The organism is Testudinibacter crocodili (assembly GCF_006228025.1).
Taxonomy (GTDB): domain Bacteria; phylum Pseudomonadota; class Gammaproteobacteria; order Enterobacterales; family Pasteurellaceae; genus Chelonobacter.
In genome coordinates this window covers 1-44,957 of the sequence record NZ_VDHF01000005.1, presented here as the reverse complement: position 1 = coordinate 44,957, position 44,957 = coordinate 1, and the positions used below count along the sequence as shown (strand labels likewise).

The following is a 44,957-nucleotide window of genomic DNA, read 5'->3' as shown; positions in this document are numbered from 1 at the left end:
ACTTTTGCCTTATTTATTGGCGAAAAGAGTGGCGAAAAATAGTCTATAGCTCAAATTATAAACAAAGATCAACAGACCCTAACACGTAAGGCAGATTTTTACAGGGCAGAACAAGCGCAGCGGTTTCTGCCTTCACGCTGCCTAAAAAATGCGGTAGTTCTGGAAAGTATGCTGGCTATTTTTACCTTATTCCTCTTGTGTTTTTCAACAGCATATTTTTCAGGTCACCATCATACTTTTCAGGTCAGCAACAAGCATTCTGCTACGAACTCGACAAAACTTCTGACGGTTGGCACAAACCCCCGATTTTTGTAATAAATCGCATACAGTGGCACCGGGTCGAGAGTCCAATCGGGCAATAGCTTGATCCAGCTTGGATTGATCAAACTACCGACTTCCGGCAGCAGCGCAATCCCGATATTGTCGTTCACCAACTCAGCCAACAGTCCGGCATCGTTAGCATTGACTCGTTTGTTGGCGTTGACTTTTTCACTTTTCCCGTGTTGATGGAATAGCCATTCACGTCCGTCACTTTTGTGTAACAAAGTATGTTGTGCCAATTGATCTGGGGTCTGCGGTATGCCGTTTTGGTGCAGATAGTCGACAGAGGCGTACAGTCCCAATGTCATCTCGCCCACCTTCTTCGCGACCAAATCCTCTTGTTCGGGCGAGCCGACGCGCAGTGCAATATCAATCCCATCTTGAATCATATTGATTCGGCGATTTTCCATATGAATATCCAACGATACCTCAGGATAGCGGCGGAGATATTGCCCCAAGTGCGGTGTGATACAATGGCGCAACACTTCGCTCGACAGCGATATACGCAGCAATCCGCGTGGTGTACTCAGGCTTTGTGCCACGCTGTTGACCGCATTGTCGGCGCATTCCAACATCATGATCGCATGGCGGTAAAAAGGTTCGCCCAGTTCATTTAAACGCACGCCGTTGCGCCCGCGATCCAGCAGTTTACTGCCAAGTGCGGTTTCCAATTCGGTCAAACGGCGGCTTAAACGGGATTTGGGCAGGTTCAGTTGCTCGGCTGCACGGCTCAAACTGCCGGCTTGCACCGTCGCGACAAAGAAGCGCATATCATTCAGGTCAATTCGTTCCATTTATGCAACCTTAAGTTTGATTTTTGTGTCTTGTTCACATCTCGCAACGATTATAAACTGCACCCATCAATTCAGCAATCTGGATAACCAAGGAGGACAATATGCGTATTCCTGAACTGAACCGAATTAATGAACTGGCACGTAAAGCCAAGCTGACCGCACTTTCGGTGGCGGAATTAAATGAGCGTGATCGCTTGAGACAACGCTATCTCATGGCAATTCGCGGGCAAGTGAATAATTCACTTGCCACCGTGACGGTAGTTGATCCGCTCGGCAATGATGTAACACCACTGAAACTGCGCCAAGCGCAACGCAGTGGCATGATGACAAATTAATGAATAATAAAGGAAAATACTATGCGTACTATCAACAAAATTTATTCAGCCCCGAGCAAACACTGGGTTGGCGATGGCTTTTATGTTTCTCCGCTGTTTTCACATATGGCGGACGATAAATTTACCAGCCCGTTTTTAATGTTGGATTATGCCATGCCACAACGGTTTGCACCGAATGAAGCTAATCCACGCGGTGTTGGTTCGCATCCGCATGCCGGCTTTGAAACCGTGACCATTGCACTGCAAGGGGAGGTGGAACACCGTGATAGCACTGGTAATGGCGGTGTGATCGGCACTGGCGATGTACAATGGATGACCGCCGGACGGGGTATTGTGCACCAAGAGTTCCATAGCGAGCGTTTTAGTCGTGAAGGCGGAATGTTTGAAATGGTGCAATTGTGGGTGAATCTGCCGGCGAAAGATAAAAACGCTGAGGCAGGTTATCAAAGCATTCCGGCTGCCAAGATTCCGGTGGTTGAGTTGGCGGATTCTGAGTCGACAAAGAGTGCCGGCAGTTTGCGGGTGATCGCCGGTAATTACGACGGCAACCAAGGCGCAGCACGCACGTTTACCGAGTTGAATATGTGGGAAATTGACCTCAATCCAAACGGGAAAACCGTGCTGACGATTCCGGCGGAACACAATCTGATGTTAGTGGCGTTGCGTGGCAATGCGTTGATTAACAATGATAAAGTCGCACGCCCGACCGAGTTGGTGACTTTCAAGCAAGAAGCTGGCGAAATCAGTTTGCAAGCCGGTGATGAAGCTGTGAAACTGCTGCTGCTCAGCGGTGTGCCGATTGATGAACCGATTGCGGCGCACGGTCCGTTTGTGATGAACACCCGTGCCGAATTGGTCGAAAAATTCAATGCGTTTAATCGTGGCGAATTTGGTGCGCTATAGCATGAACTGCTAGCATGAAGCAAAGTAGTATAAAGTCGTGCTGAAAAGTAAAAGTGCGGTTGGGGAGTGATCCCGAACCGCACTTTTGTGTTGTTAATGCTATAAGTGCGGTTTTAATGCAGTGATGCAGCGCTCCACCACTTCCTCAAACGAGCCGTTAATATCAATATGCAGCACGTCAGGTTCGTTTTGTTGCGGCACTTCCAACGTATCAAACTGACTTTTCAGCATATCCACTTTCATATAATGCCCTTTGCGCTGTTTCATTCGGGCTAACACCAGCTCGAAATCTCCTTCCAAAAACAAGAACTTGATATGCTGATTGCCGTCGCGGATAAGATCACGATACTGCTTTTTCAACGCGGAACAGACGATAATTCCGACTTCGCTTTTCTGCTCCAAACTGAATGCTGCATCACGAATGCGTTCTAACCAAGGGGCGCGGTCATCATCATTTAACGGCTGTCCTGATCCCATTTTGAGGATATTGGCACGTGGGTGTAAATCATCGCCGTCGATCAACTTGATCCCCAACCGATGAGCAAGTGCGGTGCCGACAGAGGTTTTTCCAGTGCTGGAAACACCCATTAGAATAAAACTTTTGCCTTTTGTCGATGTCATTGTGTTCTCCTGAAATGGGCTACAATTTAGGTAGTAACATAGCCTAAAATAGAAAAAATAGTTACCGATAACAATCGATATAGTGATCTTGATCACGAATTTATTGATAACAATAAATTCAAACATACTTTATTGCCTGGATTATTTGAGCTGGATCTCAATTTTACATTTTCATCACAAATATCCCTTTACCACTAAAATAATAAAAAGTATGTTATCGGTAACGTTGTTAAGGAGAGGGAGCCATCAGCTTTTTTGATGGCAGGATGTTAGCGGCAGTTTAACCGCACTTTTAAAAGGATGTTACTATGTTAATTTTAACCTTGCTGGTCGCCATTTTGTTATTACTGGTGATGATCATCAAATTCAAAGTTCACGCCTTTGTTGCTTTGTTGATAGTCAGCTTGCTGACTGCAGTTGCCACGGGGATTCCGGTGGATAAAATTCTACCGACATTGCTCGGTGGTTTTGGCAGCACACTGGCGTCTGTCGCATTGTTGGTTGGTTTAGGAGCGATGATCGGGCGTTTATTGGAGATCACGGGGGGTGCTAAAGTGCTGGCAGACACGTTGATCAATAAATTCGGCGAAAAAAGAGCGCCGCTTGCGTTGGGTATCGCCTCATTGTTGTTTGGTTTTCCAATCTTCTTTGATGCCGGTTTGGTGGTGATGTTGCCGATTATCTTCAGCGTGGCAAAACAGTTTGGCGGCTCGCTGTTCCGCTATGCGTTTCCGGCTGCAGGGGCATTTGCGGTGATGCACGCATTCCTGCCACCGCACCCGGGTCCGGTTGCGTCCGGTGACTTATTGGGGGCGAATATTGGTCTGTTAGTGATTGTTGGTTTGTTGTGTGCGATCCCGACATGGTATATCGCGGCTTATTTGTACGGGACATTTTTGGGCAAAAAAATGCATTTGGATCTGCCGAAAGCATTTTTAAATGCGAATGCCATCAGTGAAACCGTCACGCAAAATCCGCCAAGTTTCCGCAAAGTGTTGAGCATTTTGTTACTACCGTTGCTGCTGATCATGTTGGATACCGTATTGAACACCTTAAGTGTGTCAAAAGTGGTGGATGGCTCAGAAATGTGGGTGCAAACCTTGCGTTTCTTCGGCAAAACGCCGATCGCGCTGTTAATCACTTTATTGTGTGCGATTGTGATGTTAAAAGGGCAACGCAGCTATGAGCAAATTGAGAAAATTTGCGATAATGCTCTGGGCCCGATTTGCGCAATTATCTTGGTGACCGGCGCAGGCGGCATGTTCGGCGGCGTATTGCGCGCCAGCGGCATTGGCGATGTCTTGGCTGGCATGTTGTCGGATACTGGGATGCCAGTGATTGTGGCAGCATTTATCATCTCACTGGCGCTGCGTGTGGCACAAGGCTCGGCAACGGTTGCGTTGACCACGGCTTCTGCGCTGATTGCGCCGACTGTGGCGGCGACTACCGGTTTAAGCGCATTCGATCTCTGTTTTATCGTGATCGCCATTGCCTCCGGTGCGACAGCATTTTCCCATGTTAACGACTCCGGTTTCTGGTTGGTCAGCCGTTTCTTGGAGATGGATACCAAAACCACTTTGAAAACATGGACTGTGATGGAAACTTTAATCGGCTTTGTCGGCTTTACCATCGCTTGTATCGGCAGCATTTTGTTGTAATTTTGCCACATTTTCTGACCGCACTTCGCCAGCCAGAAACGGCAACAAAGTGCGGTTTTCTTCATCAATAGCCTGCAACAATTTCTGCATTTATTCGCTTTAATTCCGTGTGAAAAGTCGTGTTGAGTGATACAATCCTGCCTTAAATTATTCGCCAATCTAAGAGAAAATTATGGCTCGCCAAAAGAAAACCCGCAAAATCAGCGATATTATGCCGGTGCGCAGAACCGACAAAGCGCCACCGCTGGCAAATGTAAAAAGCAAGAAAGGTCGCAAACCAACCCGTTATGAACTGGACGTGCAGGCACGTGAAGAAAAACGTAAGAAAAAACACAAAGGGCTTGATGCCGGTTCTCGTCACAGCGCTGCCGATAAAAACAGCAATAAGCAAAGTGCGGTCAAAGCCGACCCACGGGTCGGCAGCCGTAAAAAAATTCCGTTGATGATCGAAATGGTCAACAAGCCGGAGAAAGGCAAAGTGATTACGCCGATCAAAGTGGAAAGTGCGGTCGTTAAACCGAAAATTGATCCAGCTTTAGAACTGGAACAGTTGGAAAACAACGAGTGCTTAAATGAGTTGCTTGACCATTTGGACGAAGGCAAAACCTTGTCGGCGGAAGATCAGCAATTTGTCGATGACTGCTTGCGCCGGATTGAACAGCTGATGCAAGAGCTGGGGCTGAATGAAGAAGACGAAGATGAAAATAGTGAAGATGCGCTATACCGCACTTTTAATACTATTGATATCAATAAGTTTCGTTAACGAGTGAGTTTTAACGGATGAACTGGACGATTGTTTTAAGCCTTGTTGCCGTCGTGATTATCGTGGGATTGGTAAGTTATGCAACATGGCTGCTGCTGGCATTGCGTCGCCAAAAACAGAAAATCGCCGCCGCACGACAAAAACGGCATGATTTTACCTTTGACAGCGTGCAAATTATCGCCAAAGCAATGTTAAACGATGATTGTAATTTATCCGAAGGAGTGCTGCGGCTAAATGCGCTATTGCCGGGGTTGCAACCGCAGGCTTTGGACAAATACAGCGCAATGCAGCAGCTTTATCAGACGGTGATGGAGATGCCGACTCACGAGGCGCGTCGTGCTTTGCCGAAAAATCAGCGGATGCGTTTGGATTTGACCCGTGAAAGCGCCGAAGCCGAACTTGAACAAAAAATCAAATTGGAATTGCGCCAATTGTTGAGTGATATTGAAATAAATAACAGGAAAAATAATGTCAGAAATTGAATGGGATCTCAATCTAATCCAGAAATACAACCAATCCGGGCCACGCTACACCTCTTATCCGACCGCACTTGAGTTTAGCGACGACTACACCGAGCAGGATTTTCTGCAAGCCAGCCAACGCTATCCGGATCGCCCGCTGTCGTTGTATGTGCATATTCCGTTCTGCCATAAGCTCTGTTATTTTTGCGCCTGTAACAAAATTATTACCCGCCATCAACACAAAGCAGATATCTATTTGGATTATCTGGAAAAAGAGGTACAGCAGCGTGCTAAATTGTTTACCCAGCGCAACGTCACTCAAATACATTGGGGTGGTGGCACCCCGACCTATTTAAGCGAACAGCAATCGGCACGTTTGATGCAAATGCTGCGCGACAATTTCCAGGTTGATCCGGCGGCGGAAATCAGCATTGAAATGGATCCGCGTGAAATCGAGCTGTCGATGCTCGATCACCTGCGTCACATCGGTTTCAACCGCATCAGCATGGGGATTCAGGATTTTAATAAAGACGTGCAGACGGCAATCAACCGGATTCAAGATGAAGCGTTTATCTTCTCACTGATGAAAAAAGCCCGTGAATTGGGTTTCACCTCGACCAATATTGATTTGATCTATGGTCTGCCGTTCCAAACGGTGGAGAGCTTTATGGCAACCTTGCAGCGGGTCAGTGAGCTGAACCCGGATCGCATGAGTGTGTTTAACTACGCGCATTTGCCGTCTCGTTTTGCCGGACAGCATAAAATCAAAGACGCAACGTTGCCACCACCGACCAGTAAGTTGACGATTTTGCAAAAAACCATCGAAACCTTGACCGCTGCAGGCTACCGTTTTATTGGCATGGATCACTTTGCCAAACCGGACGATGAACTGGCGATTGCACAGCAAAACGGTGTGCTGCACCGCAATTTCCAAGGTTACACAACCCAAGAAGAAGCCGATTTGCTCGGTTTGGGCGTATCTGCCATCAGCTTAATGGGCGATCACTACGCACAAAACCAAAAAGAGTTGAAGCAGTATTATGCCGATGTGGAAGATCACGGCAATGCGCTGCACAAAGGTTTCGTTATGAGCCAAGAAGATTGCTTGCGCCGTGATGTCATCAAAGCGCTAATTTGCAATTTCAAATTAGATTATGCGCCATTGGAACAGCAATACGGTATTGATTTCAAAGTCCATTTTGCCGAAGATTTGGCACTGTTAAAACCGTTGGCAGAAGACGGCTTACTCACTCTTGGCGATACCGCCCTAACCGTTTCTGCCAAAGGGCGGTTACTGATCCGCAATATCTGTTTGTGCTTCGACACTTACTCACGCCAGCTGGCTAAACGCCAGCAGTTTTCGAGAATTATTTAATCGTTATTATTGGTGGGCTAATAGGAAAATATTAGCCCATTTTTATTCTTGATAAGGATAAAACAGCCCTAAGATAACCGTAAGATTTTTAAGATCAAAGTGCGGTCAGGCAAATAAGTCATTTAATCCTTCGGAAATAGTTGGATGGGTAAAAATTTGATTTTTCAGGTAATCAGCCGGAATGTGGTGATCCATTGCTATTTTGAATAGGTTGATGATTTCATGGGCTTCGGCACAAAACAGTGTGACCCCTAAAATTTGATTATTGTCGTTATCAATAATCGCTTTCAGCAAACCGTCGGTTTGGTTCAATATCTTGGCTTTGGGAATCGCTTCGGCGCTCAGGGTAGCGACACGATAGCTGCGTCCACTCTCGGTAGCTTGGTTTTCGGTCATGCCAATGTGCGCCAGCGGTGGTTCGGTGAACACGGTAGTTGGAAAGTGCGGTCGATCTTGGATATTGCGTTTTCCTTCGCCTAATAACTGTTCGCGCACAATGCGGTAGTCATCTAGGGAAATATAGGTGAACTGCGGACTGCCGGCTACATCGCCCATTGCCCAAATGTGCGGCGCGGCTTGCAGCTGTGAGTTGGTTTTGATGAAGCCACGTTCTGTCAGTTCAATCCCGGCATTTTCCAACGCCAGCCCATCAGTGTTTGGACGGCGACCAACCGCAAGCAAAACGGCATCTGCACTGAAAGCACCTTGAGAAGTGATGATTTGAGTTTCGTTTGAATGTTGTTCAAAGCGTTTCACATCAGCACCCAAGATAATGTCAACACCTCGAGCTTGCAACACGCGCATCATTTCATCGGCAATATCACGATCTTCCCGTGGCAGGAACGTATTTCCGCTGTCAATAATCGTTACCTCAGTACCGAATTGGTGATACATAAAAGCAAATTCCAGCGAGATATAGCCACAGCCGATAATCACTAGGCGTTTCGGGTGAGTATTCAAAGATAAAATTCCGTTGCTGTTATAGATCTGTTCTCCGTCTGCGCCGGGAATATTCAGTTCAACGGGCAGGCTCCCGGTATTGATAAAAATGCGCTCGGCAGTGACACGGAATTCGCCGTCGCGTCCACTGAGGATCACTGTATTTTGATCTTCAAAACGTGCTTTGGCAGTGATGATTTGCACGTTGTCCAGCGCATCGAGTTTGCTAAAATTTGCTGCGCGTAATTTGGTGACCAGACTATTTTTCGCTTGCATGGACTGTTGAAAAACATGATTTTTATCAGCGATAGCTGCATTTTTTTCGCCTTCAACCAATAGCTTTTTAGATGGAATGCAGCCGATGTTGATGCAGGTTCCGCCATACATTTGCTCACTGGCCTCAACCAGAATCACCGGCTGTCCGTGTTTTGCCAGGTCAGCCGCTAGGGTTTTTCCGGCTTTGCCAAAGCCGATGATGAGATTTTGAGTGTTTAATTGTTGCATAATTCGATCCTTAAGTATTAAACGAGATTATTTCGCATAAAAATAGTAGTTTTAATAATAGATGAATTAGGATAATAACAAGTCTCTATTATGCTCATTATGTACCGAAAAAATCTTATTTCCTGTATGTTTTTCAAACACCATTATAAGCAGATTCTTTTCTAATAAAAATGGTTTCACTGTAATCACATTTTAATTTCTATTACAATATACTGAATTCATGTAAAACATCGCAAAAGGCAGGGAAATATGATTATCGTAACAGGCGGCGCAGGGTTTATCGGCAGCAACATTATCAAGGCATTAAACGCAATCGGACGCAAAGATATTCTGGTGGTGGACAACCTCACCGACGGCACCAAATTCGCTAATTTGGTCGATTTGGATATTGCTGATTACTGTGATAAAGAAGATTTTATCGGTTCCATCATCGCCGGTGACGAGTTCGGCGAGATTGAGGCGGTGTTTCACGAAGGGGCGTGTTCCGCCACCACCGAATGGAACGGCAAATATGTGATGAGCAACAACTACGAATATTCGAAAGAGTTGCTGCACTACTGCTTGGATCGCCGTATTCCGTTTTTCTATGCCTCTTCTGCCGCGACCTACGGCGACAAAACCGAATTTAAGGAAGCACGTGAATTTGAAGGCCCGTTGAATGTGTACGGCTATTCCAAATTCCTGTTCGACCAATATGTGCGCGAGATCCTGCCGGAAGCGGAATCACCGGTGTGCGGCTTCCGTTATTTCAATGTGTACGGCCCGCGCGAAAACCACAAAGGCAGCATGGCGAGCGTGGCGTTTCATCTGAATAATCAAATTCTGAAAGGCGAAAATCCGAAGTTGTTTGCCGGCAGTGAGCATTTCCGCCGTGATTTTGTGTATGTCGGCGATGTAGCGCAAGTGAATATCTGGTGTTGGCAGAACGGTGTTTCTGGCATTTACAACTGCGGCACCGGCAAGGCGGAATCGTTTGAAGCTGTCGCCAAAGCGGTGCTGGCATTCCACCAAACAGGACAAATCGAAACCATTCCCTTCCCGGATCATCTGAAAAGCCGCTATCAGGAATATACCCAAGCGGATTTAACTAATTTACGCGCCACAGGTTATGACAAACCGTTCAAAACGGTTGCCGAAGGGGTGGCGGAATATATGGCGTGGCTAAACAAAAAGTAACGAATAAAACAGAATTGGAAAACGCGTAATGAGAATTTTGGTCATTGGCCCGTCTTGGGTCGGCGATATGATGATGTCGCACAGCTTGTATCAAGTATTGAAACAGCGTGATCCCGACTGCGTGATTGATGTGATGGCGCCCAATTGGTGCCGTCCGCTGTTGGCGAGAATGCCGGAAGTAAATCAAGCGATTGCGATGCCGATTGGACACGGCAGTTTTGCCTTGGGCGAACGTTATCGTTTGGGAAAATCACTGCGCAATCGATATGATCAGGCGATTATCCTACCTAATTCGCTCAAATCGGCGTTTATTCCGCTGTTTGCCAAGATTGCGCAACGACGTGGCTGGAAAGGCGAAAGTCGCTATTTTCTGTTGAATGACTTGCGCAACAACAAACAGGATTATCCGTTAATGGTGCAGCGTTATACCGCACTTGCCTTTGACAAAAGTGCGGTTCCGATGGCAGACCAATTACCGATTCCTTATCCTTATTTGCAAGTGGATAGCGCACAGATTGCCAAAACCCAGGCTAAATTTGAGCAGCAAACCGCACTTGCCGAAAATCGTCCGATTATCGGTTTTTGTCCAGGGGCGGAATTTGGTCCGGCAAAACGCTGGCCGCATTACCACTACGCCAAATTGGCGGAATTGTTGATCGCACAGGGCTACCAAATCCATATTTTCGGCTCCGGCAAAGATGATGCCGTCGCCGAGCAAATCCGCAACAGCCTGCCGAGCGCACTGCAACGTTATTGCATCAACCTTGCCGGACAAACCCAGTTGGAAGAAGCGATCGACCTGATTTCCTGTTGCACTGCCGTGGTCAGCAACGACTCCGGCTTAATGCACATCGCCGCCGCCTTGCAACGCCCACTGGTCGCACTCTACGGCCCGACCAGCCCACAATACACCCCACCGCTCAGCGACAAGGTGGAAATTATTCGTTTAATCGACGGCGGTTTAATCAAAGTGCGCAAAGGCAGTGACAGCAGCGAAGGCTATCACCAAAGTTTGATTGATATTCAACCGGAATTGGTGGTGGGGAAACTCAAGATACTGCTGGGACAATAAATATAGAGCGATAAGTAGGACAACAAATGGAAATAAGTTATCACATCACGGCACAAGAGTTTGCGACCGCACTTGGTCGGATGCAAGCGGCAGCTTATAAACAATCTCCACTTTATTGGAAGTTGGCGCTTTTTCAATTACTGGTTTTTGTCGTGCTTTTTGCGAGTTTCGGCTTTTTTAGTATTGTTGGTTACGACGCCATCCGAGAATATGCCGATTATTATGATAATTCCTTGGTCGATTGGGCGTTCTACGGTTTAATTGCGGCGGTAGTGCTGTATTATTTTTCGCCTATTATATACAACATGACATATACCCGTTTTTACAATAACCACCTTTTTGTTTCGGAAAAAAGTGCTTATATCGGTGAAGCAAAGTTAGTGCTGCAACCGAACGGTATTTTCTGTCAGAATCAAGGCAGCGAAGCGCTGTATTACTATGAAGGAATTTACGGCGTGGAAACGATCAAAGATTTCTTGATCATTCGTATTGATCGCGGAGTGTATCTGCCGATACCGGAGCATGGGTTCAAAAGTAAGCAACAGCGTCAGCAATTTGAATCTGAATTAAATATGAAATTGCAGCGGCAAACTATTTCTGCCTAAAAGGGAAGTATCACAGAATACGTGCTAGAAAATAGAAAAAATGGTCGCAATCTTAAAACAAAATGCGACCATTATTTTTTATTCAATCCCGGTAGTCACTGAGAAATGTCGGGTTTCATTTGCTGCAAGTATAATCAAGGTGCCGCTGCGTTGTGCGGCTAAGTAGCCTTCAGGGCGGCAGGTTGCCGGCAGGACAAAGGCACCGACTTGTTGATCAGCATTATATAAAATCCAGCGGGTAGCATAATTAAATTGTTCAGATGAAAATTTAGTCAGGTAACAATGCCCATCCGGTGATTGCATACGATATTCTAAATTTGCTTGATATTGCTGCAGATCATCCATGAAAAAAACAATTTCAGGGTTATACAATTCATCATTCTCTAAACGAGTTAAACTATATTCTCCTTGTTTGATTTTTTCATTGAACGCGCTCCATTCCGGAGTTGGTTTGACATGGGCTGGAATGGATTCACGCAATTTAATCGCTGCATCAGGGATATTTTGGCTGAATGTTGCGCCATGTTCGTAACAGTAATTCATATGGCACATATATTGCAACGGCATTTCGACACTGGCAAGGTTGGTGACTTGCATTTGAATATCAAACAGGCTGCTGTCGGCATAAAGAATAACTTTAGGTTGTGCCAGATAATGATCGCCAAAACCTTTGACATATTCGTATTCGCCGCAAAGGGCAACATGATTATCTTCGAATTCAAGCCAGGCTTTATCCATTGCGGCGCAAGGCATTTCACCGTGCAGAGGGTGGTTATCTTCCGGTGCAGGGCAACCGTTGCGGATTAAGCCCGAGTGAAAACTGAAGCAACCGTAAGTATCAATAATTTCGGTACCGCACTTGGGTTCGCTAAACATATTTTTCATCTTCAAGCTATGTCCATTGAAATAAGCGTCCCAAATAATTTGTCCGTAGAATGGCAGCACGGTGATAAAGCCTTTTTGGTTACTGATTTTTATCGCTTCAATACCGGAGTTATACTTAAAGCCCTCAACGGTAATTTGGCTATTTTGTAAGAGTATTTTTTTCTCGCGACTGAATAGCTCGCTATATAAAGGAATGGTGGTTTTCATTTTTTCCTCACTTAATCTTATTTCATTTCATTTCATTGCGTTTGCCGTAGAAATAGTAACCGACATAGGCAAAGCAGAGTAGCGGTACAATAAACGCATGTTGAATTGAGCCGATGGAATCAGAGACTAATCCATGAATGGCGGGTACGACGGCAGCACCGATAATTGACATCACCACAACCGCCCCTGCGACTTCACGGTGTTCTTGTTCAACTGTGCCCAACACAGAAGCATAGATTGTCGCCCAACAAGGACCAAATAAAGCGCTGGCAAAAATAGCCGCATAGACCGCAGAGAAATCCGGCACAAATGCGGTGTAAGCTAAGGTGATAACGCCTAATACTGAATACCAAACTAGCACCCAATTCGGTTTGAATTTTGTCATCAAGAAATTGGCAATAAATTTGCCGACAAAGAAGCCAATAAAGCTATAGACCATAAAATCAGAGGCATCACGTTCATTCATATTGCTTAAATTCAGCGCCAAGCGGATGGTGAACGACCATACGGCAACCTGCATACCGACGTACAAGAATTGCGCCAAGATCCCTTTTTTGAACGCACTGTTTTTCAGCAGATATTTTAAGGTATCGATAAAGTGCACATCGTGTTTTTCGCCTTCATTAACCGCTTTACATTTCGGAAATTGCGTGATCAAGAATAAAAAAGCAACAGCGATTAAGACAAAAATCAGATATTTATAAGGCTGTAAGGTGTGCTGTAACATTGCCAGTTTAAAATCGTGCAGCTGCTCCGGCGTCATACCGGCAACTTGTTCGTGCAGGCTGGCTCCTTCTTGGAATATTAAATATTTGCCCAACAAAATACCGAAAATAGCGCCGATAGGGTAGAACGTTTGGCTGATATTTAAACGCAATGTGGCGTAGTCTTTATGTCCGATCATTGAACTGTAAGTATTGGCGGAAGTTTCTAAGAAACTTAACCCAATGGCGATCGAAAAAATAGCCGCTAAAAACATGGTGTAAGTCGCCATATGCGAAGCCGGATAAAACATCAGGCAGCCACCGATATATAAGGTTAAACCAATTAAAATAGCGATTTTATAACTGGTTTTCTTAATGACAAGCGAGGCAGGAATAGCGATCAGAAAATAGCCGCCATAAAAAGCACTTTGCACTAATGCACTGGCAAAATCGCTCAAGGTAAATACGCTTTTAAATTGGGTGATCAAAATATCATTGAGACTGGCAGCCGCACCCCATAGCGGGAACAGGCAGGAGAGCAAAATGAATTGAAACAGCGGGGTTCTGTTTAGATAGCCGTCTGGCATTTGGATAATATTTTTCATGATACAGCTCCTATTGTTGTGCCTGTTTAAAGAGATTGAATTGTGTTTGGTCAGGATAAGAGGATTGCGTTCCTTTGCCGGTCACGCTGTAAGCCGCATATAACGAAGCTTGCTGCATTGCCTCGAGTACGTTTCCGCTGTGGATATAGTGTTGCGCAAAACAGCCGATAAAGGCGTCGCCTGCACCGCTGGTATCGACGGCATTGACTTTACAAGGTGGTACTTTCACGATTTGATCACCGTACAGCCAAACCGATCCTTTGTCGCCTAAGGTTACAATGAGGTTTTTCAAACCCTTTTCCAATAAGAAGTGTGCAGCGGCTTGAATCTGCTCCATATTGGCAACCGGCATACCGGTCAAGATTTCCAGTTCGGTTTCGTTCGGCATAAAGAAATCACACTTACAGGCGTATTCAAGCGAAAGCGCTTTGCTCGCTGGCGCAGGATTTAAAATCACTTGAATTCCGTAGCGATTGGCAAAATCAATGGCGTAATACACGGTTTCCAGTGGAATTTCCAACTGGAGAATAATTAATTTGCATTGTTGCAATTCAGCGGCAGCGCGATCAATGTCTTCCGGTTTTAAGTGCGCATTGGCGCCTTTGATAATCAAGATTCGGTTTTGTGAACTGGAATCGACAAAAATAGGCGCAACACCGCTAGAGACACCGCTGACTTTTTCAACATATAGTGTATCAATACCGTTTTGTTGAAAATTGCGCAGGGTATTCTCCGCAAAAATATCATCCCCTACTTTGGATAACATCATTACGCTTGCCCCAGTACGGGCTGCGGCAATGGCTTGATTTGCCCCTTTGCCGCCACAACCCATCTGAAAGGTTGGCGCTTCTAAGGTTTCCCCTGCTTTTGGCATTTGATCGACATAGGTGATCAAATCAACCATATTTGAACCAATAACTGCAATATCCATTACTTTTTCCTTTTGTTAAAATTAAAACATTAATTGCTAAAAATAGTTTATAATAATAAAAATGTTAAAAAAGTTACATCGATCACAGATTTTAAATTAAATTGGCATATCATATGAAAAACCGCTTCGTTATGAAGTATAAATTCAATAGGAGAGAAAAATGGAAACTAAAGAGATTGTAAAAATGATTGATCATACCGCACTTGCTTGTGATAAGACTGAGGCTGAAATCAGTTTGTTGTGTCAGGAAGCGATTTCAAATGGATTTTATTCGGTATGTATCAATGCCTGTCATATTCCACTGGCGAAGGGATTGTTGCAAGGGCAAGATGTAAAAATTTGCACAGTAGTTGGATTCCCATTGGGGGCGACGCTGAGTTCAGTGAAAGCTTTTGAGGCAGCGGAAGCGATTAAGGCAGGGGCGCAGGAAGTGGATATGGTGATCAATGTGGGCTGGGTCAAATCCACACAGTGGGACAGGGTGAAAGCTGACATTGACGCAGTGCTGAATGCCTGCGGGCAGGTTCCATTGAAGGTGATTTTGGAGACTTGTTTATTAACTCGAGATGAAATAGTAAAATTGTGCGAAATTTGCCGTGCGCTTCAGGTGGCTTTTGTCAAAACGTCAACCGGTTTTAGTCAAGGCGGCGCAACGGTTGAAGATGTGGCATTAATGCACAGTGTTGTCGGGCGTGATATTGGGGTGAAAGCCTCCGGTGGCGTACGTGATCTTGCCACGGCGTTAGCGATGATTGACGCTGGCGCCAATCGGTTGGGAACCAGTTCCGGCATTGCTATTGCCAATGGATTGCAGGATAATCAAGCAGGTTATTAATGTGAAACAGGAGCCGCGGTGGATACAAAAGTAAACGCGAGAATTCAACAATTGGAATTCTTGTTAAAACAAATGGATAAGATTCATTTGCGTGATGCCGCAGGCATTTTAAATGTTTCTGAAATGACCATTCGGCGTGATCTCAGCACCGATACCGGCACTTTAGTGCTGCTGGGCGGTTATATTGTTAAAGATCCACAGCGTTTTAATGAAAACGGTTATTTTATTTTTGAGCAACAAAGTAAAAATATTGCTCAAAAAATGCAAATTGGAAAACTCGCTGCAGAGCAAGTGAAAGAAGGCGATGTTGTCTTTTTTGACTGCGGTTCTACCATTCCGTTTATTGCTTCCCAGATTCACGATTCGCTTAACTTCACCGCACTTTGTTGTTCTATCAATACCTTTATGATTTTGCAGGAAAAAAGCCAATGCAATTTGATTTTGTGTGGGGGACGGTATTCACGGGATAACTCTTTTCTGGATTCGATTACGTTGCAAAATGAGCTTGATGCAGTCTGTCCGAGCAAAGCGTTTATTTCAGCCGCCGGCGTGCATCATCAAAAAGGGGTTACCTGTTTCAGTTTTGCCGAAGCGCAAGTGAAAGCCAAAGCGATACAGAAATCACAGCAGAATATTTTGGTGTTTGACGACAGTAAAATTGATAAGATTCAGCAAGCTTATATTGGTGAGCTGAATCAGTTTGATTTATTGATTTGTAATCAGATGTTGCCAGAACGTTTTAACCAAACCGCACTTCCCTGTTTGCTTTCGGCATAATTTGAGTCATTAAGCAAGGGAGCACAGAGGGACAATCGAAATATGAAAATCTGCCTGATCAAAACCTCATCGATGGGCGATATTTTACATACTTTGCCCGCCTTAACGGACGCACAACGTGCGGTTGCGGATTTGCAGCTGGATTGGGTGGTCGAGGAGAATTTTGCAGAGATTCCCATTTGGCATGCAGCGGTAAATCAGGTGATTCCGATTGCGTTGCGCCGTTGGCGTAAAATGCCGTTCAGCGCACAAACACGCCGAGAGTGGCGGCAATACCGCACTTTGTTGCAACAACAGCAATATGATGCGGTGATTGACGCGCAGGGGTTGCTGAAAAGTGCGGTTTTTGCCACCCGTTTGGCACGTGGTACAAAACACGGTTATGACCGCCGTTCGATCCGCGAACCACTCGCCAGTTTTTTCTACGATCAGACCTATGCCATCAGTTACCAACAACATGCAGTTGAACGGATTCGTCAACTGTTTGCGTACAGTTTGGGCTACACTTTACCAAGTGAACAAGGTGATTACGGCATTGCCCGTCATTTTTTAAACCCCGCCAACCACACCACACCGTATTTGATTTTTATTCACTCAACGACCCGTGATGATAAACATTGGCCGGAAAGTGCTTGGCGTGAGCTGATGACCGCACTTGCGCCGTCGGGTTATCAAATTCAATTGCCGTGGGGCAATGACAAAGAGCGGTTACGAGCCGAGCGTTTGGCGCAAGGTTTTGCCTATGTACAGGTGCTGCCGAAAACCACACTGTTGCAAATTGCCACAAAAATCGCCCATGCCACCGCTGTGGTTTCGGTCGATACCGGCTTAGCACACTTAACCGCTGCTTTAGATAAACCCAACATCACCCTCTACGGCGCCAGCGATCCGAAGCTGATCGGCGGCTACGGCAAAAATCAAATTGCACTTTGTGCTGATAGTATGTCAGCGATCGGTGCTTCGCTGGTAATCAAGAAATTGTCAAGACTGCTTTAGGTTTTTGATCACAAATCTGATTTTTACTGTAACAAATCTGTTATTTCCTTCCGTGTTCCAATCTCTCGATTGCATGAAAAATAATCTTATTGGCATAAAAAACGTGATCATCTTCACGTTTTGTAAGTTTAAATCGACGTAACCCTTTTTTGGCACGATTTTCGCATCTTCTTAAGGTAAGAAAATTTTTTTCTTTTCTGCTTATTTATTTAACTTATCAAGGAGTAGTTGTATGCAAAAAGGAGCATTAGAAGGGCTGCGAATATTGGATTTAAGCCGCGTATTGGCGGGCCCGTTTTGTAGCATGATGTTGGCGGACATGGGCGCTGAAGTGATTAAAATCGAGCAGCCAGGGATCGGGGATGACTCCAGACAGTTTGCGCCGATGAAAAGCGGAGAAAGCTCTTACTATATGAATCTTAACCGAAATAAAAAAGGCATCACGTTGAATTTGAAGGGTAAAGGGCGTGATATTTTTCTTGAAATGGTAAAACAGGCCGATATTGTGCTGGAAAATTACCGTCCGGGTACGATGGAAAAATTAGGTTTAGGTTATGAAGCGTTGAAAACGGTTAATCCGCGTATTATTTACGGTGCGATTTCCGGTTTTGGGCATACAGGCCGTAATAAAATGCGTCCTGGTTATGACATTATTGCGCAGGCAACCGGGGGATTAATGAGTACGACGGGTTGGCCAGGCGGTGAGCCAACCCGTTCGGGGACTGCAATGGGCGATGTTTTGGCCGGTCTTTCACTTGCCATTGGGCTGTTGGCTGCGGTGAATCATCAAACTCGTACTGGACAAGGGCAGAAAGTCGATATTGCCTTGGTAGATTCCGTAGTTGCCAGCATGGAGATCATCAATCAAATTTATTTAGTTGAAGGACGTTTGCCTGAGAGGATCGGTAACCGGTATGAATCTTGCTATCCGTACGACTCTTTTGCCGCGAAAGACGGCTGGCTGGTTATCGGCGCTGCGAATGATAAATTGTGGCATTTGGTCTGTAAGGTCATTGGACGTGAAGATTTGATCCAAAACCCACGCTATAAAACCAATCCGGATCGCGTCAAAAATCATGCGGAAATTAAACCGCTTGTTGAGGCTTGGACAAAACAATATCCAGCAGAAGACGTGATTAATGCGATGTTGGCAGCGGGGGTTCCTGCTGCACCGATTAATACCATCGACCAAATTGTCAATGATCCACATATTGCGCAAGATCGGCAAATGTTTGTGGATGTTATGCATCCTTTGGCGGGTAAAACTACGTTGACCGGCTCGCATTTAAAATTTTCGCTCACTCAAACTGGGATCAGAACCGCAGCTCCGTTGTTAGGGGAACACAATACGGATATTTATCAAGCACTATTGGGTTATACGCCTGAAGTCTTGTCCGAGTTGAAAGATAGCGGGGTTATCTAATGCAAAGTGCGGTTGAACATTCAAATCAAACGGTATTTATTCGTGAAGTCTGTCCCCGCGATGGATTCCAAAATGTCGCAGTATGGATAGAGACGGAGGATAAAAAACGAATTATCACATCGTTGTTGCAAAGTGGGATTCGCAGTATTGAGGCAACCTCGTTTGTTTCGCCAAAAGCGATCCCTCAGATGCGAGATGCCACAGAAATCGCCACATTTACTTTGGAAAAAGCCAAATCAAAAGGAATTGATGTGGTGGCATTGGTGCCAAATTTGAAAGGTATGGAATTGGCATATGCCGCAGGAATTCGTGAAGTGAATTATGTGGTTTCAGTTAGTGAGGCGCACAACAAAGCGAATATCAATCGAACACCTCAGCAATCGTTGCAAGAACTGAAAAATATTGTGCAGCACTATCCGGATGTCAAGATTCATTTGGTGTTGGCGACGGTATTTGGCTGCCCATTTAGCGGCGAAACGCCATTTGAAAGTATTAAGGCTTTAATTTCAAGTGCGGTGCAAGGGTGTGGGATCAAGGCAGTAACGCTGTGCGATACGATTGGTGTTGCCAATCCGGCGCAAGTGAGATCAATTCTGGCTGGCTTAATTTCGGCGTATCCGCAAATCTGTTTTACCTTGCACCTGCATAATACTCATGGCATGGCACTTGCGAATATTATGGTCGCATTGGATTGTGGGATTCGCCATTTTGAAACGGCGGCGGGTGGTTTGGGGGGTTGTCCGTTTGCACCAGGCGCAGCGGGTAATTCCGCCACTGAAGATTTGGTGAATATGTTGCAGCGTATGGGGTTTAAAACGGATGTTGAGCTGCCTGCATTGTTAAGTGCGGTCAAGTTGATTGATGAGTTGATTCCAAATGCGGTTTCTAGCCAATTGAGTCGGGCGAGAACGTATCAAGAGTTTGATTTTTTCCAATGAAGGAGCGTTGAGATGGGCAAAACATTATCAGAGAAAATCTTAGCAAAAAATGCACATCGAGATGCGGTGAATGCCGGCGATGTGGTGTGGGTGGATATAGATCGTTCCATGATGGATGATATTTTAGGACCAAGGGTTCAGATTGCGGAAAAATTACCAGAATTGACCAAAGAGATTAAAAATCGTGAGAACGTGATTGTGATTTCGGATCATTATACGCCGCCGGCGAATATTCGTCAGGCTGAAATTGTTAAGTTTACCCGGGATTGGTCGTCAGAAAATAATATCGACAATTATTATGAATTTGAAGGCCCTTGTCATCAGGTGATGGCGGAGTATGGGCACGTTTTGCCGGGAACCGTGATTTTGGGAACGGACTCGCATACCTGCATGGGGGGCGCATTAGGCGCGTTTGCCAGCGGAGTGGGATCGACCGAAATGCTGGGGATTTTAGCCACCGGGCAAACATGGTTAAAAGTGCCTGAAACTATCCAAGTGCGGTGGGACGGACGGCTCAATCCTGGCGTGATGGCAAAAGATATTTCGTTGAAAACCATCGGCGTCATCGGACACGCCGGAGCAACGTATAAAGCGGTTGAATATGTGGGCGAGACTTTTGACCAAATGGAGATCGAACAGCGCATGGCGATTACCAATATGGCGGTCGAAATGGGCGCTAAAGTCGGGTTGATGCCAGTGGATGATAAAACCATAGCATACTTGGATTCCTTGGGAATTCAACGTGACAGCTATTCGGTTTATCACAGTGATGCCGATGCTCGATTCTGCCAAAAATTACATTTCAATAGTGCTGAGCTTTTGCCACAAGTGGCTTGTCCGCATGAAGTCGATAATGTGACGGCGGTGATTGATGTGAATACACCAATTCATCAGGCGTATTTAGGCTCTTGTACCGGCGGGCGACTGAGTGATTTGGTAGCAGCTGCTGAACTGTTAAAGGGCAAGAAAATAGCCAAAGGGATTCGTTTATTGGTTTCGCCAAGTTCGAAGAAAATTTGGAAAGCCGCCAGTGATGCTGGGGTTTTATCCGTCCTAGCCGAAGCCGGGGCAGTTATTTTGGCCCCGACTTGCGGAGTTTGCGTGGGGTTACATTCGGGCTTATTGGCGCCGAAAGAAGTGTGTATTTCAGCCAGTAACCGCAATTTTATTGGCCGTATGGGAAGCAAAGAAGCGTTTATTTATCTGAGTTCTCCATTAACAGTCGCCGCGTCGGCGATTACGGGTCGAGTGACCGATCCGCGCGAGTTTTTATAAGGGGGTATCTATGGAGTTTGAAGGTAAGGCATGGGTTTTTGGCGATAATATCAACACCGATATTATTTCACCACCGCAATATATGGAACTTTCTATTGAAGAAGCGGCTGCTTATTCAATGCAGGCAGTTCATGAAACATTTGCGAAGCAAGTCGCAGAAGGCGATATTTTTATTGCCGCCGATAATTTAGGATCCGGCTCGAGTCGTGAGACCTCGCCGTTGACGCTAAAATATCTGGGTATAAAAGTGGTTGTAGCCAAATCATTTGCGCGAATTTTTTATCGCAATTGTATTAACTTAGGGATTCCGGCAATTGAATGTCCTGATTGGGACGGGATTTCTGAAGGAGATCAGGTGAGTATTGATGTGGAACAAGGGCAATTATTAAATTTGACCCGTAATACGTGTTTTAAATGCAGTAAATTACCGGACAACATTATGCAGATGATCGAGGCTGGTGGTTTGGTTAACTACTTAAAAGCAATAAAAGGAGAATAATATGCACCCGGAATTAGATAGTTTTACCGTTTCTATTGTACGTGGCGGTACTAGCAAAGGTATTTTTATTTTAGAGAGTGAGCTGCCGAAGCAGCAGCCGACACGCGATAACATTATTTTATCGATTTTTGGTAGTCCGGATATGCGCCAAATCGATGGCTTGGGCGGTGCTGACTCGTTGACCAGCAAATTGGCGATTATTGGGCCATCAACCCGAGCAGATGCTGATGTGGATTATACGTTCGGACAAGTGAGCCTCACCAAAGCCTTTATTGATTATAAAGGCAATTGCGGCAATATCTCTTCTGCCGTGGGAGCGTTTGCGATTGAAAATGGATTGGTTAGCGCGATTGAGCCGATCACCAACGTGCGGGTGCATATGGTCAACACCGGACGAATTTTGCTGTTATCAGTTCCGGTTATCGGCAATAAAGCGCGTATTGAAGGGGATTATAAGATTTCCGGAGTTCCGGGCAGTGGTGCCAAAGTTGGAATTGATTGGGCAGATTGCGGTGGCGAGTCAACCGGTAAATTATTGCCTAGTGGTAATTTAATCGATCACATTGAAGTTGATTCCAACAGTTATCCGGTCTCGGTGGTTGATGCAGGCAATATTACTGTATTTATCGCTGCGACGTCACTGGGACTGAGTGGCATTGAGTTACCATCAGAAATTGAAGCGAATAAAGGGTTAATGACATTGATTGAGAGCATTCGTGGCAAAGTGGCACAACGATTGGGGTTGATTGACGATTGGCAACTTTCAGCACAAGAGATTCCGTATGCACCGTTTTTCTCGATAGTCAGTCCTTCGGCAAGCTATACCACACGAGATGGTAAATCGATTGCACAGGACGAAATTAATATTGTTTCCCGCTTGTTGTTTATGCAAGGCGTTCACAAGACACATCCGGTTACAGGAACCGTGGCATTGGGCGCCTGTTGTAGGATTCCAGGGACGATTGCTCATCAGGCATTATCTGGCGCTGCCACCGAAACTGATTTGATCTGGATTGGTCATCCGTCAGGACGAATTGAAATTGAAAGTGCGGTTTCATGTTCTGGTAGCGAGTATCACTTGGCTAAATCGATTGTGGCAAGAACAGCCAGAATTATTTTGAAAGGTGAAGTGTATGTTCGCAAAAGCATAGTGACCGCACAATAAACCAAAACAACACAACCGCCTGCAAAGTGCGGTTGCATATCGTGTCATATAACCGGAGTTTTTATATGTTAAGCTTTAACGTTATTATTTTACTTTTTATTGTGTTATCGATTGCCGGAGGATATTTTTTTAAAATAAATATTGGTATTTTTGCGATTGTCTTTTCATTTATTGCGGCTTATATCTATGGGCTGAATGCTAAGGATGTGTCCGGTTTATGGGGATTGAATCTTTTTTTTATTTTGCTATCGATCACCTTCTTTTATGGGATTGTGATTTCGAATGGTACGCTCTCGTTGGTCGCGGAAAAAATGGTGTTTGCCGTACGTAATCAGCCGTTTCTTATTCCGATTGTTCTGTTTGTGACGGTGGTGATTTTTGCCGGAATCGGACCTGGGCATTATGCTGCCTTTGCTTTTATGTCACCACTGGTGATGGTGATTGCCAGTAAAATTAATATGAGTCGCTTGTTGGCGGCGATCATTATCTATAGTGGCGCAGTTGCCGGAGGATTTAATCCGTTTACTTTAGGTGGGCGTGTAACGGAAGGTTTAATTGAAAAATTGGGTTACAGTGTAGAAATGTCGCAAGCGTATGCTTTAACAGTAGGCCGTAATAGTTTTGTGATCCATACTTTAATTTTTATTTTTGGGTATATTCTACTAAAGGGCTATCAGGTAACATCTGCCCAGATAGAGCAACCTAAATTATTAAATAACCAGCAAAAACGAACCTTAGCTTTAGTTGCATTGATCTTTTTACTGGTTATCGTGCCGAGTGTGCTATTGGCATTAAACCCGCAATCACTCTTTTTAAGTAAAATGACTAAAATGTTGGATCCCACTTTTCTCTCCTTTTTGGGCATTGTATTGGCACTTGTACTTAAATTGGGGAATGAAAATGAGGCAATGAAAAACATTCCTTGGTCGATCATCATCATGATCGGTGGTTTAGGGATGTTGACTGAATTGGCTTCTAAGGCAGGTGCGATGACGGCGCTGTCCAACTATCTGAACAGTATTGATGGTAGCACAGGGGGTGGTGTGATTTATTATTTGGTTGCAGCATTTTCGTCAATGATGTCGGTATTTGCTTCTAGTATGGGGGTAGTTATGCCGACTTTTTATCCAATTGTGCCGAACCTACACGTGGATAATCCTGGTTTGATGTTCTCTATCATCACTATGTTTGCTACTTTCACTGGGTATTCACCATTTTCTTCCGGTGGTGCGCTGGTTATGGCAGGATTGACAGATCCAAAAGAGAGCAAACAATTATTCATCAGACTATTAATCTTACCATTTTTGCTATTGGCGCTAGGCTATTGTTTACTTTATATTGGCGTTCTTTATTAATAATGTAATAACAATAGGGGCTATTGGTCAGGTGGCTGATAGCCTTGTTTGAATTTATAGATTGTTGAGGTTTTTATTTTGAATAAAAAGATGTTTAATCTTGTTTTTGTTGCGCCGGATCAAGAGCTTGCCAAATTTGCCAGAATCGAAGCCGATAATCTGGGTTGCAATATGACAATTTTAAACGCCATTTTAGATGCACCAGATATCAGTAAATTAACCGATAACCATAAATCTTACGATGCCGTGATTAGTCGCGGTGGAACAGCCGCTTCGTTGGAAAAAATGTTGTCGATTCCGGTAATTTCAATCAATTTTTCGTTATCTGATTTGCTAAACCAGCTCACCCCATATAAAACACGCTATAAAAAATTAGTGCTGATCACTTATGAAAAAATAGCAGGGATTGAATATGTCGCTGCAGCATTAGATCTGAGCATTGAATTTCATAGTTTCCAAAATCAGGCCGATATTGCTCGGTTACTGGCGAGCTACATTCCGGAACAGCAACTCTGTATTATTGGCGGTGTTTTGGTATTCCAACAAGCACAACAGCGCAACTTTAATACTATTTTATTAAAAACCGCCTCTGAGTCAGTTCGCGAAGCCATCAGCCGTGCGATCTCGGTCAGTAAATTTAAACATGATGTTCAACGCAAAGCCAGTCGTTTGAATACGATTTTATCATCAGTTGCAGAAGGCGTGATTGTTACTGATAAATTTAACCGAATTGAACTGATTAACCCAATTGCCGAAAAAATAATAAAAAATACCCACTTGAACGTTATCGGCAAAGAGATTAGTCAACTGATTCCCTCTTCACAAACTGGTTTGGTGATACAAAGTAAAAAAGCACATAATGGTGAATTAATTGAAATTGGCGGTAAAACCTATGTGGTAAACCGCATGCCAATTTTAGTTAATCAAGAGTGCTTGGGTGTGATTTGTACGTTGACTGAAGAGAATAAGATCAAGCATGCAGAATATAAGCTGAGAAAACGTGAAGCTACCAAGCGAGGATTTATTGCCAAATATTGCTTTGATGATATTTTGACGCGTAATGACAACATGGAAAAATGTAAGCTGCTGGCAACGATGTATTCAGCAACAGATGCCAATGTTTTGTTGTATGGGGCATCAGGGGTAGGGAAGGAGTTGTTTGCCAACAGTATCCATTTTGCCAGTCCGCGTAGACATAATCCCTTTATTGCTATTAATTGTGCTGCGATTCCTGAAAATTTATTAGAAAGTGAATTATTTGGTTATGAGAAAGGGGCATTTACCGGAGCCAATAAGGAAGGAAAAACAGGATTATTTGAGTTGGCCCATACCGGTACTTTATTTTTAGATGAGATTGCTGAGATGCCACTTGCTTTGCAGGCAAGATTGCTGCGTGCTTTACAGGAAAAAGAGATTATGCGTGTCGGAGGCAGTGAAGTGATCCCAATAGATGTGCGGGTGATCAGTGCTAGTAATAAAAATTTGACACAAGAAGTTGTAAAAGAGCGGTTTAGACAAGATCTTTACTACCGTTTGAATCACCTTTTTTTAAGAATACCAACGCTGTCTGAGAGGCCTGAAGATATTGCTTATTTATCTGAGCTTTTTTTAGCAGAACATAAAATAGATATTGACCGCCTACAATATGAGGCGCTATTGCATTATTTAAAATCTTATTCATGGCAAGGTAACGTGCGAGAGTTGAAATTTATGATGCAGCGCTTAGCTTTGATGATCGGTCTTTTCCCGCAGCAAAGTTATCTTTCATTGTTTAAATCTTTTTGCTTATTTGAGGCGTCAGAGAGTAGAGAACAACATTCTAACCAAGATTTTAAGAGCAGAACATTGGCGTTTCAAGTAGCATTGATTAAACAGTGTTTGGCTGAAAACAATCAGGATTATCAAAAGGTTTCACAAATATTAAATATCAGTAAAATGACGGTTTATCGCTATTTAAAGCAGGATATTAATACAGTGGTTAATCCTGATATTAATGTATAGAGGTCTACAGTGATATCTGAGCTCAGCCAAAAACAGGAAATAAGCATTGGATTGTCGTCTAACGATATTATAGTTTTTAATATCCTGTCATTTTCCTATGATGAATTACAGTATTTCATCACTGATCAATTGCTTAATCATGCTGCTGGCGATTATCAAAAAGGGTCTTATTTTAATTTCCCAACAACAATACTACTGGAGGATGTTGAGCAAACCCATGATATGTTCCAGCCACCAAATTTACACGCAAACCTATTACTGCAGCTGAATGAATTACATTTAAATGAATATGAAGAAGAGATTCTGACTTTTATTATTGACTCAATCGATGAACGTGGTTTTTTAACGACAGATAAGCAGAATCTGTATCAAGATTGGTTGCAGTATCAAGCAGCATTTCTTTCTGCTGGAGAGTTGTCATATGCAGATTTTTATCGCTATATTGAGCTGGTGCAAACATTAGAGCCATTAGGCATTGGTGCAGAATCTGTGCAGGAAAGTATCCTGATCCGTTTACGCCACAGTGATGATTGCCACCACTTGTTGGCAGAACGTATCGTACAGTCAGGCTGGCGCGAACTGGGTAATAAGAATATTTTAAAGCAAAAGGTTAAAAATCAATTGACGAATACTAGCGAACAAGATTTAAATGCAGCGCTGGCATTGATTCAGAGTATTTCTCCATTTCCGGTTAGTTGTTATATTGAGGAGCCAATTAAATATAGAGTTCCAGAGTTTTTACTTCGAGTTGAAGCAGACGAAGTTAAAATAGAAATATTAAATGAGAGTGACTTTCCATTTCAATCCGTGCTGATGCAGTCTAGCCTAGAGCAGGAAAATAGCCAAGCACTGAATAGGATAAATGTTATTATCGGTGGAATAAAATATAGAACGTTACTATTGCGAAAACTATTAGAATTAATGATTCAGCGGCAAAAAACTTTTTTTATTAGTAAAAATCACAGCGACTTAGCCGAATGGGATTTATACGAAATTAGCCGTCGACTTAATTTAAGTCTTTCCAGTTTGTATCGTTTAATAAAAGATAAATATATTAAATTTGATAAGAAAATCTATGCATTCACCGACTTACTACCCACCAATACATACTCTTCTGGTAGTGAATATATCAAGCAGCGAATTAGCGCATTATTACGGGAAAATAATACGCTTACTGATCAAGATATCACTGATATTTTAACCAATGAAAAGATCAAAATTTCTCGTAGAACAGTCAATAAATATCGTCACCAATTATGAGTCACTCTAGTTAGATAAAACCTTTCAAGCGCTGATACAGCTGGTTAAAACGTGCCTTTTTGCTGTGGTAATACGCCCGCCTTGCCGGATTCGGTTGATAAGTTTGCTCCAATACTAAAGGCGGGCAAAAATCAGCTATCGCTTTATCCGGATTTAACGCAATTTGCGCTAACTTTGCCGCGCCCAGTGCGGGACCGACATCGCCGCCTTGGCGGTATTCCAAGGTTTTTCCGCTGATATCCGCCAATAGTTGCCGCCAATAATGGCTTTTGGCACCGCCGCCGATTAGGGTGATGTTGTCCGCCGCAACGCCGCTTGCGTGCAGTACCTCGATGCCTTGCGCCAAGGCAAAACTGACGCCTTCCAACACGGCTTTTGCCAGTGTCGCCTGAGTGCTGTTGTGATCCATGCCCCAGAATACACCTTTGGCGTAAGGGTCGTTATGCGGTGTTCTTTCGCCGGATAAATAAGGCAAGAAAATTATACCGGAGTCGTCGGCACTGGCCGCAAGCTCGAAAAAGTGCGGTATATCGTGAATGCCAAGCGCTTGGTTTGCCCAATCGATGCAAGCTGCAGCACTTGTTTCTGCAGAAATTGACTTGTCAGTCGGCTCTCTAATGGGATTATTAGGTGGTTTTGCTGCTATTACCAATGTGTGGTGGGGCTGGCCATTACCGGCAACAATTACGGCAACATTACTACTGGGATTGATGTTCGGTATTTGGAATGGTTGGTGGGTTGCATACCAGCGAGTGCCTTCGTTTATTGTGACTTTGGCCGGATTATTGGCATTTAGAGGCATTTTGATTGGTATGACGAATGGTACGACAGTATCTCCAACATCAGCCATTATGACGCAAATTGGGCAAGGTTATTTATCGAATGAACTAGGCTTTATTATCGGTAGCGTTGCGATTGCATTGTTTGTAACGTGGGGTAATTATCAACGCCGTTCTAGACAAAAACTAGCATTACCGGTACCACAGATTTCAAAAGACTTTTTGAAATATATTGTGATAGCCATATTATTGCTAGGTGCAATTTATCTTTTAAATGATTATCGAGGTATCCCGGTTCCGGTATTGATTTTGTCCATACTGGCAGTTGTTGGCTATTTTATTTCTAAGAAAACCGCATTTGGACGTTATATTTATGCTATAGGCGGTAATATTGAAGCAGCCAGATTATCCGGAATTAAAGTGGAAAGAATAAAGCTAGCCATTTTTTCGATTAATGGAGTTATGGTCGCAATTGCAGGGCTAATTTTGAGTGCCCGTTTAGGGGCTGGTTCACCGTCAGCCGGGCAAAATGCAGAGTTAGATGCGATTGCTGCCTGTGTTATCGGCGGGGCGAGTTTAGCTGGTGGTATCGGTAGTGTGTGGGGCGTGATTATTGGTGCGCTGATTATCGCTTCATTAGATAACGGCATGAGTATGTTAGATGTTCCGACATTTTGGCAATATATTGTTAAAGGCGGTATCCTGTTATTAGCTGTTTGGGCAGATTCAATAAGCAAGAAAAAAGCATAATATTCAATTTGCCAAATTGTATTAGGGGTTAGTTATCCGATGGCTAACCCTTTTGTTTACCATCGTTTTATTCTATAGTTGCTGGACTTTTTGATGATTTGATTGAAAGGATCTTGCTATGACCACCGAATATCACCGCATCGCGCTGCTGTTTAATGCCAATAAAGTTTATGACCGTGAAGTCATGGAAGGTATTGGTGAATATATACAAGCTTCGCTCTGTAACTGGGACGTTTTTTTGCAAGATGATTTTGTTCATCATGATGAAAGTATCAACTTGGCGGTGGTGGATGGAATAATTGCCGATTTTGATAATCCGCAGTTGGCACATAAATTACAAGAATTAAATCTTCCGCTGGTTGCCGTTGGCAGCTCTTATCATAATAGTACAGATTATCCTCCGGATATTCCTTATGTTGCAACGGACAATCAACGATTAATCGAAATGGCATTTAACCATTTGAAAGGAAAGGGGTTAAACCATTTTGCTTTTTATGGTGTGCCGACGGCGAGCCCTTGTCATTGGTCTGAAGAAAGACGCTATGCATTTGAAAAACTGATGCAGGAAAATCAATATCAGAGCCAAGTGTATCTGGGCTATGAAACCCGGCATGACAATTGGCAGGATTCACAACAGCAACTGAACCGATGGATTCAATCTTTACCAATACACACCGGAATTATTGCCGTGACTGATGCTAGAGCGCGGCATTTATTGCAAACCTGCGAGCATTTGAACATTGCCGTGCCAGAACAAATTTGTATTATCGGCATTGATAATGAAGAGTTAATCCAATACTTTTCACGGGTGTCGCTATCGTCGGTAATGCAGGGTACGAAAGAAATGGGTTACCAAGCGGCTAAGCTGTTACATCGGTTATTGACCGGTAAAAAAGTGAAAAGCCAACCGATTTTGATTCCGCCGCTGAAGGTGGCTGAACGAGCCTCAACCGATTACCGCTCAATCCATGATCCGTTAGTGATGCAAGCCATGCACTATATCCGCTTGCATGCTTGTTCCGGAATTAAAGTGGAACAAGTGTTGGATTACGTTAAAACCTCGCGTTCCAATTTAGAGGGGCGTTTTAAAGCGGAAATCGGCAAAACGATCCACCAAATTCTTTATCAAGAAAAAGTAGAACGAGCCAGAAAGTTGCTGGGATCAACCTCGATTTCGATTAATGACATTTCAGAAATATGCGGTTACCCGTCCATCCAATATTTTTATTCGGTTTTTAAAAAGGAATATTCACAGACTCCGAATGAATACCGACTACAGCGTAGCCGAAAATAAAGCCGCTGATTACCTTGAAACCGCACTTTTTACCTCCATATAACTCACATTAACCCAATCAGAATGAGGTAATTTAGTTATGACCACGATAGTAAGTGTGCGCCGCGACGGGCAAGTTGTCGTCGGCGGTGATGGGCAGGTTTCTTTGGGCAATACAGTGATGAAAGGCAATGCGCGCAAGGTGCGCCGTTTGTATCACAATAAAGTGTTGGCGGGTTTTGCCGGTGGTACAGCGGATGCGTTCACGCTGTTTGAGCTGTTTGAACGCAAATTAGAAATGCATCAAGGGCATTTATTGAAAAGTGCGGTTGAGCTGGCGAAAGAGTGGCGCACCGACCGTGCTTTGCGCCGTTTGGAAGCGATGTTGATTGTGGCGGATGAAACCGAATCGCTGATCATCACCGGGAACGGCGATGTGGTGCAGCCGGAAGACAATATTCTGGCAATCGGTTCCGGCGGTAATTATGCGATGTCGGCGGCACGGGCGTTATTGGAAAACACTGACTTGTCGGCACGCGAAATCGTGGAAAAATCACTGAAAATTGCCGGTGATATTTGCGTGTTCACCAATTTGAATCAAACTATCGAGCAGTTGCCCGAGTAACTGTTGTCTGAATAAGTAATAGGAAGGAAAAAATATGTCTGAGATGACACCGCGCGAGATTGTATCCGAATTAGATCAACATATTATCGGGCAACACGATGCCAAAAGAGCGGTCGCAATTGCATTGCGTAACCGCTGGCGTAGAATGCAGTTGAATGATGCGCTGCGCCATGAAGTGACACCGAAAAATATTCTGATGATTGGACCGACCGGGGTCGGCAAAACCGAGATTGCCCGTCGTTTGGCAAAACTGGCGAATGCGCCGTTTATTAAAGTGGAAGCGACCAAATTCACCGAAGTCGGTTATGTCGGTAAGGAAGTGGATTCGATTATCCGTGATTTGACTGATACGGCGATGAAGCTGGTGCGTCAAACGGAAATTGACAAAAACCGCTATCGTGCGGAAGAGATGGCGGAAGATCGTATTTTGGATATTCTGTTGCCGCCGGCGAAAAACAGCTGGGGCGCTGAAGAGGAAGCCGATAAACAGAGCGGTACGCGCCAAGTGTTCCGTAAAAAGTTGCGCGAAGGGCAGCTGGACGAAAAAGAGATTGAAATTGATGTGGCGGCTGCTTCGGTCGGTGTAGAAATTATGGCACCGCCGGGCATGGAAGAGATGACCAGTCAATTGCAGTCGATGTTCCAAAATATGTCGAGCGGACAGACCAAAAAACGCAAAATGAAGATTAAAGATGCGTTGAAAGTGTTGATCGAAGATGAAGCCGCAAAATTGGTCAATCCGGAAGAGTTGAAACAAAAAGCGATTGAAGCCACCGAACAGCACGGTATCGTGTTTATCGATGAGATTGATAAAATCTGTAAACGCGGCGAAACCTCCGGTCCAGATGTGTCGCGTGAAGGGGTGCAGCGCGATTTGCTGCCGTTAGTGGAAGGTAGTACGATTAATACCAAACACGGCATGGTAAAAACTGACCATATTTTGTTTATCGCCTCCGGGGCATTCCAGGTGGCTCGCCCGTCGGATCTGATCCCCGAATTGCAAGGGCGCTTGCCGATTCGGGTCGAGCTGAGTGCCTTGAGCAGTAAAGATTTTGAGCGGATTTTGACCGAACCGAATGCGTCATTGACCGAGCAATATAAAGCCTTGATGGCGACCGAAGGGGTGAACGTTGAGTTTACCGATGATGCGGTAGCAAAAATCGCCGAAGCGGCTTTCCGTGTCAACGAAAAAACCGAAAATATCGGCGCACGTCGTTTACATACCGTGTTGGAGCGTCTGATGGACAAAATCTCGTTTGATGCTAGCGAAATGTCCGGTCAAAGTGTCAGCATTGATGCCAACTATGTCAGCACCGCACTTAGCGATATTGTGGAAGACGAAGATTTAAGCCGCTTTATTTTGTAATACCAAAAGTGCGGTCGTCAGTAAAAAAGCGGTTTATTGTTGTCAATAAACCGCTTTTACGTTATAGCTTACTCGCTATGTCTGCTTATTGTTGGGAACTGCAACAGAGGTTGTAGTGGTAGCGGATTCAGTTTTGCCTTGCTGTGATTTCATCACATATTGTAAGCCCTGTTTGCGAACTTTTTCAGCGCTGGCAGGATCTTTCAGTTGTTCATAAGTATAAGCTGCCATCGTAAAGTCACTGGATTTAACCAAGTGCGGTTCGGACAGCACATTATTCAGGTAAGTTTTGGCGGATTCAAACTCACCCAAGCGAATATCCAAATAACCCAAAGCACGGTTGTAGGCAACCTTGAGTTCGCTGTCGTTTTCGTTACGCAGCTGTTTTTCTAGGATTTTAATTAATTTACTGTCATTTTCCAGTTGCAAGTGCGGTAGTTGTTGTAGCAGTGCTAAGCGATCTGCTTTTTTCTCTACTTTCTTAATAGTTTCCAGTGCGATTTCATAAGCGGAATCATGATCATTGGCAGCAATCAAACGTTTGACCATACCGATTTTGGCATAAATATCATTGTGGCGTTTGCGTGGCTGCGCTTCCCACCAGGCAAGCAGTCCATCCACGCCGCCTTCACTCAATTTCTCATCTTGCAAGCCATCCTCGATTTGATGGCGCAGCTGCAACAGTTTTTCAGAACTGTAATTTAGTTTGTTTTCCACCCGAGCAAACAACTCATCCAATGAGGTATAGGCTTTGGATTGCAGGTAAATATCGACGGCGAGGCGCAATACTTCTGGATTGTACGGGGCGATCAGTAATAAGCTGTCAATCGAACTGCGCGCTGCAGATAGTTTACCTTGTTGCAACAGAATCCGGGTGCGTGCCAACTCAACCACCAGATTATCGTTGCCAGCAAGTTTGGTGGCTTCAATCAAATATTTATTGGCGCTGAATTCATCGCCTTTTTGCTGTGCCGCTTCCGCTGCTTTAATGAAATTGAGTACCGGTTCGCTAGCATGTTTTGCATTTTTGCCGATCAATTTCTCCGCTTTGGCGTAGTCACCCTCATCCATTTTGATCAAACCGGCGAGAGTTTGTTTTTCCGCTTTCAAGCGTTTACGACGGGAGAACCAGCCGTAGGTGCTTTTGTTCAAGCGGCAAAAACGAGAAATAACGCTTTCAACGGTATAGACGGTTGCAAGCGCCAATACAAAGAAGATAACTAAGGTCGGGATTGTCATTTCGATATTGTGGCTTGAGGTCGAAATGAGCACATAACCCTGTTTGCCGGATAAATACGGCCCGGCAATCAATCCGGCAAGTAAAATCAACATTAAAAACAGTATTTTAAACATAACGGCAAGCTCCTATTATTGTGCAGATTCGGCAGCAGGATCTTTGCCGGCATCAGTGGCTGCATCGGCTGCCGGCGCTGTTTGTGCCTCCGGAGCAGCGGTTGGTGTTGTCGTCGGTTCTGCGGTTTCGGTTACCACTGGTTTTTCAGTGGTGTTGCCGGTATCTTCGGTATTGGTACGGTTGGATATTGCGGCAGCATCGTTTGAAATTCGTTCCAAAGTGCGGTGATCGCGATTTAGCAGGGTGCCGATGGCTTGCCATGAGTTGAGTTGCTGTGGTGCATCAATATAGATCGATTGTTCTTTCAGTTGGTCAACTTGCTGTAGGAATTGTTGCACTGAAAAATCATCGGTATCAAAGTAGCTGCGTAGCCAAGTCGCAACTGAATTGAGCGATTGTTTATAGACTTCATTTTGTTGACGTGGCACCGCTGAAAGTGCGGTCAGCAAACTCAAGCGGATATTCTCTCTTAAGTAAATGTCTTGGTTCGGCGCCAATAATTCCGGGCGATCTTCCTCTTTTTTGCTGATACGGATAAAGTGATCCAAGAAAGAAGAGGCGCTTTTTTCTAAGTTGCTTTGCCAATCGTTAATTGAATCACTGACTTCGCTGTTGTTGCTTCGATTTGGATTGAGCGCCAGCACTTTGAGATTGTCGACTTGCGAAACCAATAGGCTTAGCTGTGACATGATTAAGTCTTGATCGACTTCATTCAGATTTTGTAATTGGTTGAGATCATGACTGATCGCAGTTCTGACGGCAACGGCTTGCGAGCCAGAGACTTTTTGTAATGTTTGGTTAGCTTCTTGCAGGAGTGAAACCACGGTATCGATATCGTTGTCCAGCACCAGTTTGCGCTGGGCATTGGTCAATAAGAAATCGGCTTCCGACATCAGCCAATCATTCGGCTCAGCTTTGTTGTCAAACGTTAATTTATTCAGTTGATTGCGGAGTTCACTGTTTTCTGCCTTTTGTAAATTCAGATCACTGATCAATTGCTTGATATCATTTTGTGTCTGTTGTTGCGCGCTTTCCTGCTGATTTTGTAACGCATTGAGCTGTGCGTTTATGGTTGCATTCAGTTCAGACAACGCAGCTTCAGGTGTGGACGAGGAAGCAGTAGCCACCGGCTGAGATTGCAGTTGCTGCAATTGAGCGGAAAGTGCGGTCACCTGATTGCGTAAGGTATCAAGTTGCTGGTTACCCCAATAATAGCCGACACCGCCGATGCCTAATGCGATTAAGATCGCCAACAGGGAAAATCCTGTACCACCGGATTTTTTGGTTGTGCTTGTAGGGGTTTTTGTTGGATTTTTTTCTTGACTGTTCATAGTTGTTTCTGGTGTGGCGGCAGAGGTTTTTTTGTCACTACTTTTTTTATTGCCAGCAGTGCCTTTTGAGGTTGAATCTTGAGCCAGAGAGGATGGTGTGACCGCACTTGGATCCCCTTTTGTGCTTGCTACCGTGTTTTCTATAGCTGGTGCCGTGTTATCGCCGACAGTTTTTTGCTCGGGTTGTGCTGCTGGATTGCCGGGAGTTTTGATATTTTTCTCACTCATTTGTTCTACCTCACTAGTTCAATCTCTGCTAATTCAAATTGTTTTTCATGACTGTTTTTTAATAACCGTTTTTTAAAACGAGTAGCGTCTCACAAATCGATGCGTTATCCGCACGCGCGGTTTGGCTAATCTGTGACCAACCGTATTCTTTGGCTAATTGGGTAATACGTCGGCTGATGCTGATTAAATGACACTGCATTAACCAATTATGGTCATTTTTGGGCACAAATTCCACTAAATAACGTAAAATTTCATTGCTAGTCACCACTATCGTGTTGATTCCTGCACGTTTCCATACGCTGATTTGTTCAATATTATCATATTCTTTAGCAATTCGCTGATAACATTCGATAACCTCAACGGTGCCACCGCGCGCTTCGGCTTGTTGGCGAAACAGTTCACGCCCACCGTTGCCGCGCAGCACCAGAATTTTTTTGTCGCTCAAATCCTGCATTTGTGGCAAACAGAGTAAGCCTTCGCTGGTCTCATTTGGGTAGGGGTAGAGCACCGGCTGTTCGCTCAATGCGGTGAAATATTCAGCACTGCGCCTGCCAACACTGAAATAATGTAGGTCGGAACGCCAGTGTGCCCCGACGTTGTGTAGCACTTGATTGGCATAATTTATTGCATTTTTGGAGACGGCAAAAACTAATGAGCCAGTTGGCAAATTTTGCAGTTGAGCCGGTAGTTGGTTGAGTTCACGTCCTTTCTCAATATTGAATAACGGGGTATATAACGTGGCAAATCCCTGCTGGTTGAGCAACTTGCACAGGGTTTCGCCGTTGGGCTGCGGACGAGTGATTAAAACCGCCATATTAAACTCCGTTTTATGCTTGGTGGTAAATGGCTTGTAAGATTCGATCTGCACCTTGTGCCAGCAACTGTTCACCGACTGAGATCCCCAGTTGTTCGGCTTGGGTGGCGCTAGCGCTGCTTTCTGCGCGCAAAATCAATGAACCGTCTGGGTTGGCAACCAAGGCTTTTAAATGCAGTTGTCCGTTTTGCAGTGTGGCGTAACCGGCAATTGGCACTTGACAGCCACCTTGCAGATGGCGGTTCATAGCACGTTCGGCGGTGACGCAACAGGTGGTTTCTAGGTGCTGCAACGGTTGCAGTAGTTGATTGATTTCATGATCGTCAATACGGGTTTCAATACCGAGGGCACCTTGTCCGGCGGCAGGCAGTGATTGGCTTTCAGGAATGATCGAGCGAATACGTTCGCTCAGCCCTAAACGTTTTAAACCGGAGGCGGCAAGAATAATGGCATCATAATCACCGTTATCCAATTTATTCAAGCGTGTTCCGACATTGCCGCGTAACGAATGGATTTGCAGATCCGGGCGCAGGGCTTTCAGTTGGGCTTGGCGACGCAGACTGGAGGTGCCGACAACCGCACTTTGCGGCAAATCGTCAAGTGCGGTATAACGGTTAGAGACAAAAGCATCACGCGGATCTTCACGTTCACAAATCACGCTTAAGCCTAAGCCCTGCGGAAATTCCATCGGCACGTCTTTCATGGAATGCACCGCTAAATCAGCACGGTTTTCTAATAAAGCGGCTTCCAATTCTTTCACAAACAAGCCTTTGCCACCAATTTTTGCCAATGGTGTATCCAAAATAATATCGCCTTTGGTCACCATTGGAATCAATTCGATGCTCAGCTCAGGATAGAGCTGTTGTAAACGGGATTGGATAAAATTAGCTTGCCATAAAGCCAGCGGACTTTGTCGTGTTGCAATTTTGATAGATTTCTTCATAGTTGATTTTGCAAAGCGGATAAGAATGCGGTCATCCTACCATTGTTGCGCTTCGTTGTCAGCGAAGAAGCCGTGATTCTGATCGATTTCAGCATGATAAAGCGTAAATTTATGCTAAAAAACAGAAAATTATGATTTTTTGAACAGATTAATTTTTGATTTTTTAATCGTTTTCCTCTATGTTATCCATCAGTATTTATTGATTATCACTTATAGGGGTTTGTTGTGAATATTCGAGACTTGGAATATTTGGTTGCATTATCGGAATATAAGCATTTTCGTAAAGCGGCGGATGCCTGCCATGTCAGTCAACCGACGCTTAGCGGACAAATCCGTAAACTGGAAGACGAGCTAGGTATTTTGTTGTTAGAACGCACCAGTCGTAAAGTACTGTTTACCCAATCCGGTATGTTATTGGTTGAGCAAGCTCGAAAAATTTTACTTGAGGTGCAAATTTTCAAAGAGATGGCAAGCAATCAGGGTAAAGAGATGAGCGGGCCGTTGCATATTGGGGTGATTCCGACGTTAGGTCCGTATTTATTACCTTGTATGCTGCCGGTGTTAGAGCAGGATTTCCCTGAACTGGAGCTGTATTTGTATGAGGCACAAACCCAAAGCTTGTTGGAAAAGCTGGAAATGGGGCAATTGGATTGTGCTATTTTGGTGCAGGTGCCGGAAACAGCAGGATTTATTGAAGTGCCGATGTTTAAAGAAGAAATGATGTTAGCAGTCTCCCCAAAACATCAATGGGCAAAAGAGCGGTCATTGCCGTTGAGTGTGCTGAAAGATCATGAGATTCTAATGTTAGACGATGGGCACTGCCTGCGTGAGCAGACTATGGATTACTGCTTTACCGCTGGTGCCCATGAGAACGGACATTTTAAAGCCACCAGTTTGGAGACGCTACGCAATATGGTAGCGGCGAATACCGGCGTGACCTTGATGCCTAAATTGGCGATTATCAATGAAGGCAATCGCCAAGGGGTGGAATATATTCCTTTTAATGAGCCTTCGCCATATCGCAGTATTATTTTGGTTTATCGTCCGGGATCACCGCTACGGGCGCGTTATGAACGGATTGCGAAAATGATTCAGGCAGTCGTGATGCCGATTCTGTCTCAAGTGTAAAACGGTAGGAAAGTGCGATGGCTGGAGTACGCGCCCAACAAAAAGAAAAAACACGCCGTGCCTTGATTGATGCGGCGTTTAATCAGCTGAGTGCTGAAAAAAGTTTTTCAACACTCAGTCTGCGTGAAGTCGCGCGCGAAGCCGGTATTGCGCCGACTTCGTTTTATCGCCATTTCCGTGATATGGACGAGTTGGGGCTGACCATGGTTGATGAAGCCGGTTTGATTCTGCGTCAATTAATGCGCCAAGCACGCAAGCGGATTGAACGTGGCGGTAGTGTGTTAGTGATCTCGGTGGAAACCTTTTTTGAATTTATCAGCGAGCGACCGAATATGTTCCGTTTATTGCTGCGAGAAAGTTCGGGGACTTCACAGGAGTTTCGTACTGCGGCGGCGCGTGAAATTCAGCATTTTGTGGCAGAATTGACCGAATATATTGCGGTGCAAGAAAAAGATTCTCGCTATCTTGCTTATGTTCAAGCCGAGGGCATGGTCACCATTGTGTTTACTGCCGGTTCCCATGCGTTGGATATGAATCATAAAGAACGTGATGCCTTAAAGCAGCGTTTGATTTTACAGCTGCGCATGATTGCCAAAGGCGCCTTGAAAATTGTAGAGGAAAAAACGCAGCAGACCGCACTTTAATATTTAAAAAGGATCATTTTAAAAGGATCAATAGTGCGGTGGTGGCGTCTCTTCTGACTGTGACGCAATATTAGACGGCTGCAAATCACTGAGTTTGTGTGCTAGCAGGCGCAATTGTTGTTGCAATTTGTCAATAAGAAATTGCTGTTCGATGATGGCTTGGTTCAAATCTTCGATGGTGCCTTCCTGAAAGGTGATTTTCACTTCCAATTCGGCAAGCTGTTGTTGTAATTCATTGAGTGACGGCATATTGATTTCGCAAAAAAGACCCATATATAAAAAATACACTTTAACCTATTCGGCATCAAATATATAGTATAAGATGATTTACCTAAACCACAGCAAACCAATTAAGAGGTAACAAACACATGTCAATCAAGAAAAAATTATCGATCGTCGCACTGTTGGTGGCAAGTGCGGTATCTGCTTCGGCTTTGGCAGCAGAGGGTGACAACTTAAAAAATCCTAAATTTGTTGAGGACTCTTCCTACGCCCTGGGTGTTTTAATGGGGAAAAATATCCAGCAAGTAGTTGAAACGCAAAAAGATTTTATTGTATATGACCAAGCGAAAATTATTGAAGGTCTGAATCAAACATTAGACGGCAAAAGTAAATTGGACGACAAGCAGTTAGAGCAGCAGTTGCGCCAGTTGGATCAGGAATTGGCAGCGGTAGTGGCAAAGCAAGAAGCACAGGACGCGAAAGATAATGCTGATAAAGGCGCTGAATTCCGCAAAGAATATGCCAAAAAAGATGGCGTTAAAAGTACCAAATCCGGTTTACTATACCGTGTTGAGGCGGGTGGAGCCGCAGGTGACAGTAAAGTTGAACCAACCGATACAGTGAAAGTGCACTATCAGGGCAAATTGATCAATGGGGAAGAGTTTGACAGTTCTTATAAACGTGGCGAGCCGATTGAATTTCAATTAAATCAATTGATTCCGGGCTGGATCGAAGGTATTCCGTTAATTAACAAAGGCGGTAAAATCGAACTGGTTATTCCACCGGAACTAGGCTATGGCGAGCACGCCACCGGCAATATCCCGCCTAACTCGACTTTAATTTTTAACATTGAATTACTTGATGTTAAAAAAGCCAACGCAGCAGGCAAAAAATAATAAACTCTCGACAGGATTACAGCAAAGTGCGGTAGTCCTGCTTTTATTTTCAGTTTTACTTAATTGATTACCGATAAATTTATGGTACAGGATACTCGACCTTTTACTGAACAAGATCACGCTATTTTGCAATCTTACCTTGCAGTGGTTGACGGTGTTGCAGCATTGATTGGCGAACATTGTGAAATTGTGCTGCACTCTTTGGAAGATTTGCAGCGTTCGGCGATTTATATTGCAAACGGTCATAATACTAACCGTAAAGTTGGCTCACCGATTACTGATTTGGCGCTGAGTTCGTTGCATCATATGCAGACTGATAATGTGTCTAAGCCCTATTTTACCAAGGCAAAAGGCAACCTTTTAATGAAGTCGGTGACCATTGCGATCCGCAACCGGGAAAAACGCATTATTGGCTTGTTGTGTATCAACATGAATCTGGATGCGCCACTATCGCAAGTGATCCATGCGCTGATTCCGACCGGCACCCAGCCGGAATTATCGGCGGCAGTCAATTTTGCCAATTCAGTGGAAGATCTGGTGTCACAGACGGTGGAGCGCACTATTGAAGAGATTAATGCCGATGCCAGTGTTGCCAATAACAGCAAAAATAAACAAATTGTGACTTCGCTATTTGAGAAAGGCATTTTCGATATTAAAGATGCGATTCACCAAGTTGCTGAACGATTAGACATCTCACGCCATACAGTTTACCTGTATATCCGGCAAATTAAGCAAGATGACAGCCCGGAAGTGTAAATGCGTTACGTATTACAAGTAACCCAACCGCTGTATGGTGGACAAGGATCAGCGTTGGCATTGCAGTTGGCACAAGCTTTGATCACAGCAGGGCATCAACTTGAACAGGTTTTCTTTTATGGCGACGGGGTTTATCACGGTAACGCCTTCACTTATCCGGCAAATGACGAGCCGAACCTGCTGCAAGCGTGGCAAACCTTGGCGCAGCAACATCAAGTGCGGTTAAATTTATGTGTGGCAGCCGCGCAACGGCGTGGCATTGTGGCGCCGCAAAGTGCGGTTGACGGCATACAAGATAATTTAGCCGCCGGATTTGAAATTGCCGGTCTAGGCGATTTCAGTCGTGCGGTCTTAGTCGCTGACAGGCTGGTGACAGTATGAAATTGGCATTTGTGTTTACTCAATCGCCATTTGCTTGTGCCGCCAGCAGAGAAGGGCTGGATGCCGTATTAGCCGCAAGTGCTTTTGTGGAAGCAGAGGATATCGGTGTATTTTTTATTGAAGATGGGGTGCTGAATCTCAGTTCAGCGTTGCAACCGCACTTGTTAATGCAAAAAGACAGCTCAGCAGCATTTAAGCTGTTGGAACTGTATGACATTGAACAACGCTATACTGCTGAAGAGGCTTGGTATAGTTTTGGCATGAATAGCCAAAACAGCTTAATTCAGACTCAGCTATTGCCTTTTAATGAACTCATGCAAAAGCTGGCAACCGCTGAAAAAGTGCTGACTTTTTAGAGAAAATAATGCTGTATACTTTCGCCGATGCAAGTTACGATTTGCGCTCATTCGAACAATATGCTCAAGTGGCGAGCAGTAGTGATGCCTTTCTTTTTTGGCAAGACGGCGTGTGGGCGTTGTTTAAATATGCTTCAGTTTTGGCGGATTGCAACGCTGAGCTGTATGTATTACAGCAGGATTTGGAGGCACGTAATCTTTGCCTGACGCAGTTAGCACCAAATTTGAGCGTCGAGGCACTGAGTTTGGCTGATTGGGTAGTGCTGACTGAGCGTTACACCCCACAATTTACTCGTTGAAGCCACCATGCGAAGATTAAAGTGCGGTCTGAATCAATCTTCTTGTATTCTGAACAGAAAATAATCAGTGTCATTGTGCGCTAATCCTTGACATTCCCCCTTTCAACGTCTAAAATTCGGCGTCCACTCTATTATTGGGTGGATTTATCTTTTACATTCTTTTATGAATAATATTAATAAACTGGAGCTTTTTTAATGGCAACTATCAACCAGCTGGTACGCAAACCGCGCGTCAAGAAGGTTGTAAAAAGCAACGTTCCTGCTTTGGAAGCATGTCCGCAGAAACGTGGCGTGTGTACTCGCGTGTACACTACTACACCTAAAAAACCGAATTCCGCATTACGTAAAGTATGCCGTATTCGTTTAACTAACGGCTATGAAGTCACCTCTTATATCGGCGGCGAAGGCCACAACTTGCAAGAGCACTCCGTGGTATTGATTCGCGGCGGTCGTGTTAAAGACTTGCCGGGTGTGCGTTATCACACCGTACGCGGCGCATTAGACTGTGCAGGCGTTAAAGATCGTAAACAAGCGCGTTCAAAATACGGCGTTAAGCGTCCTAAATCTTAATGGAACTCCGTTAAGTAAGGCCAAACGTTCATATTTTTAAGCATAATATTAACCATAACTCCAGTCATAGAGTTTTGGGTAACCTGAAGAAAAACAACGGAGAAATGCCATGCCACGTCGTCGTGTAATTGGTCAACGCAAGATCCTTCCAGATCCTAAGTTCGGATCAGAATTACTTGCAAAATTTATCAATGTATTAATGGTAGATGGTAAAAAATCTATCGCCGAAAAAATCGTTTACAATGCCCTAGATACTTTAGCCCAACGTACCGGTAAAGATCATTTGGAAGCATTTGAAACCGCACTTGACAATGTTCGTCCAACCGTTGAGGTTAAATCTCGTCGTGTTGGTGGTTCAACTTACCAAGTGCCTGTAGAAGTACGTCCGGTGCGTCGCAATGCGTTAGGCATGCGTTGGATCGTAGATGCTGCGCGTAAGCGTGGTGACAAATCAATGGCGTTACGTTTAGCGAATGAATTGTCCGATGCTGCTGATAACAAAGGCGCAGCAGTTAAGAAACGTGAAGACGTTCATCGTATGGCGGAAGCCAACAAAGCGTTTGCACATTATCGTTGGTAATATCCCGATATTGTTGATTCGCATGGCAGGCTTGATTTTTTCAAGCCTGTTTCAAAAGAACATTTTTTTCAACGCCTAACGAGAGGAAATAATCGTGGCTAGAACAACTCCAATTGAGCGTTATCGTAATATCGGTATCAGTGCTCATATCGACGCAGGTAAAACAACGACGAGTGAACGTATTCTGTTCTATACCGGTGTCAGTCATAAAATTGGTGAGGTGCATGATGGTGCCGCTACCATGGACTGGATGGAACAAGAGCAAGAGCGTGGAATTACTATTACTTCTGCGGCTACAACGGCATTCTGGAGAGGAATGTCTAATCAGTTTGAACAACATCGTATTAATGTTATTGATACCCCAGGACACGTTGACTTCACTATCGAAGTAGAGCGTTCAATGCGTGTACTTGATGGTGCGGTAATGGTGTATTGTGCTGTGGGTGGCGTACAACCTCAGTCAGAAACTGTATGGCGTCAAGCAAACAAATATAAGGTTCCACGTATTGCTTTTGTTAATAAGATGGACCGTACCGGTGCTAACTTCCTGCGCGTGGTTGAACAAATTAAATCTCGTTTGGGCGGCAATGCTGTACCTTTGCAATTACCAGTCGGTGCTGAAGAGAACTTCAAAGGCGTGATCGACTTGGTGAAAATGAAAGCAATCAACTGGAACGAAGCCGATCAAGGTATGACCTTCACTTACGAAGACATCCCGGCTGAATTACAAGATTTAGCTGAAGAATGGCAACAAAATTTGATCGAATCCGCCGCTGAAGCTTCTGAAGAATTGATGGAAAAATATTTGGGCGGGGAAGAGCTGACTGAAGAAGAGATCAAATTCGGCTTACGTCAACGTGCATTGAACAGCGAAATTATTTTGGTTACTTGTGGTTCTGCGTTTAAAAACAAAGGCGTACAAGCGATGTTGGATGCGGTAATCGAATATTTACCAGCGCCGACGGATGTACCTGCGATTAAAGGCATCAACTTAGACGAAACCGAAGGTGAGCGTCATCCATCTGATGATGAGCCGTTCTCTGCATTGGCGTTTAAAATTGCGACTGACCCGTTTGTAGGAAACTTAACTTTCTTCCGTGTTTATTCCGGCGTGATCAACTCCGGTGATAGCGTGATGAACTCAGTGAAACAAAAACGTGAGCGTTTTGGCCGTATCGTTCAGATGCATGCTAACAAACGTGAAGAGATCAAAGAAGTTCGCGCGGGTGACATTGCTGCGGCAATCGGTTTGAAAGATGTGGGTACAGGTGATACATTGTGTGACCAAAATGCGCCAATTATCCTTGAGCGTATGGAATTCCCAGAGCCGGTTATTTCGGTTGCAGTTGAACCAAAAACCAAAGCTGACCAAGAAAAAATGGGTATCGCTCTGGGTCGTTTGGCACAAGAAGATCCTTCATTCCGTGTTCATACTGATGAAGAATCAGGTGAAACCATCATTTCCGGTATGGGTGAATTGCACTTGGATATCTTGGTTGACCGTATGCGTCGTGAGTTTAAAGTAGAAGCGAATATTGGTAAACCACAAGTTTCTTATCGTGAAACCATCCGTGACACGGTGAAAGATGTTGAAGGCAAGCATGCTAAACAATCTGGTGGTCGTGGTCAATATGGTCATGTGGTGATCGATTTGTATCCATTAGAGCCGGAAGGCCCAGGATATGAGTTCGTGAACGAAATCAAAGGTGGTGTGATTCCTGGTGAATACATCCCAGCGGTTGACAAAGGTATTCAGGAACAATTGAAATCTGGTCCATTAGCAGGTTATCCTGTTGTTGACCTGGGTGTGCGTTTGCACTTCGGTTCTTACCATGATGTTGACTCCTCTGAGTTGGCGTTTAAATTGGCAGCTTCATTAGCGTTCAAATCTGGCTATATGAAAGCGAAGCCAGTATTGCTTGAGCCGATCATGAAAGTTGAAGTAGAAACACCACCGGATTACGTTGGTGATGTTATCGGTGACTTGAGCCGTCGTCGTGCGTTGGTAAATGGTCAAGAAAGTAATGAATTTGTTGTAAAAATCAATGCCGAAGTTCCACTTTCGGAGATGTTTGGTTATGCAACAGACCTTCGTTCGCAAACCCAAGGTCGTGCTTCTTACTCAATGGAACCATTGAAGTATGCTGAAGCACCGACTAGCGTGGCAAATGCTGTAATTGAAGCGCGCAAAGCGAAGTAATTTATTAAACAAATCTACAAGCCTTTTGGCTTGTAGACTTTACATAAGGAAACTTAATCGTGTCTAAAGAAAAATTTGA

General features: G+C 44.4%; 45 protein-coding genes and 2 pseudogenes. 34 read left to right on the top strand and 13 right to left on the bottom strand.

Going from position 1 to position 44,957, the window contains the following annotated elements; all coding sequences use genetic code 11:
* Positions 1-239: 239 nt before the first annotated feature.
* The gene (locus FHQ23_RS00695; RefSeq protein ID WP_139612593.1) at positions 240-1,115 is read right to left on the bottom strand and encodes a LysR family transcriptional regulator; all 876 of its coding nucleotides are present in this window, start codon (positions 1,113-1,115) and stop codon (positions 240-242) included.
* A 101-nt stretch (positions 1,116-1,216) separates the two neighbouring features.
* On the opposite strand from FHQ23_RS00695, the gene FHQ23_RS00690 reads away from it, so the two are divergent.
* Complete coding sequence (locus FHQ23_RS00690; protein WP_139612592.1) at positions 1,217-1,450, top strand: DUF896 domain-containing protein; 234 nt, start codon at positions 1,217-1,219, stop codon at positions 1,448-1,450.
* 21 nt (positions 1,451-1,471) lie between these two features.
* On the top strand, positions 1,472-2,353 hold the full coding sequence (locus FHQ23_RS00685) for a pirin family protein (RefSeq protein ID WP_139612591.1): 882 nt from the start codon (positions 1,472-1,474) through the stop codon (positions 2,351-2,353).
* 99 nt (positions 2,354-2,452) lie between these two features.
* On the opposite strand, the gene FHQ23_RS00680 is transcribed toward FHQ23_RS00685, so the two are convergent.
* On the bottom strand, positions 2,453-2,974 hold the full coding sequence (locus FHQ23_RS00680) for a gluconokinase (protein WP_139612590.1): 522 nt from the start codon (positions 2,972-2,974) through the stop codon (positions 2,453-2,455).
* Between the two features lie 308 nt (positions 2,975-3,282).
* Here FHQ23_RS00680 and FHQ23_RS00675 point away from each other — a divergent pair, with 308 nt between their 5' ends.
* A complete protein-coding gene (locus FHQ23_RS00675; RefSeq protein ID WP_139612589.1) occupies positions 3,283-4,632 on the top strand; it encodes a GntP family permease in 1,350 nt (449 codons plus the stop codon).
* Here the strand turns inward: FHQ23_RS00675 and FHQ23_RS12320 are convergent.
* Positions 4,579-4,722 carry a hypothetical protein gene (locus FHQ23_RS12320; RefSeq protein ID WP_176552223.1) on the bottom strand — a complete coding sequence of 48 codons (144 nt, stop codon included), beginning with the start codon at positions 4,720-4,722 and terminating at the stop codon, positions 4,579-4,581. The two genes, FHQ23_RS00675 and FHQ23_RS12320, sit on opposite strands and share 54 nt — an antisense overlap.
* 82 nt (positions 4,723-4,804) lie before the next feature.
* Between FHQ23_RS12320 and yihI the strand changes: the two genes are divergently transcribed.
* The 3 genes from yihI to hemN are packed head-to-tail and all read left to right on the top strand — an operon-like array spanning position 4,805 to position 7,231.
* Entirely contained in the window at positions 4,805-5,395 is a 591-nt protein-coding gene (gene yihI / locus FHQ23_RS00670; protein WP_139612588.1) for a Der GTPase-activating protein YihI, read from the top strand.
* Between the two features lie 17 nt (positions 5,396-5,412).
* The gene (locus tag FHQ23_RS00665; RefSeq protein ID WP_139612587.1) at positions 5,413-5,877 is read left to right on the top strand and encodes a DUF2489 domain-containing protein; all 465 of its coding nucleotides are present in this window, start codon (positions 5,413-5,415) and stop codon (positions 5,875-5,877) included.
* Positions 5,864-7,231: an oxygen-independent coproporphyrinogen III oxidase gene (gene hemN, locus FHQ23_RS00660; protein ID WP_139612586.1), complete on the top strand. Its 1,368-nt coding sequence runs from the start codon at positions 5,864-5,866 to the stop codon at positions 7,229-7,231. The genes FHQ23_RS00665 and hemN overlap by 14 nt, the downstream gene beginning before the upstream one ends.
* Before the next feature lie 105 nt (positions 7,232-7,336).
* Here hemN and FHQ23_RS00655 read toward each other — a convergent pair whose 3' ends face one another.
* Positions 7,337-8,674 carry an FAD-dependent oxidoreductase gene (locus tag FHQ23_RS00655; protein ID WP_139612585.1) on the bottom strand — a complete coding sequence of 446 codons (1,338 nt, stop codon included), beginning with the start codon at positions 8,672-8,674 and terminating at the stop codon, positions 7,337-7,339.
* A 249-nt stretch (positions 8,675-8,923) separates the two neighbouring features.
* Between FHQ23_RS00655 and rfaD the strand changes: the two genes are divergently transcribed.
* The 3 genes from rfaD to FHQ23_RS00640 are packed head-to-tail and all read left to right on the top strand — an operon-like array spanning position 8,924 to position 11,527.
* The gene (rfaD, locus tag FHQ23_RS00650) at positions 8,924-9,850 is read left to right on the top strand and encodes an ADP-glyceromanno-heptose 6-epimerase (RefSeq protein WP_139612584.1); all 927 of its coding nucleotides are present in this window, start codon (positions 8,924-8,926) and stop codon (positions 9,848-9,850) included.
* Positions 9,851-9,878: 28 nt separating this feature from the next.
* Positions 9,879-10,922, top strand: a complete 1,044-nt coding sequence (waaF, locus tag FHQ23_RS00645) for a lipopolysaccharide heptosyltransferase II (RefSeq protein ID WP_139612583.1) — start codon at positions 9,879-9,881, stop codon at positions 10,920-10,922.
* Positions 10,923-10,948: 26 nt separating this feature from the next.
* The gene (locus tag FHQ23_RS00640; RefSeq protein ID WP_139612582.1) at positions 10,949-11,527 is read left to right on the top strand and encodes a YcxB family protein; all 579 of its coding nucleotides are present in this window, start codon (positions 10,949-10,951) and stop codon (positions 11,525-11,527) included.
* A gap of 78 nt (positions 11,528-11,605) precedes the next feature.
* On the opposite strand, the gene FHQ23_RS00635 is transcribed toward FHQ23_RS00640, so the two are convergent.
* Genes FHQ23_RS00635 through rbsK form a run of 3 tightly spaced genes read right to left on the bottom strand, consistent with a single transcriptional unit; the run spans position 11,606 to position 14,859 of the window.
* Entirely contained in the window at positions 11,606-12,619 is a 1,014-nt protein-coding gene (locus FHQ23_RS00635) for an aldose 1-epimerase family protein (protein WP_139612581.1), read from the bottom strand.
* A 22-nt stretch (positions 12,620-12,641) separates the two neighbouring features.
* Positions 12,642-13,928 carry an L-fucose:H+ symporter permease gene (gene fucP, locus FHQ23_RS00630; protein ID WP_176552222.1) on the bottom strand — a complete coding sequence of 429 codons (1,287 nt, stop codon included), beginning with the start codon at positions 13,926-13,928 and terminating at the stop codon, positions 12,642-12,644.
* A 10-nt stretch (positions 13,929-13,938) separates the two neighbouring features.
* The gene (rbsK, locus tag FHQ23_RS00625) at positions 13,939-14,859 is read right to left on the bottom strand and encodes a ribokinase (protein WP_139612579.1); all 921 of its coding nucleotides are present in this window, start codon (positions 14,857-14,859) and stop codon (positions 13,939-13,941) included.
* A 160-nt stretch (positions 14,860-15,019) separates the two neighbouring features.
* Here rbsK and deoC point away from each other — a divergent pair, with 160 nt between their 5' ends.
* The 11 genes from deoC to FHQ23_RS00570 all read left to right on the top strand — a co-directional run bounded on the left by deoC (position 15,020) and on the right by FHQ23_RS00570 (position 27,383).
* Complete coding sequence (gene deoC, locus FHQ23_RS00620) at positions 15,020-15,694, top strand: deoxyribose-phosphate aldolase (protein WP_139612578.1); 675 nt, start codon at positions 15,020-15,022, stop codon at positions 15,692-15,694.
* 18 nt (positions 15,695-15,712) lie between these two features.
* On the top strand, positions 15,713-16,471 hold the full coding sequence (gene deoR / locus FHQ23_RS00615; protein ID WP_139612577.1) for a DNA-binding transcriptional repressor DeoR: 759 nt from the start codon (positions 15,713-15,715) through the stop codon (positions 16,469-16,471).
* A gap of 42 nt (positions 16,472-16,513) precedes the next feature.
* Positions 16,514-17,467, top strand: a complete 954-nt coding sequence (gene rfaC / locus FHQ23_RS00610; RefSeq protein WP_139612576.1) for a lipopolysaccharide heptosyltransferase RfaC — start codon at positions 16,514-16,516, stop codon at positions 17,465-17,467.
* A 232-nt stretch (positions 17,468-17,699) separates the two neighbouring features.
* Positions 17,700-18,890, top strand: coding sequence for a CaiB/BaiF CoA transferase family protein (locus FHQ23_RS00605; RefSeq protein WP_139612575.1), 1,191 nt, complete (start codon positions 17,700-17,702; stop codon positions 18,888-18,890).
* Positions 18,890-19,828 carry a hydroxymethylglutaryl-CoA lyase gene (locus FHQ23_RS00600; RefSeq protein ID WP_139612574.1) on the top strand — a complete coding sequence of 313 codons (939 nt, stop codon included), beginning with the start codon at positions 18,890-18,892 and terminating at the stop codon, positions 19,826-19,828. The genes FHQ23_RS00605 and FHQ23_RS00600 overlap by 1 nt, the downstream gene beginning before the upstream one ends.
* A 12-nt stretch (positions 19,829-19,840) precedes the next feature.
* Positions 19,841-21,103, top strand: a complete 1,263-nt coding sequence (locus FHQ23_RS00595) for a 3-isopropylmalate dehydratase large subunit (protein WP_139612573.1) — start codon at positions 19,841-19,843, stop codon at positions 21,101-21,103.
* A gap of 10 nt (positions 21,104-21,113) precedes the next feature.
* Positions 21,114-21,602, top strand: a complete 489-nt coding sequence (locus FHQ23_RS00590; protein ID WP_139612572.1) for a LeuD/DmdB family oxidoreductase small subunit — start codon at positions 21,114-21,116, stop codon at positions 21,600-21,602.
* 1 nt (position 21,603) lies between these two features.
* Entirely contained in the window at positions 21,604-22,767 is a 1,164-nt protein-coding gene (locus tag FHQ23_RS00585; protein WP_139612571.1) for a 2-methylaconitate cis-trans isomerase PrpF family protein, read from the top strand.
* A 65-nt stretch (positions 22,768-22,832) separates the two neighbouring features.
* Positions 22,833-24,122, top strand: a complete 1,290-nt coding sequence (locus tag FHQ23_RS00580) for an SLC13 family permease (protein ID WP_139612570.1) — start codon at positions 22,833-22,835, stop codon at positions 24,120-24,122.
* Between the two features lie 78 nt (positions 24,123-24,200).
* The gene (locus FHQ23_RS00575) at positions 24,201-26,123 is read left to right on the top strand and encodes a sigma 54-interacting transcriptional regulator (RefSeq protein WP_139612569.1); all 1,923 of its coding nucleotides are present in this window, start codon (positions 24,201-24,203) and stop codon (positions 26,121-26,123) included.
* A 9-nt stretch (positions 26,124-26,132) separates the two neighbouring features.
* A complete protein-coding gene (locus FHQ23_RS00570; protein ID WP_139612568.1) occupies positions 26,133-27,383 on the top strand; it encodes an RNA polymerase factor sigma-54 in 1,251 nt (416 codons plus the stop codon).
* A 10-nt stretch (positions 27,384-27,393) separates the two neighbouring features.
* Here the strand turns inward: FHQ23_RS00570 and FHQ23_RS00565 are convergent.
* A pseudogene (locus FHQ23_RS00565) lies at positions 27,394-27,978 on the bottom strand (FGGY-family carbohydrate kinase); the annotation flags it as partial.
* On the opposite strand from FHQ23_RS00565, the pseudogene FHQ23_RS00560 reads away from it, so the two are divergent.
* The 4 genes and pseudogenes from FHQ23_RS00560 to hslU all read left to right on the top strand — a co-directional run.
* Positions 27,962-28,912: pseudogene (locus tag FHQ23_RS00560) on the top strand (sugar ABC transporter permease); the annotation flags it as partial. The pseudogenes FHQ23_RS00565 and FHQ23_RS00560 sit on opposite strands and share 17 nt — an antisense overlap.
* Before the next feature lie 118 nt (positions 28,913-29,030).
* Complete coding sequence (locus FHQ23_RS00555; protein ID WP_139612566.1) at positions 29,031-30,206, top strand: XylR family transcriptional regulator; 1,176 nt, start codon at positions 29,031-29,033, stop codon at positions 30,204-30,206.
* A 79-nt stretch (positions 30,207-30,285) separates the two neighbouring features.
* The gene (gene hslV / locus FHQ23_RS00550; protein ID WP_132965747.1) at positions 30,286-30,810 is read left to right on the top strand and encodes an ATP-dependent protease subunit HslV; all 525 of its coding nucleotides are present in this window, start codon (positions 30,286-30,288) and stop codon (positions 30,808-30,810) included.
* Between the two features lie 34 nt (positions 30,811-30,844).
* Positions 30,845-32,176, top strand: coding sequence for an ATP-dependent protease ATPase subunit HslU (gene hslU, locus FHQ23_RS00545; RefSeq protein WP_139612565.1), 1,332 nt, complete (start codon positions 30,845-30,847; stop codon positions 32,174-32,176).
* Positions 32,177-32,251: 75 nt separating this feature from the next.
* On the opposite strand, the gene FHQ23_RS00540 is transcribed toward hslU, so the two are convergent.
* From FHQ23_RS00540 to hemC, 4 genes are read right to left on the bottom strand one after another with little or no spacing between them, the layout of a single operon-like run.
* A complete protein-coding gene (locus FHQ23_RS00540; protein WP_139612564.1) occupies positions 32,252-33,529 on the bottom strand; it encodes a heme biosynthesis HemY N-terminal domain-containing protein in 1,278 nt (425 codons plus the stop codon).
* A gap of 15 nt (positions 33,530-33,544) precedes the next feature.
* Complete coding sequence (locus FHQ23_RS00535; protein WP_139612563.1) at positions 33,545-35,089, bottom strand: uroporphyrinogen-III C-methyltransferase; 1,545 nt, start codon at positions 35,087-35,089, stop codon at positions 33,545-33,547.
* Between the two features lie 58 nt (positions 35,090-35,147).
* Complete coding sequence (locus tag FHQ23_RS00530; RefSeq protein WP_139612562.1) at positions 35,148-35,903, bottom strand: uroporphyrinogen-III synthase; 756 nt, start codon at positions 35,901-35,903, stop codon at positions 35,148-35,150.
* A 13-nt stretch (positions 35,904-35,916) separates the two neighbouring features.
* A complete protein-coding gene (gene hemC, locus FHQ23_RS00525) occupies positions 35,917-36,846 on the bottom strand; it encodes a hydroxymethylbilane synthase (protein WP_139612561.1) in 930 nt (309 codons plus the stop codon).
* Positions 36,847-37,071: 225 nt separating this feature from the next.
* On the opposite strand from hemC, the gene oxyR reads away from it, so the two are divergent.
* Positions 37,072-37,974: a DNA-binding transcriptional regulator OxyR gene (gene oxyR / locus FHQ23_RS00520; RefSeq protein ID WP_139612560.1), complete on the top strand. Its 903-nt coding sequence runs from the start codon at positions 37,072-37,074 to the stop codon at positions 37,972-37,974.
* Positions 37,975-37,991: 17 nt separating this feature from the next.
* Complete coding sequence (fabR, locus tag FHQ23_RS00515) at positions 37,992-38,618, top strand: HTH-type transcriptional repressor FabR (protein ID WP_132965732.1); 627 nt, start codon at positions 37,992-37,994, stop codon at positions 38,616-38,618.
* A gap of 27 nt (positions 38,619-38,645) precedes the next feature.
* On the opposite strand, the gene FHQ23_RS00510 is transcribed toward fabR, so the two are convergent.
* Positions 38,646-38,867 carry a SlyX family protein gene (locus FHQ23_RS00510; RefSeq protein WP_139612559.1) on the bottom strand — a complete coding sequence of 74 codons (222 nt, stop codon included), beginning with the start codon at positions 38,865-38,867 and terminating at the stop codon, positions 38,646-38,648.
* A gap of 119 nt (positions 38,868-38,986) precedes the next feature.
* Here FHQ23_RS00510 and fkpA point away from each other — a divergent pair, with 119 nt between their 5' ends.
* The 8 genes from fkpA (at position 38,987) to fusA (ending at position 44,878) form a co-directional block, all read left to right on the top strand.
* Positions 38,987-39,736, top strand: coding sequence for an FKBP-type peptidyl-prolyl cis-trans isomerase (gene fkpA, locus FHQ23_RS00505; protein ID WP_139612558.1), 750 nt, complete (start codon positions 38,987-38,989; stop codon positions 39,734-39,736).
* An 81-nt stretch (positions 39,737-39,817) separates the two neighbouring features.
* Positions 39,818-40,492, top strand: a complete 675-nt coding sequence (locus FHQ23_RS00500) for a helix-turn-helix transcriptional regulator (protein ID WP_139612557.1) — start codon at positions 39,818-39,820, stop codon at positions 40,490-40,492.
* Entirely contained in the window at positions 40,493-40,873 is a 381-nt protein-coding gene (gene tusD / locus FHQ23_RS00495) for a sulfurtransferase complex subunit TusD (protein ID WP_139612556.1), read from the top strand.
* Complete coding sequence (gene tusC, locus FHQ23_RS00490) at positions 40,870-41,229, top strand: sulfurtransferase complex subunit TusC (protein ID WP_139612555.1); 360 nt, start codon at positions 40,870-40,872, stop codon at positions 41,227-41,229. Before tusD ends, tusC begins: the two co-directional genes overlap by 4 nt.
* Before the next feature lie 8 nt (positions 41,230-41,237).
* On the top strand, positions 41,238-41,528 hold the full coding sequence (locus tag FHQ23_RS00485) for a DsrH/TusB family sulfur relay protein (RefSeq protein WP_139612554.1): 291 nt from the start codon (positions 41,238-41,240) through the stop codon (positions 41,526-41,528).
* A gap of 195 nt (positions 41,529-41,723) precedes the next feature.
* Positions 41,724-42,098 carry a 30S ribosomal protein S12 gene (rpsL, locus tag FHQ23_RS00480; protein WP_132965717.1) on the top strand — a complete coding sequence of 125 codons (375 nt, stop codon included), beginning with the start codon at positions 41,724-41,726 and terminating at the stop codon, positions 42,096-42,098.
* A gap of 109 nt (positions 42,099-42,207) precedes the next feature.
* A complete protein-coding gene (gene rpsG, locus FHQ23_RS00475) occupies positions 42,208-42,678 on the top strand; it encodes a 30S ribosomal protein S7 (protein WP_132965715.1) in 471 nt (156 codons plus the stop codon).
* 94 nt (positions 42,679-42,772) lie between these two features.
* Positions 42,773-44,878, top strand: coding sequence for an elongation factor G (gene fusA / locus FHQ23_RS00470; RefSeq protein ID WP_132965713.1), 2,106 nt, complete (start codon positions 42,773-42,775; stop codon positions 44,876-44,878).
* Positions 44,879-44,957: the final 79 nt, after the last annotated feature.

Excerpts from the sequence above, each read along its gene's own strand:
- FHQ23_RS00695 (WP_139612593.1), bottom strand. The coding sequence starts at position 1,115 with ATGGAACGAATTGACCTGAATGATATGCGCTTCTTTGTCGCGACGGTG.
- FHQ23_RS00690 (WP_139612592.1), top strand. The coding sequence starts at position 1,217 with ATGCGTATTCCTGAACTGAACCGAATTAATGAACTGGCACGTAAAGCC.
- FHQ23_RS00685 (WP_139612591.1), top strand. The coding sequence starts at position 1,472 with ATGCGTACTATCAACAAAATTTATTCAGCCCCGAGCAAACACTGGGTT.
- FHQ23_RS00680 (WP_139612590.1), bottom strand. The coding sequence starts at position 2,974 with ATGACATCGACAAAAGGCAAAAGTTTTATTCTAATGGGTGTTTCCAGC.
- FHQ23_RS00675 (WP_139612589.1), top strand. The coding sequence starts at position 3,283 with ATGTTAATTTTAACCTTGCTGGTCGCCATTTTGTTATTACTGGTGATG.
- FHQ23_RS12320 (WP_176552223.1), bottom strand. The coding sequence starts at position 4,722 with ATGCAGAAATTGTTGCAGGCTATTGATGAAGAAAACCGCACTTTGTTG.
- yihI (WP_139612588.1), top strand. The coding sequence starts at position 4,805 with ATGGCTCGCCAAAAGAAAACCCGCAAAATCAGCGATATTATGCCGGTG.
- FHQ23_RS00665 (WP_139612587.1), top strand. The coding sequence starts at position 5,413 with ATGAACTGGACGATTGTTTTAAGCCTTGTTGCCGTCGTGATTATCGTG.
- hemN (WP_139612586.1), top strand. The coding sequence starts at position 5,864 with ATGTCAGAAATTGAATGGGATCTCAATCTAATCCAGAAATACAACCAA.
- FHQ23_RS00655 (WP_139612585.1), bottom strand. The coding sequence starts at position 8,674 with ATGCAACAATTAAACACTCAAAATCTCATCATCGGCTTTGGCAAAGCC.
- rfaD (WP_139612584.1), top strand. The coding sequence starts at position 8,924 with ATGATTATCGTAACAGGCGGCGCAGGGTTTATCGGCAGCAACATTATC.
- waaF (WP_139612583.1), top strand. The coding sequence starts at position 9,879 with ATGAGAATTTTGGTCATTGGCCCGTCTTGGGTCGGCGATATGATGATG.
- FHQ23_RS00640 (WP_139612582.1), top strand. The coding sequence starts at position 10,949 with ATGGAAATAAGTTATCACATCACGGCACAAGAGTTTGCGACCGCACTT.
- FHQ23_RS00635 (WP_139612581.1), bottom strand. The coding sequence starts at position 12,619 with ATGAAAACCACCATTCCTTTATATAGCGAGCTATTCAGTCGCGAGAAA.
- fucP (WP_176552222.1), bottom strand. The coding sequence starts at position 13,928 with ATGAAAAATATTATCCAAATGCCAGACGGCTATCTAAACAGAACCCCG.
- rbsK (WP_139612579.1), bottom strand. The coding sequence starts at position 14,859 with ATGGATATTGCAGTTATTGGTTCAAATATGGTTGATTTGATCACCTAT.
- deoC (WP_139612578.1), top strand. The coding sequence starts at position 15,020 with ATGGAAACTAAAGAGATTGTAAAAATGATTGATCATACCGCACTTGCT.
- rfaC (WP_139612576.1), top strand. The coding sequence starts at position 16,514 with ATGAAAATCTGCCTGATCAAAACCTCATCGATGGGCGATATTTTACAT.
- FHQ23_RS00605 (WP_139612575.1), top strand. The coding sequence starts at position 17,700 with ATGCAAAAAGGAGCATTAGAAGGGCTGCGAATATTGGATTTAAGCCGC.
- FHQ23_RS00600 (WP_139612574.1), top strand. The coding sequence starts at position 18,890 with ATGCAAAGTGCGGTTGAACATTCAAATCAAACGGTATTTATTCGTGAA.
- FHQ23_RS00595 (WP_139612573.1), top strand. The coding sequence starts at position 19,841 with ATGGGCAAAACATTATCAGAGAAAATCTTAGCAAAAAATGCACATCGA.
- FHQ23_RS00590 (WP_139612572.1), top strand. The coding sequence starts at position 21,114 with ATGGAGTTTGAAGGTAAGGCATGGGTTTTTGGCGATAATATCAACACC.
- FHQ23_RS00585 (WP_139612571.1), top strand. The coding sequence starts at position 21,604 with ATGCACCCGGAATTAGATAGTTTTACCGTTTCTATTGTACGTGGCGGT.
- FHQ23_RS00580 (WP_139612570.1), top strand. The coding sequence starts at position 22,833 with ATGTTAAGCTTTAACGTTATTATTTTACTTTTTATTGTGTTATCGATT.
- FHQ23_RS00555 (WP_139612566.1), top strand. The coding sequence starts at position 29,031 with ATGACCACCGAATATCACCGCATCGCGCTGCTGTTTAATGCCAATAAA.
- hslV (WP_132965747.1), top strand. The coding sequence starts at position 30,286 with ATGACCACGATAGTAAGTGTGCGCCGCGACGGGCAAGTTGTCGTCGGC.
- hslU (WP_139612565.1), top strand. The coding sequence starts at position 30,845 with ATGTCTGAGATGACACCGCGCGAGATTGTATCCGAATTAGATCAACAT.
- FHQ23_RS00540 (WP_139612564.1), bottom strand. The coding sequence starts at position 33,529 with ATGTTTAAAATACTGTTTTTAATGTTGATTTTACTTGCCGGATTGATT.
- FHQ23_RS00535 (WP_139612563.1), bottom strand. The coding sequence starts at position 35,089 with ATGAGTGAGAAAAATATCAAAACTCCCGGCAATCCAGCAGCACAACCC.
- FHQ23_RS00530 (WP_139612562.1), bottom strand. The coding sequence starts at position 35,903 with ATGGCGGTTTTAATCACTCGTCCGCAGCCCAACGGCGAAACCCTGTGC.
- hemC (WP_139612561.1), bottom strand. The coding sequence starts at position 36,846 with ATGAAGAAATCTATCAAAATTGCAACACGACAAAGTCCGCTGGCTTTA.
- fabR (WP_132965732.1), top strand. The coding sequence starts at position 37,992 with ATGGCTGGAGTACGCGCCCAACAAAAAGAAAAAACACGCCGTGCCTTG.
- FHQ23_RS00510 (WP_139612559.1), bottom strand. The coding sequence starts at position 38,867 with ATGCCGTCACTCAATGAATTACAACAACAGCTTGCCGAATTGGAAGTG.
- fkpA (WP_139612558.1), top strand. The coding sequence starts at position 38,987 with ATGTCAATCAAGAAAAAATTATCGATCGTCGCACTGTTGGTGGCAAGT.
- FHQ23_RS00500 (WP_139612557.1), top strand. The coding sequence starts at position 39,818 with ATGGTACAGGATACTCGACCTTTTACTGAACAAGATCACGCTATTTTG.
- tusD (WP_139612556.1), top strand. The coding sequence starts at position 40,493 with ATGCGTTACGTATTACAAGTAACCCAACCGCTGTATGGTGGACAAGGA.
- tusC (WP_139612555.1), top strand. The coding sequence starts at position 40,870 with ATGAAATTGGCATTTGTGTTTACTCAATCGCCATTTGCTTGTGCCGCC.
- FHQ23_RS00485 (WP_139612554.1), top strand. The coding sequence starts at position 41,238 with ATGCTGTATACTTTCGCCGATGCAAGTTACGATTTGCGCTCATTCGAA.
- rpsL (WP_132965717.1), top strand. The coding sequence starts at position 41,724 with ATGGCAACTATCAACCAGCTGGTACGCAAACCGCGCGTCAAGAAGGTT.
- rpsG (WP_132965715.1), top strand. The coding sequence starts at position 42,208 with ATGCCACGTCGTCGTGTAATTGGTCAACGCAAGATCCTTCCAGATCCT.